Origin of the sequence: Arthrobacter pullicola, from assembly GCF_014836875.1 — a bacterium.
Lineage (GTDB): Bacteria > Actinomycetota > Actinomycetes > Actinomycetales > Micrococcaceae > Arthrobacter_B > Arthrobacter_B pullicola.
In genome coordinates this window covers 1-57,192 of sequence record NZ_JACSQC010000010.1, presented here as the reverse complement: position 1 = coordinate 57,192, position 57,192 = coordinate 1, and the positions used below count along the sequence as shown (strand labels likewise).

Below are 57,192 nucleotides of genomic sequence, written 5' to 3'. Positions count from 1 at the left end.
AGCGAAGAGCCGGTGATGGCCAGGGAATCTGGCTGAATCCCACTGCTTGAACCGGCGAACTCCGGCTTCCGGCTACTGGCCGTCCTCCTGCGGCCGGGGACCGAACGAGGTGTCTGACAGCGGAGACCACGCATACCACCCCGTAGCCTCCCCTTGCCGCGCCGGGTCCTGGCCGCGATCCTCATCATTCAGTTTCGCGTGAAGTGCGGCGGACAAGGCGTCGAACGCTGCGGCTGCCTTCGCGTTGCCAGCTGGGCCGGGCGAGTGGAAGATCCCGGCCGGCGCGCCGTCTTCGTAGGAGGTGAACGCGACGTCGTACCTTTCGCCGAGCTCGTCCGCCACGAGCCCCGCCAGCCGGTTGCCCTCGGCCGTAAACCGGTGGGCAGCGTCCACAGACATCCAGTCGAGGCCGGGGGCCAGGGATTCGTAGTAGGACTCTTCCCAGGACTGGAGAGCGCGGATGAGTTCCGGTGTCAGTCCCGTGCGCTCATAGCCCACCGGTTCACCGAGCCACAGCACGGTCCCGGCGTAGTCCGGAAACATCCGGACGGTGATCCGGCGGCCTTCTGATGGGGTGGTCATGCCAGGAGCGTACCGCCGTGCCGGGTCCGCAGGCGGGTATATGCGCTGACTATCAGGCCAGGCCTCGGAACTGATGCGCGTGCTCCTTTGCCCACTGGGCAAAGGTCCGCGGAGGGCGTCCGGTAACCTCCTCGATGGTGGACAGGACGGTGTTGGCAGCCTGGGGAGGATTGGTGGCCAGCTGAATGCCGAACTCGACGTAGTCCTCGTCGTAGCCGTAACCACGAAGCCGCTCACGCTCAGCCTCCACGCTTAGCTGCACGAACTCGATCGGTTCCCCGGCTGCGTCGGCGAGCAGCAACGTCCGCTCGGCAGGGGTGAGAGCCTCCGGGCCGGTCAGCGGATAAGCCTTCCCTGCGTGCCCCTCCGTGGTGAGCGCTGTGGCAGCGACGCTGGCAATGTCGGCTTCGTGCACGACGGCGCTGGGATAGTTGGCAAGCATGGAAACCGTGCGGGTGGCACGCACCTCCGGAACGAATTCCAGCGCGTTGCCCATGAACTCTGCCGGCTGCACGATGGTCCAGCTGATGGAACTGACGGCCAGGGCTTCCTCGATGCTGGTGGCTGCCCAGCCACCGAGGACCGTGGCCCGGCGAATACCGGAGCGCGCAGTGAGTTCGACGATATCCGTCCCGTTGGCGAGGTCCTCCAGTTCGTCGCCGCCGAAGGTGATCAGATGGACGGCGTCCATGCCCTCGAAGGCCGCTTCAAGGCTGGTGGGGTCGGTGAGGTCTCCGGCTACCACCTCGACTCCGTTTGGCAGGCCGGCTTTGGCGGGGTTCCGGGTGAGCGCGCGGACGGCATGGCCCGCCTCGTGAAGCTGAGCGACGAGGTGCCGTCCAACGTGGCCCGTGGCTCCGGTGACGAGAATACGCATGAGGTTAGTCCTTTCGGTGGCGGTTAGCTGGTGCTGGTTCGAAGGGCGCGGAGCCCCAGGAACAGCCCCAGGGCGGCGGCGATTATTGAAGCGAGAAATCCGAGCCCGACGTCGGTGCTGAACTGGCCGGCGAAGAGGTCCCGTTCAGCGTTGACGACGTGCGTTAGGGGATTGAACCCGGAGAGGACTCGCATCCAGCCCGGACCGTTTTCCAAAGGCAGGAGCATTCCGGAGAGGATCATGAGTGGGAACAACACCGTTTGGTGCACGGTCCAGAACACCCAGTCCTGATGCCGGACGGCGATCGCCAGGGCATAACTAAGCGATCCGATGCCAATCCCCAGGATGCCGAGCAGGACCAGCCCCAGCAGGCTCCCGGCTGGATCAGGCCGGAAGCCGAACGGGATCATCACCAGGATCACGACGGCGGCCTGAGCCACCAGGGGCACAAACTCCTTGAGCGCGCGCCCGATGAAGAGCGAGGACCGTGACAGCGGCGTGACGAGCAGCCGCTCGTGGGAGCCGTTCTGAAGGTCGAACTGCAGGTTCGAACCGGTGCCTGCAGTCCCGAACAAGGCGGTCATCACGAGGATGCCCGGGACAAACCAGTTCCAGGTTGAGCCATCGGCTGGGGGTGCGCCTGCTGCAATGAGCGGGCCGAACAGCACCAGGAAGAACAGCGGCTGAACCATCCCGGCGGCAAGGGAGAACGGGTCGCTGATCACCGGCCGCAGCTCGCGTCCCATGACAATGATGCTGTCGCCGAGGGTGCTGCGGCGGCGGATGATTGATGCGGAGGCTGTCGTCATTGCGTGTACTCCAGCGGCTGGCCGCTCGTCTGGACGGCTTCCGGGGACCCCTCTCCGGCGTCGCGCAGGCTTCGACCGGTGAGCTCGAGAAATACATCGTTGAGGGTGGGGAACCGGGCATCTGCTGCAACCACGTCGATGCTGTGCCGCTGGGCCAGGCGGATTGCCGCCGCAATGGCGCTGCGGCCGTCGTCGACCTGTGCGGTCACGGTGCAACCGCTGGCGCCGACGCTGCGGACTCCGCGCATCTGCGCCAGCAGCAGCCGCAGGCGTTCAGCGGCCGCGGTGCTCGGAACATCCAGCGTGACTCTCTCGCCAACGTGGTTTGCTTTGAGCACGCCGGGCGGGCCGTCGGCTATGACGCGGCCGTGATCGACCACGATGATGCGGTCTGCAGCCTGATCGGCTTCCTCCAGATAGTGGGTACTGAACAGGACCGTCATGTGCGCTTCCTGCCGCACCTTGAGGATGTGATCCCACAGACTGCTGCGGTTCTGCGGGTCCAGACCTGTGGTCGGTTCGTCCAGGAAAAGCAACGGGGGCCTGTTGACCAGGCCGATCGCGAGATCGAGCCGCCGCCGCTGCCCGCCGCTCATCGCCTGTGTTTTGCGTTTGGCGAGCTGCTCCAGCCCAAGAACCGCAAGCAGCTCCCCCGCCCGCTGCCGGGCCGCGGCTCGACCGAGCCCGTAGATCCGCCCCTGCGTGACGACCTCGTCGATGGCGCGCTGTGTGTGTCCGGCACCGTTGCCTTGGCCGACGTAACCGATGCGTTCCCGGACCATGGAACTCTGCGTCACGACGTCGAACCCTGCCACCTTCGCAGACCCTGACGTGGGTGGCAGGAGGGTGGAAAGCATCCGCATCAGGGTGCTCTTGCCGGCTCCGTTGGGCCCGAGCACAGCCACGGTCTCGCCTGGGGCGATGCAGAGATCGATGCTCCGCACAGCAATGACCTCCTCGCCGTCCGGTGCTCGGAAGCTGCGTGAAAGATTGTTGGTCTCGATCATCATGGTTACCTGTTCCCTTCCCGCGGCTGAGTGGTGCTTCCCATCGTGGCAGGGCTTGTGGCCAACATATGTCCGCAAGGTGAATTAGCCTTGCAGCATGTCAACCAGCCTCCGTGCCCTTGAGTTGCTTGGCCTGCTGCAGAACCGGCGTCACTGGCCAGGTGACGAACTGGCGCGCCGGCTCGGCGTAAGCCAACGCACCCTGCGGCGCGACGTCGACGGTCTTCAGGACCTCGGCTACCCCATCACGAGCACGCGGGGCACGGGCGGCGGTTACCAGCTCAGCTCCGGGGCGTCGCTGCCCCCTTTGGTGCTCAGCGAGGAGGAAGCTGCCGCTGTGGTGCTGGGACTTCGAGAGGTGGCTTCGGGAGCCTACACCCCGTCGGGCGACGCCGCGGTGAGCGCGATGGCGAAGGTGGTCCAGGTGCTCCCCGCGCGCATCCGCCGTCGTATCGACAGCCTGCGCAGCGTTGCCGGCCCCCGCGCGAATGGCCCACGAAACGGCATCGCTGACGTCGCCTGCCTGACAACCGTCGCCCTGGCCTGCCGCGATCACGAGGTACTGACCTTCCGGTACCAACCCCGCAATGGCCGGGCGGGAGAACGGACCGCCCACCCGCACCGTACCGTCGCGGTCGATCAGCGGCTCTACCTGATTGCCTGGGATCAGGACCGTGCGGACTGGCGCACCTTTCGCCTCGACCGCATCCAGAATCCCGTCCGGAGCGGCAGCACCTTTGTCCCCCGTGTGCTGCCCGCGGCCGATCCGGTGGAGTACGTGCACCGTCAGATTGGGTCCATGCCAGCGAAGTACCTGGTCCACGCGAGCGTCCAGGCGCCCGCTGACCGGGTGCGGCAGGAAGTCGCGAACTACGGCGTCGTTGATCCGGTCGACGACGGCCGGTGCGAAGTCCGGATCGCTGCCGATTCGCTCGAATGGGCGGCGTTCTGCCTGGTTGCCATTGGCGTCAGCTTCACCGTCCACGGACCGCCCGAAGCGGTAACGTACATGCGCGGCTGGGGTGAACGGCTCACCGCCGCGACGTCCGAGGAACACTGATGGGGGCGAGGGGACGACACCACCATGCGGAGTGTTTTGTTCCGGCATCTAGGGTGTAGTGATGACGGTACGGATACGTGAGGCCAGCGCCCTCTCGCTTGTTCTCGGCGGGCTGGACGACGCCGGCGTGAGGACGCTTGTTGATGGCGCTGATCAAGCAGGCATCGGCATTGGGGGCACCACAAAGACAGCGCGCGTTGGCGCAACTCCCGTCTTCATCAAACAACTCCCGCTGACCAGGGTCGAAGAACCGGACCCGGCCTCCACCACGAGCCGGTTCGAGCTTCCCTTCGTTTCGCACTACGGGATAGGCAGCCCCACCCATGCGGTCGGACGGGAGCTGGCAGCACACCAGCTGACCTCCGCATGGGTTCGAGCAGGAGCGGTGGATTTCTTTCCGCTCCTGCTCGGCTGGCGGGTCATAGATTCGAAGTGCGAGGCAGACCTGAGCGAGTTCCACGGCGGTGCCTCTGCCCGACGGTGGGGAGAACACTGGCCCCAGGTCCAGCACAAACTCAGCGCCATGAAGGACGCCTCCCAAAGCATGGTGTTCTTCCTCGAGTACGTGCCCGAAACTCTGGGCACCTGGGTACGCAGGAGTCTGGCCGAGGGCACTGGAGCGATGATTTTCCCTAACATTGTCAGCCAGCTCCTGGACGCCACAGCTTGGATGAACGCGCAGGGGTTCCAGCACTTTGACGTGCACCCGGGCAACATCCTCGTCCGGGACGGGAGGTTACTCTTCACGGACTTCGGTCTGGCCCTTCACCGCGGCTTCGACCTGACGGCAGAGGAGGAAGAATCCATGCCTGCACACAATGGCTTCGACCGCGATTGCGCCCTCATGCACCTGTTTCACTGGACGCTCTACGAACTCGGCTACACGTCCGGTCCGGAGCGGCTGAAACTCCTGTGCGCTGCCGCCGCTGACCCGGCCGCGCCGGCGCTGGAACCGGTTCGGGCAGCGCTGGGGGACGGCGCTGACCTCATTGCACAGCATGCGGGTATGGCTGCGGATATGACGGAGATGTTCCGCATCCTCAGGCAGGATGCTCTCGCCGTGCGATACCAACAGCCTCAGGGCTTTGACCAGGATGATCAACCCGTCGATGTCAGCTCCTGAGTCCAAGGACATCGACAACCGCTGAACTGGATTCCTACTACTCCATGCAGCATTGCGTCGACCGTCCCTCGAACCGCTCACCCTTCCCTACGCCGGGGCAGCTCAGCGGGCAGGAGGGCACACGATGGCCCTTGCCTCATACAGAGCGCCTGCTTTGCATCCTTCAGAGGCGGCGACGCCGGGCGGGAGGCGGCTTCCGCCCCCACCCGGCCGATCACTTACCTGCTGTTCATGCTGTGACAGCCAGCTGCGGGTAGGCCTGCTCTGCTGCACCACGCTGGACATACATGTCCCAGTACAGGCCGGCGAGGGTATCGGGGTGGACTGTCGGGAAGGTGGCTGCAGCCTCGGCATCCCCGGGGAAGCCCTGGTCTGCGAAGGGCTCACCGCTGGTAATGAGCGCTCCGATGGTGAGGGTTCCTGCGTAGACCCCGGTTCCTTCAAGCTCTCCGTTCAGGGAATAGAGGTAGTTACGCATGGCCGCCATGGCCGGGCCGACACCACTGAGGAAGGGAATTCCTGTCGCCGAGGACGAGCCATGGGTTACCAGGATGGCACCATTGCCGCGTTCGATGAGCTCGGGGAGGACCGAACGGACGATTTCCACAGGGGTGAGCAGGAAGAGGCGCAGGTATTTTTCCAGGTCTGCAGTATCCAGCTCCGCGGCGGGGACAAACCCCTGGTCGGCGGCGCTGGCCGGACCGTATTCAATGACGTCGATGCGGCCGAACCGCTCACGGATGTCGGCAATCAGCGAGGGGATCCGCGCAGGATCGGAGAGGTCGGCCGTAAAGGGTGCCGCTTCGATACCTTCGGCCTTCAACGTTTCGGCGAAGTCCTGAAGCGGTTCCTGCCGCCGCCCTACCAGGGCCACCCGGAAACCTTCCCGGCCGAAGCGGCGCGCTACCGAGGCACCAAGTCCGGGTCCGGCTCCGAAGACGACGAGGACGGGTGAGGTAATGGCTGACATGTTTATTCTCCAAGGGACGTGAAACGCTCACTGCTGTGGGCACATTAGGTAAAAGGGCGCGGAAAACCCCAATATTCCAAAAGTCAGGTACCCACTATTTAGTAAGTACGATGGGGGTATGCTTCAAGCCTCGGAAAAGCCGAACCGTTCCACACTGTCGATCCCGGCCGACTGCGCCACCCGCGCTGTTCTCGGTCATGTGACGAACAAGTGGGGCACGCTGATCCTGCTCGCCTTATCGGAGGGAACGCTGAGGTGGAACGAGCTTCGGCGGGCCTTGGACGGGGTCAGCGAGAAGATGCTGTCCCAGTGCCTGCAGGCACTGATTGCAGACGGCTTCATCCTGCGGGAGCAGCGGCCCACCATGCCTCCGCACGTGGAATACTCGCTGACAAACCTAGGGCAGGAAGTCACGGAACTGCTGGTGCCGCTCTTTGAACGTATCGCCCGCCATACCGGGGAACTTACCGACCTCACGCGTCCAGCCGACGGTACCCCAGAGACCAGAAACTAGCTAGGCAGCCATGAAGATTACGTACGACCCGGACGTGGACGCCGCGTACATCCAGCTGGCGGATCAGATCCTCCCCGGACAATCGGCTGAGCAAATCCACTCCATTGTCACGCCCGGTGGAAACGGTGAACTGACTCTCGACTTCGACGCCGGCGGCAGGTTGCTCGGGATCGAAATCCTTCGCGCCCAGGCGGTACTGCCGGGTTCTGTCATCCAAAGTGCAACGGTCATTTCCGGCAGCTGAACCGCCATCCGGGGACCACCCTCATGGAATGCCTGCCCCAACGAAGATGCAGAACGGATGACCGGCCGGATCGGCGTAAACGTACAACGGCTCGTTCGGGTCGTCCGTACGATCGAAGCGGAGCTCTGCCCCCAACGCCAACGCCCTGGAGTGGTGATGCTCGAGTGTCTCTCGGTCAGGAACTGTTAAGTCGAGGTGCATCTGCATCGGCACATCAGGCAGCGGCCAAGTCGTCCGCTTCAAATGATCAACCCGCTGAAAAGCAAGCTTGCGGCCGCCCTGTGCATCAGTGAGAACGAGCCAATCGACGTCGTCAGGCATTCCCTCACCCGCGGGCTCATCTCCTGGCCGATACTGGAGTCCGAGCAAGTGACGGTAGAACTCCGCCAGTCCCCGAACATCAGTAGTATCGAGAACCGTGTGAAGCACCTGAGGGAATACGCTCATGGGGCCGAGACTAACGATCATCAAGGTTCCCTAGCCAGCCATCCTGGCTGGATCGCACCTGGAATACCGTCGTAACGTTATGCCCTACAGCTGAAAACAGGAGAAGGAAACGTTGTGAAGGTAGCCGAGGTGACGTTGGGATGTTATCCGCGTGATGATGTCTCCTGGGTGAAAGACGGCAAGGTTCGGGAGGGCCGCGCGACGGTCTTGGTCCGCGAGGCTGATGGGACTCTTAAGCCCGCTGGCGAAGTTGCCTTGGGCGACTTCGGTGTTCTGCACCTAAATCTGGAAGTCGGTGGTGAGTTCGTCGTTGAGCTACGCGCCCGGTTCGAGTCGGAGATATTCGAGCGCCGGGTGACCTTCACTGCCAGTGGTGACGAGGGCAGCGATGTCTTCGTATCGGCAATCGGGCCCGGCGCACAGGCTGAACCGAAGGCCGGCCTGTTTAAGCGAACGAGGTATTCAGGCTTCGAGTTTGGTGTGCTGGTAATGGCCGCCACGACTGAGCAGGGTACCCGAATCAGCGGCACGTCAGGCCCCCTCGTCGAGCATGGACCCAGCGACGGCGTGGCTGCCGCTTCCGCTACCTAGCAGCGGGCAGACGGCCCGAAGCTGGCCAGCACGTACCCGCCCTAGGGAAGTACCGTGAGGCTCACCTGCGGCATGACGCAGGATACGCGGGTGAAGGTACGGGTTTCGGCTCGTGCCCGATTGTTCCGTCCGGTGTCATCGCACCAGTCGATGCCGTGCGGATAAGCGGAGATGGAGCCGGCTCCCGTTGCAGTGTTGGCGGGGACGTTGAAGGTGTAGGTGAAGCCGCCGGCGTCGTTCATCGGAGCCGTCGTGTCGATGACCTGATTGCCAGCGGAGTCCGTGACGGTGATCTTGATACTGGCGTCCTGCCCATAACGCGGATTGCACTCCGAGTCAGAAGCCGACACGGTGACCTGCTCACCAGTCCGGACGCTGGCAGGACTGGCCGAGAACCCAGGAGGCAGGCATGGCGGCTCGTCCCGCGAGATAGAGCCGCAGCCAGCCAGGGCAGCCATAACGACGACGGCGGCGGCAACGCTGGCCGTCAACGCCCGGCTAACGGGAGTCCGTATCCCGGCTGCGCAGAGAATTCTCATCATTTTCTATCGCTGAGATGGTGTACGCCGGGCCGCTGGAATGCTCAATTGGTGAGCTTCCTGGGGTGAAGCCGAACATTCGTGATTGCACGGAAACTGCACCGGAAACCGGACCCGCAATTTTCGAACGCCAGGATCCAGCGCTGGTTATTAGGCGAATCAGAATCAGGACGGCGAGCGCCCAGATGACCGCGTTGCTCCACGGGCCGAGGTTCGCCGCCGTCAACCGGTCAACAATCATGATCACCAGAAGCGCCACCAGGAGAACTACCGTGGTCGCTGTCAGGAGACGCGAGAGTCGAGCTGCCATCCGCTCACCCTAGCCAGAAGGCACCGCCGCGGCCAGAGGCGGAACCGGAGCGCCGTCGTCGGCTTAGCCGCTTCGGACAGCTCCAGTCCAAAAGTTCTCTTGCGCTGGAATGGGAAACGAATTCCAATAGGCCAATGACAAAAGATCCCGGCACGGCATCGAAACCCCAAACCGGGTTGAAGCGGGCAATTGGCACGCCGCTGCTGTTCGCATTTATTGTGGGCGACACCCTCGGCGCCGGCATCTACACCCTGGTGGGCACCATGGCCGCCGATGTTGGTGGCGCCATCTGGCTGCCCCTGCTGATCGCGTTGGTCGTCGCGATGCTCACCGCCGCGACCTACGCGGAGCTGATCACCAAATACCCGCACGCCGGAGGTGCAGCCCGCTACGTCGACCGGGCCTTCGGCATCCCCTATCTGTCCTTCCTCGTTGGATTCCTGATGATGGCCTCGGGCATCACCACGGCCGCCGCCCTTGCGAACGCTTTCGCGGGTGATTACCTGAACGCGCTCATCGATGTTCCCTCCGCCCCCGCAGCGGTTGCGTTCATCATCGCGCTGACACTCATCAACCTGCGCGGTGTCCGGGAGTCCCTCACCGCTAACCTCGTCGCGTCCATCATCGAAGTAACCGGTCTCGCCATCGTCATCTTCGTCGGCGCCATCGTGCTCACCTCCGGCAACGGTGAGCCATCCCGGCTCCTCGAGTTCGCGCCGGACATACCGCCCCTTGAAGGTGCCTTTGCCGCCTCCATCGTGGCCTTTTTCTCGTTCCTTGGCTTCGAGGCGGCGGCGAACATGGCCGAGGAAGTGCGTCAACCGTCTAAGGCCTACCCCCGCGCCCTGTTCGGCGCCATCGGCACCGCAGGGCTGGTTTATCTCCTCATCGCGCTCAGCGCGGTCATCGTCCTGCCGCCGGCTGAGCTGGCCGATTCCACCGGACCCCTGCTCGACGTCGTTGCTGCCAGCGGTGTCGGCATCCCGCCCTGGCTGTTCAGTCTCATCGCCCTGATCGCCATCGCCAACGGGGCGCTGCTGTTCATGGTGATGGCCAGCCGTGTCGGCTACGGACTGGCAGAAGCGGAACTGCTTCCCCGGGCCTTCAGCCGCGTCCTGCCGGGCCGCCGCACGCCCTGGGTTTCCATCGTGGTCATTGCCGCCTTGACGATCATCCTCACCCTGACCGGGAATGTCGCCTCGCTGGCCGAAACCACCGTGCTGCTCCTGCTCCTGGTGTTCCTGTCCGCCAACGTGAGCGTCCTCGTCCTCAAGAAGGACAAAGTGGAGCACGACCACTTCTCGGCACCCAGATTCGTGCCGGTCCTCGCGATCATTGCAAGCATCGTGCTCCTGGCACAGCAGACCGGACCCATCTGGCTCGGTTCCGCCGCCTACGTAGCGGTCGGATCCCTGTTGTTCCTCGCAGCCCGGGCCCGGCGCAAACGCGAGGACCGTGTGAGCGCGGACTGATGGGTGGCGCGGGGAGTCCACGGGCGGACGACGGCGCAGAGGGGTTTCCGACAACCTGACTAAAGCGTCGCTGGAATGTCGCGCCCGGGAAAAAGTGTCGAATATTGCCGCCGGTACATTCGCCGCCCGACGACGCGGTAGGCGAGACGAACCGGCGCAGGGATTTCCTTGAAGAGTTCTTTCCGGTCCTCCGGAGGATTCGTGGCCAACACCATGCCGAGATAGCTCACGAGGAATTTCTTGTCGAGCTGGTCGATCCCGTGCTGGCCGACCGCGTTCATTTCCTTTTCGTTCAGGACCCTGTCCACAGCAGGCATTACCTCAGTGACTTCGCGCCGCAGATGCACTTTCAGCAGAGTGGACAGGTCCTCGTAGCGTTCAGCGAGTTCCTCACTGACCGCTTTGCCTGCCGTCTGCATCCAGCGCCGCCGGACCGGGTCGATCCCCTCAAGCCGGTCCGTCACCTTCCGGTGCTGCTCCAGCATCTGGGCTACATGCAGCGCGCACGCCGGCGCCCGGTCGGCCAGCTGCGGATACATCAGCAGGTCTTCGCCCTCATGGTGGATGTGAAGGGTACCGTCGAAGTTTCCGAGCACCTCCCCCACGTACGCAGCGCGGACGGTATCTCCAGCCGCGGTGGACTGCACCAGGCCGGGCGCCTCGTCGTACGCCCAGAGGAAAAATCGGTGAATGCGCCGCATTCCCGCGGTCCCGGTGCACAGGATGGGCCCCGGCGGCAGGGGAGCCGCGGTTTCGCCGGGTTCAGCCGTAAAAAAGTCGGCCATTTGGATCGCCCCTTACGGTGTACAGGCTGGACCGGGCCGCCCGACAACAGTTTAAGTGCGCCGTGTCACACCACACAATGAATGAACCTAACGGGGCTACGCACTACGGCACACACCCACGGCCCCCTCTAGCGGGATTCCTCGTCACGACCGCGCCGACGGTCTTCGCCATCGTTGATGTCGGATTCGAGATCGGAGATCCTCTCAGTGGGGACGACGCCGGCCCCTCACCCCACGGTGTCAGCTGCCCCCGCCTTGCCGCCGCCTTAGGGCGGCAGGGAACTACGCTGGGGGCATGGCAACAGTAATCCTCGTGCGGCACGGCCGCACCACAGCGAATGCCTCGGGCCTGCTGGCCGGACGGACCCCCGGGGTCAGCCTCGACGACGTCGGCCGGAACCAGGCGGACGCAACCGGGCAACGGCTCGCCGTCGTGCCCCTGGTCGGAGTGGTGTCGAGTCCGCTCGAGCGCTGCCGGCAGACCGCGCAGTTCATCCTCGACCACCAGCCGGGCACTCCGCACGCACCGGTCGACGGCGACCTCACCGAATGTGATTACGGCCAGTGGCAGGGTCAAACCCTCGCCGACCTGGCGAAAGAGGATCTGTGGAAGGTCGTGCAGACCCAGCCCTCCGCCGTCGTTTTCCCCGGTGGTGAGTCCATGGCTGCGATGCAGGCCCGGGCGGTGGCGGCGATCCGGCGGCATGACGCCGCGTTCGAAGCCGAGCACGGTCCGGGCGCCGTCTGGGCGGCGGTGAGCCACGGGGACATCATCAAGTCAGTCCTGGCCGACGCGCTCGGCATGCACCTGGATCTGTTCCAGCGGATCGATGTCGGGCCGGCGTCCGTGTCGATCGTGCGTTACGGCCCGGGGCGGCCCACCGTGCACGCCACCAATACCGACGCCGGAGACCTCTCCTGGCTGGCTGCCGTCCACGGAGCGCAGGATGCGCCGGTCGGTGGTGGCGCAGGCCACGCAGCACCGCGCGTCCAAGGAGCCTAAAGTAGTCCTATGCCTACAACCGTTCACGATTTCGACTGGCCGGACCGCGTAGTAGTCGGCACCGTCGGCGTCCCCGGTCAGCGCACGTTCTACCTGCAGGCGCGGGCAGGCAAGCAGCTCATCAGCATCGCCATGGAGAAGCTGCAGGCGGACCAGCTCGCCGAGAAGATCGATGAGATCCTCGACCAGCTGATGACCATCGATGGCAACCCCTTCCACGTGCCCGCGAACACTCCCCTGGAGCTGGTCGACAACGACGATCTGGACACTGTGGAGGAACAGTTCCGCGCCGGCGTGATGAGCCTGGGCTGGGATCCGACGACGGCGCAGGTCGTCATCGAGGCCTACCCCCTCGAGGAAGTTGATGAGGACGACGACGGACTCCTCGACGATGATGACGACGCCGATGCTGCCGAAGTCCTGCGGGTCCGGATGCCGGTGGGCACCGCGCGGGCCTTCGCGAAACGCACCCGGGAAATCGTGGGCGCCGGCCGTCCGATCTGCGTGATCTGCGGTCAGCCGATCGACGCCGACGGACACACCTGCACCCTTCCCGAAAACTAATGCCGGCACCGGACCTGCTCACCGACGAACTCACGCTCACGGGGCGGATTACGACGGCGTCCAACGCCACATTCCTGGGCAGCATCGGTGACGCCGCGGTCGTCTACAAACCCCTAGCCGGGGAGAAACCCTTGTGGGACTTCCCCGATGGCTGCCTGGCGCACCGCGAAGTTGCTGCCTATCTGGTGTCCGAGGCGTTGGGCTGGAACATCGTGCCGCGCACCTGGCTGCGGGACGGTCCGCTCGGCGAGGGCATGGTGCAGCTCTGGCAGGAGACCGACCCGGAGCAGGCCGCGGTGGATCTGGTGGCTGTGGAGGAGGTGCCGGAGTCGGGGTTCAAGCTCGTCTTGGAGGGTGAGGATCCGGCCGGGCGGATCGTCGCCCTCATTCATGAGGACTCGGCGGCACTGCGGCGGATGGCGGTGTTCGACGTCGTCGTCAACAACGCCGACCGCAAGGGCGACCACATCCTCCCCATGTCCGGCGGGCACCGGTTCGGCGTGGACCACGGGCTCACGTTTCACAGCGAGCACAAATTGCGGACCGTGCTGTGGGGCTGGATCGGCGAGAAGCTTAGCGAGGAAGAACTCGCCGGGATTGACCGGGTTCTCGCGGGGCTGGACGGCGAGCTGGGCCAGCAGCTGGCGGAGCTGCTGACCGCTGAGGAGATCGAAACGCTTTCCACACGCTGTGCCCGGCTGCGTTCGACGGCGGTGTTCCCTGGCCCGCGCGGCGGGATGCCTGCCGTGCCCTGGCCGCTGTTCTAGGGAGCCCCAGGACATCTGCTGGACACGCGTTGACGCTCTGATGGGTCTTGGAAGCGTCGGTTAGGCTCCGTCTCATGAAGCTTCAGAGCACCGCAGACCACTCTTCGCGCCGGTCCATCAGTAGGTTCATCAGGACGGTTCTGGTGGGCTGCGTTGTCCTCCTCGCAGCCGGGGTCCTCGTTGTGGCCGCCGCAGGCATGAACCCTGCACCCCTCGCAGTGCTGACGGGCGGCCTGGCCTGCCTCGCCGGCGTCTTGGTCATTGTGTTTCAGGATGTGGGGAATTGGGCGGCTGACTCCGAATACTCGCTTCCGGGCAAGAACCTTGTCCTCCTACTGGTCCTCGTGATTGCTGCAACAGCGCCGGTTTTCTGGTCAACATCACTGTGACCAAAGGCCGCTGGTGCGCCGAAGGCGGCGTTTGGGCTCCGCACCTCAAGCACCCAGGGCGGCCCGGACACAGCCCGCATGACCAAGAGGCAAGAATGAAGCCCGCTCTGCGCGCAGCTCTTCCCATTCTCGCGGTAGTACTGCTCGCCACCGCCGTCGTCACGGTCGGCGGTCTCCCCAATGATCAGACAAGCTCGTTTCCAGTGACCGGCGCGCTAGTTGCCCTCATTGCTGGGTTGGCCGCCAATCTGCGGTGGAAGCACATTCCTTGGCTGCCCACCGCAGCTATGCTCGTCGCTGCCGGCGGATACCTGGTCAACCACTTCGACTGGATGCGCGGCGGTTTCTTCGCCGTCGTCGCGCTTCTTGCATGGCACGGGCTGCAACGGGAGAAAACTGCCACCGATGTCCACCGCTGACTTTGCGGCGAATCAGCCGGCATTCGACCACGAAAAAAGGATTAGTGATACACCACAAATCGAACCGGGTATTCATCATTCTGCTGGCGCAATGTCGCTGGCAGCAGCCGCCCTCATTCTTAGTATCCCGGCATTACTTGGCTTTGAGCGGGCCAGGAAAGAGCGCAGCCGGTCAGTCTGCGGGTTGCGGAAGAATGCCTCTGCGGGCCGGTCTTCGATGACGCGGCCATCGGCCATGAACACGCAGCGGTCCGCGACCTCGCGGGCGAACTCTATCTCATGGGTGACCACCACCATGGTCCGCCCCGACGCGGCCAGGGACTTCATGGTCTGCAGTACTTCGTCAATCATTTCCGGGTCCAGGGCGCTACCTGCAATCAGCGGCCACGAACCGTTCAAATGAGGTCGAATTGCTGCTAACACCAAACGAGGCTGCTGAGAACCGCAGCACAAATCGGCCTTGGTAAGGGTATGCTGCGTGCATGGAATATGATCTGGTCCGAATGGGAAGCACTGAGTTCGAGGACATGGCTGTCGCATTGTGTAATGCCAACTTCGGGCCTGGGGGACAGACGTTCGGGGCAGGCAAAGATGGTGGTAGGGAGTGGACATATCACGGAGAGCTGCCGCTCCCTATTATAGAGGTCGCCGATACAGACTGGGATGACGCTCAGGGGTCCCACTGGACCGGATACACGGTAGTCCAAGCAAAACATAAGAGCCGACTCGAAGGCGGAGCAGAGGATGTCAATTGGCTGTTGACAACAATGCAAAAAGAAGTCAATGCCTGGTTGAGCGAAGATAAAGACAGGAAGCCCAAACCGCGCAATTTATTATTCATTACCAACGTCAGACTCTCGGCCGTTCAGGAAAAAGGCGGAATTGATCGGGTAACAGCGGCAATGAAGTCGCATGCGAAAAAGCTAGGCCTCCGCGGATGGGCGATTTGGCATGCTGCCCACATATCAAGGCTTTTAGACAATCATCCAGGCGTACGGCAAACCTATTTAGGTCTCGTCCTCACCGGGGATCTCCTAAGCGCTATGCTTGAGATTCATACAAGCGAGCGTGCTGAGCCTATAAAAACTCTAACGAGCTTTGTTGTTAAAGAGCTTCTTGCGCAGAGCACAGTCCGGCTCACGAAGGCCGGAGACGGACCCAACAAGGAACTGTTGTACGACATAGGAATCGACCTCCCGTCGCGAGAACTTGATGCAGGGACCGGGGCGACGGATGACAGCGATCCAGTATTCTTTGCTCGGAACATGATCGATTTCGGCGACTCGCCACGGCATATTTCAAATTCTCGATTTAGTACCGTACTAGTAGGCGGTCCAGGACAAGGCAAGTCGACCGTAGGTCTATTGCTATGTCAGGCCTACAGAGCTGCAATTCTGGCCGAGCAGGCCGAATCCTTGCCCTATGAGCACAAAACGGTACTCCGGCAAACCATAGACCATCTTGCCAAAATCGGCATATCCCTACCTAAACTACGTCGCTGGCCCGTATACATAAGATTAAGCGAATATAGTGAACGCATAATGGGCAACGAGGACTACTCGCTTCTTGGGTACATAACAGATGAAATAAATAGGCGATCCCCGGCAACAAATGTGCAAAAAAACCACGTTTACGCTTGGTTGAAAAAGTTCCCGTGGATGCTTGTACTGGACGGCCTCGACGAGGTGGCCGACACAGTGACAAGAGAGACGCTATTCTCGAAAATAAGTGAGTTCATTCTAGACGCTAGTGAACAGAATTCCGATATATCCATACTGGCTACGACGCGGCGACAAGGCTATGAAAATGATTTGCGCACGCTTGAGCCCCGCGAATTTGAACTAGTCGAACTGAATACTGACCAAGCGCTGGGGTACGCGCTCCAGCTTGTTTCCTCACGCCATCCTTCTGATTCCACTTTCGCGCATGATATCCATACGCGGCTGAAGGAAGCCTCTCGTGACGAAATGACCGCGAAGTTGATGGGCACCCCCCTTCAGGTCAGCATCATGGCCTCACTACTAGAGGATCGAATTAGGCTGCCGAGGACACGCCATGCTCTTTTCGCAGATTTCTACAGCACAATCTTCATGCGGGAAAGCAATAAATTAGGAAATGTTGGAAAACAAGTCAACCAACACCGCTCAAGCATTGACGCCCTACATGACGCTGCTGGCATATTACTTCATACTGATGCTGAGAAGTCAGGACAAGCCGATGCGCACTTGAAAAGATCAGAGCTGCAAACCTTGGCAAAGAACCACTTACACGAAACCATGACCTACGACCTCCCTGACGCCGAGAGAACCTCAAAAGAGCTTATAAAGCTTGCTACCGATAGATTTATACTTTTAGTGGAGCCCTCGGCTGGTGAATGGGGGTTTGAACTTCGCAGTTTCCAAGAGTACATGGCTTCACGTTTTCTTGTATCCGGAGACCCCCAAGAGGTTCTAACTCGCCTTGAGGTCCTGGCTAAAAGTGCGCATTGGCGAAACACTTGGCTATTTGCCGCCGGCCAAGTTTTTGATAACTATTCCCATCTTCGGTCCAAGCTCATAGATCTTGTATTGGATTTGGATGAAGCATCGATACAGCAAAGTTGGGTTAAGTCTGGAAGTGATCTCGCGGCGGATCTTTTGGAAGACAACTTCGCTTCCGAAACTCCTGGGTTCCGCCGAAAACTTATTCTGCGCGTGTCTGAGTACGTAGACAATCCAAGCTTCCCATATAAGCTTATTCCAATCTTGCATGAGGCGTCCCTGAAGGATAAAGTTGTCTATCAAAAGATTCGCGGGACGTTCGAGAATGCCCTGCTCGCAGGTGGACCACGCCACCACTATGCATCGAAAATTCTGACGTTTTGGTCTCGCCATCATCAGGGTGGCATATCTGCGTACGCAAGAACGAGGGTTACCCTGACGCCTTCCAGATCCGCAGACGATGCACCACCCTCCTACAGCTCCTCCCATAACGAAGTCAGCCCAAGGAGGAGTCCTCGCCTGAACTTCTCTAAGGAAGCCACGAATAGGTTTACAAATATTGTTTCTCCTCATCTCCGGCTAGACGGGCTGAGCGAGTCAGAAGTTAATGTTCTATCGAGAGCATTAGATGAAACATCGGCTCGTTTTATAAAACTGGACAATGGGAGTCTCGGATATACATTCGTAAAATTCTGGACACGAAATTATGTCAATCCACTCGCCCCCATCCTGGCGTCTGAAAGGTTATTCGAGGTTGTCCTCGAGGCATGCCTAAAGCTACCTGAGGGAGAAGAAATTGCCTACGGGTGGTTTTTGTCTCAGGTCTCCCAGGGCATCGGTCAAGAATTCGTCGATGATCGGCTACGTGAGGTCGTGACTCTACCTTCTCGATCCTAAAGGTTTTGCCATATACATAGTCGAGAGTTGAGGCGCGATAATCGTCGTAGTTCCTGCTAAACAGCACCTACGTTCTCGATGCCGGACGGACGCGCTCTTTATCCGCCAGCAAGGCAGCCCCGATCTTGTTACTGCTGGAGCTTGCGGCATATCCGAGCCCTTCGCACGGTTGCGCCGGCACCAGACCCGCCGACGAAAACTCGTGCTCCTGAACGGTTCCATGGAAGAAGCCCAACGGCAGTCAAAGGCGGCGGAGCTGGTCGAACTAGGATCTCGGTGGTGAGAAGTAAGTCGTTCAAGGTTCAGCCCAGTGCCCTCCCACGCCCATCACACGCCTCACACCCTCCCCCGCTCAGCTAAAATCAGACAGGCCCGTTTTACCCCTTCGTTCCGGGCGGAAAGCGCAGCATGTCCTTCACAGAAAACGCCGTAGCCCGCTGGGCGGAGCTGCAGCGGCTACAGGCCTCGCCCGGCTGGAAACTCACCAACGCGAACCCCTGGGTCCTGGCCCTGTTCCGCGAGGCCTTCACGCGCACCCGGCCGCGTATCCCCCTGGACGAATTCCACAGCCTCACCGACTCCTTCCTGCAGCAGCTTAGGCTCAACGGGCAGAGCCTGCGCGAGGACTGGACCGGCAAGAACTACGCCGATGAATGGGTGGCCCGCCGCTTCCTGGCCCGCCCCCGCGCCGACGGACGCTTCGTCTACGAACTCACCGAACCCGCCGTCCGGTTCCTCTCCTACCTGGACGGCTTCACCGGCGACACCACCAGCCTGAACTCCTCCCGCCTGAATACCCTGCTCTCCAGCGTGGAAACCCTGGCGCACGAATCCAACCCGGACCCCGAAGCACGCATCGCCGTCCTCGAAGAAGAGATCGCCCGCCGCGAGGACCTCATCCGGTCCCTCCGCGCCGGCGACGCTCCCCCGCCGCTGGACGACGACACCGCCGTCGAAGCGGCCCGCGACATCCTGGACCTCGCTGCCGCGCTGCCCGCCGACTTCAAGCGCATGCGCGACGGCCTCGAGAAGATGCTGCACACCCTGCGCCAGGAAATGGTCGAATCGCAGGCCTCCAAGGGCCTGACCATGGGCGAAATCCTCGAAGCGGACAAACGCCTGCGCAGCACCAGCGAAGGCCGCACCTACGAAGGCTTCACCGCCTTCCTGAACGACGCCGACCAGCAGGGACGCTTCCGGCACGCCATCGCGCAGGTCCTGGAACGCGACTTCGCCGACGCGATGTCCCCCGGCGACCGGCAGGCCCTGTACCGGATGATAAGCGACATGCGCGAACAGGCCGCCGAAATCCAGCGGATCTACGGCCGGCTCTCCGAATCCCTGCACACCTACGTCCAAAGCGACGAATACCGGGAATCCGTCCAGCTGCGCAAACTCATCCGCGCGGCTGAAACCGCCATCCACAAGGCACCGCGCGGACGCCGCCGCGCCGCCGTCGTCCCCGCACCCAAGCTCTACGCGTCCGCGTTCGAATCGCTCAGCATGGTCCGCACCTACGACCCCGCCGAGCACGCCGCACCGCGGAAGCTGCCCGCACCGCCGTCGTTCACCGAAGCGGACATCCACCGCGCCGCCCGCACCCCCAAGGCCGACCGCCGGGTGCTGCGCGACGCAATCACCCGGGCCGGCAGCCGCCGCGGCCGCGCCACCGTCGCAGAGATCTTCGCCGAACTGCCCGCCGAACACCGCCACCTCAACAGCATCCGCGCGCTCCTCGCCTCCGCCGCCCCCGCCGCCCCCGCAGGGGGCACGGAAACAAGGACGGCAGCCAGCGAGTCCATCCCGTTCCTCCAGATCGACGGCAGTTCCCGCACCGCAGTGCTGCCCGTCCTCACCGTCGCCGAAAGCCAGTCATGACTGAAACCCCCACCGCAGAAGACTTCGACAATGAGCTGGAAGAGCAGGACGAACTAGAGGAATACCCCCAGCCCGCCCGCGACGTCCTGATCGACGGCCCGGAACTGTTCCCCGGCGACACCGGCACCCTGCCGCTGAAGCTGCGCCAGGCCCTCATCCGGCTGCTGCGCGGCCCGTACCTGGACGCCAACTCCTCGGACAACGTGTACAACACCGTGGTGGATAACCAGGAGCAGCTGCGCGTCCGGCTGAGCGAGCTGTTCCTGGAGCTGGTGGTGGACGAGGACCACAAAGTTGCCCTGCTGCGCCCGGTGGAAATGGCCGAACCGCACACCACTGCCCTGCAGCGCCAGCGCGAAATGACGCGCGAGGAAACCCTGCTGCTGCTGCGCATGCGCCTGGTCCTGGACCGCCACTCGGGCACCGGCAACGAAGCCACCATCGCCCGGCAGGACATCATCGACGTCCTCGAGCAGTACGTGGACCCGCAGGCGCACGACGCCAAGGGCGTGGAAGACCTGGCCGACGCCGCCATCCGCAAGCTCGTCACCGAACGCCGCCTACTGCTGCCCACCGAGCTGGACGACGTCTGGGTCATCTCCAACGCACTGCCGCTGGCCCTGCCGTACGAACACATCGGCGACATCATCACCTACATGAACTCGCTGACCGAGGCCCCGGCCGAACCGGACACGGTTGAAAACGCTGAAACCGCGGACGCCCCGGTTGAGGCAGAACTGAACGACGGCGAGGAGCCGGCATGAGCATCGAAACCACCCTTCCCATGGGGGACCTGATCAACCCCGGCCAGAACCGGCTCTCCCGGATCCAGATCGTGAACTGGGGAACGTTCGACGGCGCGCACACCATCCACGTGGACCGCGCCGGCACGCTGCTCACCGGTGACTCCGGCGTCGGCAAGTCCACCATCTTCGACGCGATGCTGCAGGTCATGGACGCCCGGCCCAAGATGAACGAGGCCGCGCAGAACAACGGCGGCACCGCAGCCGAGGAAAAGCGCACCGCGTTCTCCTACATGCGCGGCCGGCTCGGCACCCAGGGCATGGAAGCCGGCGACGGCACCGCCTACCAGCGCCCCGGCGCCACCTGGTCCGCCGTCTGCCTCACCTTCGACAACGGCCTGGGCCAGATCACCAGCCTCTCCGTACTCATGGACCTGCCCGCGACCGGCACCGAACACCACGTCGGCCGGTTCTACGCCGTGCACAACCGTCCACTGGACATTCCCTCCCTCGAAACCGGCATGCGCGGCCGGTTCACCAAGGGTGCCCTTGAATCCCTGCTCCCGGGCGCGCAGATCTTCGATTCGCACAAACTCTTCGCCGAGCGGTACCGCACCGCCCTGGGTGTGGAGGACGAGAAGGCCTTCGGCCTGCTGCGCATCCTGCAGACCGGCAAGGGCCTGGGCGGAACCGTCAACGACTTCTTCCGCACCAACGTCCTGGACACCCCCAAAACCCTCACCGCCGCGGACGAGGCCGTGGAGGACTTCAGCCACCTGCGCAGCATCCGCCGCCAGCTCGAACGCGCCCGGCAGCAGCGCGACCAACTCGCCAACGTCCCTGACCAGCACCACCTGTTCCTCACTACCAAGGCCGAACTGGACCGCGTCCGCGCCCTCACCGCCGACGGGCTGCCCGCCTACCGCCGCCGCCTGGCGCTGGCCAGCCACGAGCGCGACGTCGACCGCCTCACCGGTGCTGCAACCACCGGCCGCGAAGCGCTGAAGTCCGCCGAGAAACAGCGCACCAAGCTGAAGAAGCAGGTCGCCGAGCTCACTGCCCGCTACACGCAGGAGGGCGGCGGCGCGATCGCCACCCTGGAACGCGAGGTCGCAGCCGCGCAGGCGCAGCTTGTTTCCCGTGAAACCGTGGAGAACGCGTTCCGCGCCGACCTGCGCGCCGCCGGCATCGACACGGACCTCTCCCCCGCCGGGCTGGTCACCGCCCGCAGCCGCGCCAATGAGCTGATCAAGACCCTGAACGCCGACGTCGACGCCGCCCGCGAGCGCAGCTCCGACGCGCACGGCGAGGCGTGGGCCCTGAAGGGTTCCATCGCGAAGCTGGAAACCGAGATCGCGTCCTTCCGCCGCCGGCGCAGCAACATCCGCCCGGAAAGCCTGGAACAGCGTGCCCGGATCTGTGAAGCCACCGGCATCGACGAGGCCGAGATGCCCTTTGCCGGCGAACTGATCGACGTTCCGGCCGACCACTCGCAGTGGCGTGCCGCCGCCGAACGTGTGCTCCGCCCGCTCTCCACCGCCCTGCTGGTTCCCGGCGAACACATGGCCGCCGTCACCCGCTACCTCAGCGAAACCAACCTCCGCGGCTTCCTGCGCTGCATCGACGTCAGCATTCCCGTGGACGGCCCGTCCGAGCCGGGACCCCGTGACCTGATCACCAAGCTCAGCACCTACGACTCCGCCATGGGCGACTGGGTGGCCCGCAAGATCACCGCGCACTACGACTTCGAGTGCGTCGAAAACCCGGACGAGCTGGCCAAGGTATCCCGCGGCGTCAGCCTCGGCGGTGCCGTGAAGCGCAACTCCTCCACCACGGAGAAGGACGACAGGCATACCAAGGCCTCGGACAACGTCCTGGGCTTTGATAACAAGGACAAGATCGCTGCCCTGGCCGCGGAGCTGCTGGCCCTGCGCGCTAGCTTTGAAGAGGCCGACGTCGTCTCCCGCAAGCACGCCGCCGAGCAGGACGACCTGATCCGCCGGCTCGCCGCCGTCCGCAAGGTCGCTGCCGACACCCGCGAGTTCGAGGAGATCACCGCCGGGGAGCAGCGCGCCGCCGTCGCCGACGCCGTCGAGCGCCTGGAATCCGCCCGCGACGCCAACGCGGACCTGGAGCAGATCCGCTTCGAACTGGACACCGCGGAGCTGGACCTGACCGCCGCGACCGAGAAGATCGGTGTGCTCAAGGGCGACCTGGCCCGGCTCGAGGCCGAGCTGACCGCCGCCACTGAACGCCGCGACACCCTGGCCGGCCGCGGCCCGGATGCCCTGGCGGAGGACCTGCGCGCGCAGCTTGATGAGCTGTTCGCCCCCTTCGGTGAGATCACCGACGTCGTGCACCTGAACGACGCCGCCGGGCAGGTGGAGCGGAACCTGCTCACCGACGCCGCCCGGTTGGATAAGACCCTGCTGGAAACCCGCACCCGGCTGGAACGCAGCTTCGAGACGTACAGCGAGAAGTGGGGCTCGGACTTCGGCACGTCCGTGGACTCGGCCGAGGAGTACGTGCACCGGTACGAGGACATTGTCACCGAGGGCCTGCCGCAGCACGAGTCGGAGTTCCGCGAATACTTCAACAACCGCACCTACGAGCGGTTCAGCGACCTGCTGCAGCTGCTCGACGAGGAACGCCGCAGCATCTCCTCGCGCCTGCTGCCGCTGAACTCGGTGCTGCGCCGCGTGCCGTACCACGTGGACAGCCACCTGGAGATCGAGGTCAAGACCACCGTCCCGGACGACGCGCACAAGTTCCGCACCGAACTGAAGAACGCGCTGCCGATGATGGGTGTGCGGCAAGACAAGGCGGACATGGACGCCCGCTACGCCGCGCTCGAGGGCCTGGTGGAGAAGCTCAAGGATCCGCAGGAGCGCCGCTGGCGGGCCGAGGTCCTTGACGTCCGCGCGCACGTGACCATCACCTGCACCAACAAGCTCGCGAACGGGCAGTCGTTCACCAACCTGCAGGCGTCGCTGATGTCCGGCGGCGAGGGCCAGCGTTTCACCGCGTTCATCATGGCGTCGGCGCTGGCGTACCAGCTGGGCATTGTGTCTCAGGGCTTCAGCACCTACGGCACCGTGATGATGGATGAGGCGTTCGTGAAGTCGTCCCTGTCCTTCGCCGAGGCGTCCATCAACGCGCTGCACGAGTTCGGCTTCCAGCTGCTGCTCGCCGCCCCGGAGGACAAGGTGGATCTGTCCCGGTTCCTGGGGTCGGTCACGGAGATCCTGCGCGACGACGCCGCCAACCGGTCCGGCACGCTGGAGCGGGTTCCGGTGGGGTCGTCTGGCGGCTCGCGGGCTGTGGATATTCTGCTGCGCTGACGCTCGCGGGGCGGGCCCGGGCGGGCGCCGGCGGGCGGGCGCCCGCCCTGGCCCGTCGGCCCATGCCCGTCATTCAACGACGGTGCCAACCCCTCCGTAGCTTGGCACTGTCCACGTCCGCACCTGGGCACCTCGCACCCGGCACCCGCACGCACCCGGACACTCTCTGCAGAAAAAACTTCTAGACAAGTGCTTTACGGTCCGTAAACTGCTTGCGTGATTGATTCCGCCAACAAGAACTACTCCCCCGCTGCGCGTCATCCTGCCGATCAGACGCTGCCACGATGAGACACCCCCGTCATGAGCTGAACGCGCTGATCCACTCCCCCGTGCGCTTTTCGATCATGTGCTATCTCGGCTCGGTGGATGAGTGCGAGTTCTCCATCCTGCGGGACGCCGTCGATCTCTCAGATTCCAGCCTCTCCCAAAACCTCACCCGGCTCGACGACGCAGGATTCATCACGATCGAAAAACGCCAGTACGGTCGTCAGATGCGAACGTGGATCGCCAGCACGGAGGCCGGCAACGAAGCACTCCGGAACAACCTCATGATCCTCCGCGAGATTGCGGAGCACGATCCGGTGGGCGGGTAACCCACTCCCCACAACGGTTCCCCCAGCCCAGAGGGCTTCTTGGTGCGCAGCAGCGTCAGCCGGAAATCGCCCGTCAATAGGGGCTACCTATTGATGCAAGATACCGCTAGGGTGTGGCGTGTGGATACCCAGCAGGAAGCCATTCTCGTCCAGCTCCGCAAGGGCGTACTTGAATACTGCGTCATGGCGCAGCTGCTTCGTGCGCCATCCTATGGTCTGCAACTGGCCACGGATCTCTCCCGTTTTCCGGCCTTATTCGCCAGCGAAGGAACTCTCTATCCGCTCCTCGCCCGGCTTCGCAAACAGGGAATGGTCGAAACCACCTGGCAGGAATCCGCCTCGGGGCCGCCGCGGCGATATTACAAACTCACCCAGCAGGGGGAGGCTGCCCTGGCGTCCTTCCAGGATGCCTGGGGACCCTTCACCGCAGCAGTCACCTCAGCTTTAAAGGAGGCCGAAGAGTGAACGCCGATGCAATAAAGAAGCCGCTGCCCGATTCACCGCTCGTTGCTGCGTACCTCGCCGACCTTGAGCACGCGCTGGCCCATTCGGCGGACCGGGAGGAAATCGTCGCATCGGTGCGTGAACACATCATTGACGCGCTGGACGCCGGACAACATGCTCCAGAAGCAGTCCGAACAATCCTGCACGAGTTGGGACCCGTGGAGCGGATCGCCCGCGAAGCCTCTGGAAGCGCTGCGGAACCGGAGTCTCGTACTGCGACGTGGGGAAATGTGGCCGCCACGGTGGCTGCGTTCCTGAGCTTGATTCTGGTCTTCATCCTGCCCTTTGTGGCTGTTCCGCTTGCTTTCGGAGCCCTGGTTGCCGGGTTGGTGACGTTCCCGCGAGGGTCCTCGCGCCGTCGTGCGGTGGATTGGCTGCCTATCCTCATCAGCGCTGCGTCGCTGACCATCACGCTGTTGGGTGCCCTATTCTTTCTGCCCGCAGGCGACCCCGTGCCCGCTGGCCCGGCGCTGGAACAGTCAGTTCCCGCTGCCACAGTGCAGAATTAACTGCCCCGCTGCGCTGAACGGCCGTGGGCCAGTCCGGTAGGAATACCCAGGAACTGCGATTCCGGTGCGGTGTCCGTTCCACAGCACGACGACGCCGCAGGCTCCGATTCAGGGGCCGCAGAGGTCCCGCAGCAGGACTCCGCTGGGCCTTCGGCAGCAGGCGCGTCGCAGCTGCTGCCGAGATCGGTGGAGCAGACGCCCGTTTCGGGCAGGACCAGCTGCACGTCGTTGGCGGCCTGCTGGTCTCCGGCCAGGGCTGCGGCAATGGAGCGGACCTGCTCATAGCCGGTGGCCATCAGGAACGTGGGGGCCCGCCCATAGGACTTCATGCCCACAATGTAGAAGTCCTTCTCCGGGTGGGACAGCATTTTGGCGCCGTGGGGTGCCACGGTGCCGCAGCTGTGGAACTCGGGGTCGATCAGCGGACCGAGTTCCCGCGGTGCCTCCACTGCCGGGTCAAGGTCCAGCCGGATTTCGCGCAGCATGTCCAGGTCCGGGCGGAAACCGGTGGCCGGGACCAGCAGGTCCACGTCCAGCTGCTGCTCCCCTGCCGGGGTGCTGCCGATGACGGCCAGGGTGTCCGAGGGTTTGAAGCCGGTGATGGTGAAGGAGGTGTGCAGTTCGATGCGCCCTTCCTCCACCAGGGTGCGCAGCCGGCTGCCCAGTGCTCCGCGGGCAGGCAGGCCGTCCAGGTCACCGCCGCCGTAGACCCCGGCCGGGGAAGCATTGCGGATGGCCCAGCTGATCCTGGTGCCTCGGGCCTGCGCCGCAAGTTCCCCCAGTTCCAGCAGGGTGTTGGCTGCCGAGTGTCCGGCACCCACCACCAGCACGTGTTTGCCCGCGAACCGGTCCCGGTCCCGCCCGGTGACATCAGGCAGCGGCCCGGTGATCAGCCCGGCCTCGAAAGCCTCCACTTCACCAACGGCAGGCAGCCCCGCCTGGCCCAGCGGGTTCGGTGTGGACCAGGTACCCGAAGCATCAATAACTGCCCGGGCCCGGTAATCGGTGACCGTGCCCTCGTCGTTGCGCACCCGGACCAGGAACGGCGTCGTCTCGCGCCCTGAAGTGCGGGTCTTGTCCAGCCCTTCGCGGCTGACGGACAGGACCCGGGTGGAGGTGTGCAGCGCCGCGGCAATAGCCGGAACGGCGGCCAGCGGCCGCAGGTACTGCTCCAGGAGTTCGGCACCGGTAGGCAGCGTCTCGCCGTCAGGCTCCTGCCATCCGGTGGACGCGAGCAGGCGGCGGGCGGCGGCGTCGACGTCGTACTGCCACGGCGAGAACAGCCGGATGTGGCCCCAGGAAGCGACGGCGGCCGCGGGCGTCTGCCCGGATTCGAAGATGATCGGCGTCAGGCCACGTTCCAGCAGCTCGGCCGCGGCGGCCAGGCCCACGGGGCCGGCACCAATCACGGCGACGGGAAGCTCAGCGGGGGTGTCGGTAGACATAAAAAGGTTTCCTTTGGTTGGGTATTAGTCGGCCGGAAGCAGATCGGCGATGAGCGCCTGAGTGCGGACCTTGATCTCGTCGCGGATGGGCCGTACGGCGTCCAGCCCCTGGCCTGCGGGATCCTCAAGCTTCCAGTCCTCGTAGCGTTTGCCGGGGAAGATGGGGCAGGCATCGCCGCAGCCCATGGTGATCACGACGTCGGACTCCCGGACTGCTTCGACGGTCAGCACCTTTGGCAGCTCCGCGGACATATCGATGCCGTCCTCCGCCATGGCTGCCACGGCGGCGGGGTTGACGGCGTCTGCGGGTGCGGAGCCCGCGGAGCGGACCTCAATCCGCCCCTGGCCAAGGGCCCGCAGGTAGGCAGCCGCCATCTGGGACCGGCCGGCGTTGTGCACGCAGACGAACAGGACGGAGGGCTTTTCAGTGCCTGAACTCATCGATTCGTCTTTCCCGTGGAGGAGGTAAGGACGGGTTCGGCAGCGGGCCAGTATTTCCTCCGCGCCCAGAGGGCAACGTAAACGAGAGCCACCAGGACGGGTACTTCAATCAGCGGACCAACGACGCCGGCCAGCGCCTGCCCGGAGGTCACCCCGTAGGTACCGATGGCCACAGCGATGGCCAGTTCAAAGTTGTTGCCCGCCGCGGTAAACGCCAGCGTGGTGGTGCGGGGGTAACCCAGGTTCAGGAGCCTGCCCAGCAGCATGCCGATGCCGAACACCACGACGAAGTAGAGCAGCAGCGGCAGCGCGATCCGCACGACGTCGAGCGGGTTGGAGGTGATTTCATCCCCCTGGAGGGCGAACAGCAGCACGATCGTGAACAGCAGCCCGTACAGGGCCCACGGGCCGAGTTTGGGCAGGAACGTGCCCTCGTACCAGTCGCGGCCCCGGGCTTTCTCCCCGACGGTGCGGGTGAGGAAGCCAGCCAGCAGCGGGATGCCCAGGAAGATCAGGACGCTGCTGGTGATGGCCCAGAAGGAGAACTCCACGCTCGTGGTCTGCAGTCCCAGCCACCCCGGCAGGACCTGCAGGTAGAACCAGCCCAGTGCGCCGAAGGCCAGGACCTGGAAGACGGAGTTGATGGCCACCAGCACGGCGGCAGCCTCCCGGTCGCCACAGGCGAGGTCGTTCCAGATCATCACCATCGCGATACAGCGGGCCAGGCCCACGATGATCAGCCCGGTGCGGTATTCGGGCAGGCCCGGGAGGAAGATCCAGGCGAGCGCGAACATAAACGCCGGTGCGGCCAGCCAGTTCAGCACCAGGGAAGTGATCATCAGCTTCCGGTCCGTCACCACTGCCCGGGTCTCGTTGTAGCGGACCTTGGCCAGCACCGGATACATCATCACCAGCAGGCCGACGGCGATGGGCAGCGACACGTTGGCTACCTTCAGCGAATCCAGTGCGGGACCGATGCCCGGCACCACCCGGCCCAGCAGCAGGCCCGCGCCCATCGCGGCAAGGATCCAGACGGGCAGGAACCGGTCCAGGGTCGACAGCCTGGCCGGAACCTGGCCAGCTTCCGCCGGCGTAGCGGGATTGCTCACTTAACTCCTCCGGTGATCTGCGATTAGGTATCGATCAATGTCGATATCCGTCCCTCCCGAGTATTCCGTCAGGCATCGACGGATGTCAATCTGTGCATAATGGAGGAATGAAGACCCTCCAGCCAGCTTCCGCTCCTGTTGCCGAGGTGTGCTGCACGCCAGTGACTCAGGAGGCCATCAGCGCAGAGGAGGCCCAGCGCTTTGCCCAGTTACTCAAAGCTGTGGCAGAGCCGACCCGGCTGCGTCTGGTCTCCCTGATTGCCGCCCAGGACAACAAGGAGGCCTGCGTCTGCGACCTGACAGAACCGGTTGGCCTGGGTCAGCCCACCGTCTCGCATCACCTGAAGATCCTTGTGGACGCCGGGATCCTGCACCGTGAAAAGCGCGGTGTCTGGGCGTACTACTCCATTGTCCCTGGCGCCTTGGAGCGCGCCGCAGCTGTTCTCTCCCCGCGCTAGGTGCCGCCGTCGGCTGGCGCCGCCCGGCGAACCCCGTGCTGACACCTCCAGCCTCCGGGACCATACTGGACAAATGGGCAAGCTTCTTTCTTCCTGGCGGCGGCAGCTCGTCGGCACGTTCAGCAACAACTCCGAGACCATCCCGGAATGGGAACTCGAGCTCGCCAACGGCACCGACCCCGGCTACTACGGCCCGGACTCCGCCGTCTGGGCGGTCCATGGCTCCATGACCACGATCATCGCCGGGATCCGCGCCCTGCTGCTGCAGGCCCTGCACCCGGGAGCGATGGCCGGAGTGCGCGACTACTCCAATTACAAAGAAGACCCGCTCGGCCGGCTCGCCGGCACCATCCGCTGGATCTTCACCGTCACCTACGGGGATACGACGGCGGCACGCAGCGCCTCGAACTGGGTGCTGCGGCTGCACGAACGGGTTCGGGGCACCTACGAAGACGCCGCCGGCACGGTTCGGCCATACTCAGCGAACGATCCCGAGCTCGCCCGATGGGTCCATCTCGCCTTCACCGACGCCTTCCTGACCTCGCACATGGAGTTCGGCGGGCCCATTCCCGGCGGACCGGACCAGTACGTGGCCGAGTGGGCCACCGCCGGTGAACTGATGCAGATCGAGAACCCGCCCCGGGACCTGGCCGGACTGCGGAAGCAGATGGCTGCCTTCGATCCCGAGCTGCGTTCCAGCCCCACGGTCGAAGAGGTGGTGCATTTTCTTCGCCACCCTCCGCTGCCGAAGAACCAGCTGATCGGGTACCGCGTCCTGTTCGCCGGCGCCGTCGCGTCCCTGGAACCGCGGCACCGCGAACTGCTGGGGCTGAAGGAGCCCACGATCGGCCCCTTCAAGCTGCCGGTGCACGGCCCGGTGAAACTGGTGCTGCGGGTGATCCGGTTCGGGCTCGGCAACATGGGTCCCTCCGAACGGTCCGCCCGCGAGCGCATCGCCCGGTTGGAAGCCGCCCAGCGCTAGGCTTCCCGGCGAGAGACTGCCGGGCAGGAGGCTGCCGGGCGGGAGCAGCAGCAGGGCGTCCAGCAGTCGAAGCAGCAGGGAACCCAGCCGTAGCCCCGGCCACACTCCCGCCTGACCGAAATCACACGGAAACGGGCTTCCGATCCCCCGGAATCCGGTGGAAAAATTGTAGATAAATCCGCTAAGCAGCAGCCTTCCCTTCACAGAAAGGAACTATGCGCAGGACTGTCCCTTCCCTGGTTATCGCTTCAGTACTCGCCTTGGGCGGTGTCGCCTCCTGCGCGGCACCGGAATCGGCACCCGAAACGACCGCCACGGCATCGGCAGCACCCACCTTTTCAGCGGAGCAGCTGGACATCGTGGCGCCGGCGGATGCCCGGGCGATCACCAACCCGGCAGATCCCAAGGCCACCCTGGTCCTCTTCACCGACTACGAGTGCCCCTACTGCGCCAAGATGGACGCATTGATCCAGCAGGCCGCGGAAGACTACGGGGACGAGGTCCGCATCCTTGTGCGGAACTACCCGTTGTCCAAGCACCTGAACGCCGAGCCGGCTGCCCAGGCCGTGGAAGCCGCCGCGGAGCAGGGCGCGCTGCAGGACATGGCGGCAACCATCTTTGAGCATCAGGAGGACTGGGCCGCCGAGATCGACCCGGATGACATCTTCGCCCAGTACGCCGAAGACCTGGGCCTGGACGTGGAGAAGTTCCGCGCCGACTACTCCTCCGAGGCCATCAAGGCCCGCGTGGCGAAGGACCTGGCAGATGCCAAGGCCCTGCAGGTCAAAGGCACCCCCACCCTGATCCTGGACGGCCAGATGCTCCAGCTGAATTCGGTGGACTACGCCGAGCTCCAGGAACCGCTGGACGAGGCCGTCGCCAACTGACCCCGGCCGCGGACTGAGGGCGCGCCCCCTTTGAGGGACGCGCCCCTTTTCAAGACGGGCCGCCTTAAGGGACGTTCGCCCTTTAACGAACGCGCGCCTTTAGGGACAGGCGGCCGTCAAGACGCGCCCCTTTTCAAGACGGCGTAGCCGCCTACACCCGGCCGAACGCCACCACGCAGTTCTGCCCGCCAAAGCCAAACGCATTCGTCACGGCGTACCGCACGTCCTGCTCCCGGGCCGTGTTCGGCACGTAGTCCAGGTCGCACTCCGGGTCCGGAGTGGCGTAGTTGATGGTCGGCGGAATCACGCCCTCCACAATCGACATCGCGCACAGCAGCGACGCCAGCGTTCCGGCGGCACCGATCAGGTGCCCGGTCATCGACTTCGGTGCGGTTACCGCCAGCTCCGGGGCATGCGCGCCAAAGACCGTGTGCAGGGCCATGGTTTCCGTGCGGTCGTTGGCCTTGGTGGAGGTTCCGTGCGCACACACCAGGTCCACGTCCGCCGGATCCAGCCGGGACTGCTCCAGCGTCCGGGAAATCGCCCGGGCAGCGTACGTGCCGCTGGGTTCCGGCGCCACAATGTGGAACGCGTCCGATGTCATCGCCCCGCCCAGCACCTCCGCATACACCCGCGCCCCGCGCGCCCGGGCATGCGCAAGCGTCTCCATCGTGCACACCACCGCGCCCTCGCCGAACACAAAACCGTCGCGGTCGGCGTCGAACGGACGGCTGGCCTCCTGCGGCACGTCATTGTTCCGCGAGAGCCCGCGCATCGCCGTCAGGCCCGCGAACATCACCGACGTGATCGCGGCATCGGTTCCACCCGCAATCACGACGTCGGCGTCCCCCGCCAGCAGCAGCCGCCGCGCCTCGAGCAGGGCGTGCGTACCGCTGGCGCAGGCGAGCGCGCTGGCGTTGACCGGACCGTGCACTGCCAGGTCGATCGCCACCTCGCAGGCGGGCATGTTGGTCAGCGACGACGCCACAAAACTCGGACTGATCGGCCGGATCCCGCTGGCTTCAAACAACGTGGTGGCGTCCTGAATCTCCGGATAGCCGGACACGGCACTGTTAATCACGACGGCGGCGTCCGTCTCCTCCAGCGAGGGGCCCAATCCGGCGTCGGACACCGCTTCCCGCGCCGCAGCGACGGCCAGCTGCGAGGCCCGGGAGGATCGGTTGATCCGTTTGACCGGTAACCAGGCCGCGGGGTCGAAGCCCTTCACTTCCCCGGCGATCCGGGTGGGGAAGTCCGACGCGTCGAACGCCGTGATCCGGTCGATCCCGCTTTTGCCCTGTTTCAGTGCCTCCCAGGTCAGCGGCCAGGATCCGCCCAGCGGGGTCTGCGCCCCCATCCCGGTGATGACTACGCGTTCGGTGCTCACTGCCAGGCCACCTTCACTCCGCTGCCGCCGTTGGTTCTGCTGCCGCTGTCCGTTGTGCCCCCGGCACTGCGCCGGCGCCTGGAACCGTGAAGTTCCCGGCCGCCAGGTCCGCCGCCGCGGTCTCGGCCAGTCTGAAGTGCATCTTCTTCCCGGTGGCTGTCACCGGAACCTCGTCGACAAACCGGTAGGCGCGCGGCCGCTTGAAATCCGCCAGGCCCGGGTGGGCCAGGCAGAACGCGTCGAGATCGTCGGCAGCGGCACCGGCATCGACTGGTGAAGCGTCCCCGCTGCGGATCACGTACGCCACCACCCGCTGGCCCCAGTGCTCATCCGGGAGACCCACCGCCACGGCATCCAGGACGCCCGGATGCTCGGCGAGGACCCCTTCCACCTGCACCGGGTGGATGTTCTCGCCACCGGAAATGATCATGTCGTCCTTGCGGCCCAGGATGGTGACAAACCCGTCCTCGTCCCAGGTGGCCATGTCCCCGGGATAGAGCCAGCCGTCGTGGAACTTCTCCTCCTCCACAGCTGGGAGGTTGACGTAGCTGTACCCGGATTTCGGCGAGCGCATGATGACCTCGCCGGCCTCTGTGCCGTCCTGCGCCGCCAGTTCCTCCGGCCGTCCCCGCCGGTCCGGAAAGATCTTCACGACGGCGACGTCGTCATCCGTGCAGGACCTCCCCGCCGTGCCGGCCCGGGCGGGCAGGTCCTCCGGGCGCAGGAACGTGTTCCAGAAGGCTTCGGTGGTGCCGTACCCATTGAAAATCCGCGGGGTCAGCAGCTCCTGGTACCGCAGCGCTGCAGCCCGGTCCAGCGGTGCGCCCATGGTCACGATGCCCTTGAGCGTGCCCAGCTCGCGCGGCTGTTTCTCCTGCTCAGCGGCGATCATCTCCAGGGTGGTCGGGGCGCCGATCAGGAAGGTCAGCCCGTACTCCCCCACCCAGTCCAGCACCGTTCCCGGGGAAAAGCTGCGCAGCGGCACCACGCCCGCCCCGATATAGAAGGCCGGGGTGGGCCCGCCCGAGTGCAGTCCGCCGCGGTGGAACCACGGCGTCATGTTCAGGGTGCGGTCGGTGGGAGACAGCGGGAAGTGCATGATCACGTCGTGCGCGCTCATCACCTCGGCGATCGACGGCAGCGCCACTCCCTTGGGCATACCGGTGGTGCCGGAGGTGTACAGCCGGGTGGTCTCCTCATAGATGGAGAAGTCCGCCGGCAGGTCCGGCGGGGTGCCGGCAGCCTGCGCCAGGGCCTCGGCAAAGTCCTCCCAGCCGGCCGGGACCTCCGCCGCCCCGACCGTCAGCAGCGCCGGGCGGACATCCGCGGATTCCAGCGCCTGCGCAGCGGCGGCCGCGCACTCGGCGTCGACAATCAGCACCCGAGGCTCACTGTCGCGCAGGATGTGCGCGGTCTCTCCGGGCGCGAGCCGGTAGTTCACGGGCACGCTGATAGCGCCAAGCCGCTGGGTGGCCAGGTAGAGCAGCGCGAACTCGGGCCCGTTGAACAGCTGGTACATCACCCGGTCCCCGCGTCCTACACCCCGGGCGGCCAGCAGCACGGCGCAGCGCTCGACGTCGGCGCCCAGTTCCGCGTAGGTCCAGGTCCGGCCGCTGGGCGGATCGATCAGGGCCACTGAGTTCCGGTAGCGCGCGACGTTGCGCCGGAACCCGGCCGCGTAGGTCATCTGGTGCTCGAAGTATTCCTTGAACCGCCCTGGGTCGTACTGCATTGCAGCTCATCCTTTCTCAGGAATCCTGCCGCCGCTGCGGCCGGTCGGGAAGGGCCACCGGGTCCGTGGTTTCGCTGAAGAACGGCGGGGCAATCACGGACAGGCCCCCGTCCACGGCCAGCGACTGCCCGGTGATGTACTCGGCGCCGGGTGAGAGCAGGAATTCGACGGCGGCGGCCATCTCATCCACCGTTCCCGGGCGGCGCTTCGGGATCCGCGAGATCACGCTGTCCATCGGTGCCATGCCGTCCATGGTGTAGAAGTACTCCAGCGAATCGGAATCGATCAGGCCGCCGTTGACGGCATTGACGTTGATCCCGTACCCGGCGAACTCCACGGCCATAAACCGGACAAAGGACTCGACGGCGGCCTTGTAGGAGCCCAGTGCGGCGTAGGTGGGGAAGGCCCGGACGCTGCCGTAGGAAGTCAGCGCGACGATCCTGCCGCCGTCGTCCATCAGTTTGACCGCCTCCTGCGAGCCCAGGACGAAGGGCCGGACGTTCACGGCATAGGCCCGGTCCAGGTGGTGGGTCTTGAGGTCAACGACCTTCTTGAACGCGGCGGCGGCGGCGTTGTTGACGTAGTAGTCCAGCCGGCCGTATTCGGCGGCGGCGGCGTCGAACAGTTTGATGATGTCCTCAGGGTTTTCGATGTCCGCCTGCACCGCCAGCCCGCCGCCGCCGAGCCGCTGCAGCTCGGCGACTGTTTCCTTCGCGAGGTCCGCGTTCCTGCGGTAGCCAACCACCACCTGCGCTCCCTGCGCCGCGAGCCGCTCCGCGATCCGGCGGCCAATGCCGCGCGAGGCTCCGGTGATCAGGGCAATCTTGCCGTCGTGTTCCACGGGCAACCTTCCGCACCGTGTACGCGGCGCCGGCGTCTCGATTCGGGCTGCGGTCCGGACCGGGAGGTCCGGAAGCCGCGCGGAGCCGTTGCCAGGGCCGGATTCGGCCGGTGCGCAACGGACCCCCTTGGTCCGTAAATCCTGATCCTGCGCGGTGCGTGCGTCAAGGGTGCCCGGACACGTCTGCGCTTCCGCGTTGGCTTCCGGGAAGGGTCGGCGGACAGTGCGGGGGAAGGGAGGCTAGGAGCGCAGGTACGCCAGTGTTGCCAGGACCCGGCGGTGTCCGCTGTCCGACGGCGCGAGCCCCAGCTTCATGAAAATGTTGCCAATGTGTTTGCTGACCGCGGTTTCCGACACGGAAATCGACGTCGCGATCGCCGTGTTCCCCAGGCCCTCGGCGACCAGTCCCAGCACCTCGAACTCGCGCGGGGTCAGCGACCGGATGGGATCCTGGGTTCCGCGGCGGCTGAACAGCTGGGCGATGACTTCCGGGTCCATGACCGTTCCGCCGGCCGCCACGCGCCGCAGACCGTCCACGAACTCGCCGACGTTACCCACGCGCTCCTTCAGCAGGTACCCCACACCCTGGGCACCGGAGGCCAGCAGCCGGCTGGCATAGCGGTCCTCCACATAGGCAGAGAGAACCAGCACCGGGAAATCAGGCACCCGGGAGCGGAGTTCCAGCGCGGCCCGCAGGCCTTCATTGGTGAAGGTGGGCGGCATTCGGACGTCGAGGACCGCGGCGTCCGCGCTGCCGGGTTCGAAGGCGGCCAGGAGATCGTCCGCGTTATCCCAGGAGCCCGCCACCTCAAAGCCCTCACTCTTGAGCAGCAACTCCAGGCCGGCCCGCAGCAAGGCATCATCCTCCGCGATTAGAAGGCGCATGGCAGTTCCACCCTTAGCTTTGTCGGTCCGCCCGCCGGACTCACCAGTATCAATCTGCCGCCGAATGCAGCGGCCCGCCGGGCGATTCCGGCCAGGCCGGTGCCGGTTCCGACGTCGACGGCGGCCGTGACCGTGCCGGCGCCGGCATCGGCGCCGGCATCGGTGCCTGCAGCGGTGGCGCTCCCAGCGGCGTCGGATTCGGCGTCGAATCCAACGCGGGCAGCGGTGCCTGCGGACGACCGCGAAGGCACCTCTGCCCCGCCGCGGCCGTCGTCCGCCACCTCGATCACCAGCACATCCTCCCGCGGGGTCGATTCGGTCCGCAGAACCACCTCGATCCGGGAGGCGTTGGAGTGCTTGGCCGCATTCGTCAGGGCTTCAGCGAGCACAAAATACGCGGCCGACTCCACCGCTGCGGGAGCCCGCTGCAGCCCCTCGACGTCGAGGGAACAGGGAACCGGTGACCTGCTGGTCAGCGCCGAGGCGGCTCCGCCCAAGCCCAGCTCGTCCAGGACCGGCGGATAAATATCATGGACCGCGGCGCGCAGGCCGGCGAGGGCCTCGGACGCCGCGTCCTGCGCCCGGCCAATAAACGGAACCGCAGCGGCCGGGTCGGTTTCGGCTGCCCGCAGGGCGAGGCCAAGCATCATCACAACACCCACCAGACGGTTCTGCGCGCCGTCGTGCAGTTCCCGTTCGATCCGGCGCAGCTCAGCCGCGTGGGCGGCGAGCGCACTGGCGCGGGCGGCGGAGAGGTCCTGGATCCGGCGGGAGAGCTCCGCATACCTCCGGGGCGAGAGGATGCCGAGCGTGCCCTCGCTGATCCGCCGCGCCAGCCACGGCAGCAGGAACCAGGCCAGCACACCGTAGGCCACGCCCAGGACCATGGTGAAGGCCGCATCGCTCCAGCTGGTGATCGCAATGGTCATTTCCAGCGGCGTTTCGGGCGGAAAGAGCGGCCACAGCGGGGACGCCACCACATACAGCACGGCGCCCAGCGGCAGCACCAGGGCAACGGCGCCGGCCAGCAGCGCGAAGGCGGTGTGAAAAAGGAGCCAGGAGAGGTCCCGCTTGGTTTCGGGAGCGCTCAGCAGCGCGGCCAGTTCCGTGAAGGAATACCGGCCGGCGAGCCGGCGCCGGTCAAAGGGAATCACCGCGGAAGCGAACGTCGCAGACCGGGCCTGCGCCTTCGCGGCCAGCAGGTTCACGCTTTCCAGCAGCTTCGGAACTGCGTATAACCCCACACCCAGCGGCAGGAACGGCAGCAGCGCGAGCCCGGCCACCAGCACGCCCAGCGACGCCGCCCAGTAGCCGCCCTCACGCAGGAGGAACGCCGCATCCCGGGCACGGGCTGCCAGGCTGGTTCGGCTGGGGGCTCTCACCCGTTGAATTATGCCCGACGCCGGAACGTCAGTCGGTATAGCCAGCTATACCTTGAATTGGGTTATTGGCTGTATGTCGTCCGTTTTTCCGAATCCGTAGCGTCGAAGAAAGCATCTTCACCGCTCCGTTCTAAGGAAAAACAATGTACTCGAATGCCGCTGAATTTCCCGGCTCCGCTGCCCTGCAGCTGCAGGGCATCTCGAAAAGCTACCGCTCCGGCAGCACCGCTGTTCCTGCTCTTCGCGACGTGACCCTGGCCGTGCCGGCCGGCACGTTTACCGCGGTGATGGGCCCGTCGGGCTCCGGGAAAAGCACGCTGCTGCAGTGCGCTGCCGGTCTGGACTCCCCGGACAGCGGCAAGGTCCTGCTCGGAAACACCGAGATCTCCCGTCTGCGCAGCACCGCCCTGACCCGGTTCCGCCGCGACCACGTGGGCTTTGTGTTCCAGTCCTACAACCTGCTGCCGCAGCTGACCGTGGCAGCAAACACCACCCTGCCGCTGCTGCTGGCCGGACGGGAAACGGATCACGGGTGGCTGGACTATGTGCTGGAAGCTGTCGGCCTGGCCGGGCTCGGCGAACGAAAACCGCAGGAGCTCTCCGGCGGGCAGCAGCAGCGGGCCGCCATCGCCCGGGCACTGATCACCCGCCCCGACGTTGTCTTCGCTGATGAACCCACCGGTGCGCTGGACTCCGGAACCGCACGCCAGGTCCTGGACCTGCTGCGGCACACCGTCTCAGCCCTGAACCAGACCGTGGTGATGGTGACCCACGATCCGATTGCTGCCAGCCACGCGGACAGCGTGATCTTCCTGGCCGACGGACAGCTGGACGGCAGCCTGGGCAACGCGAGTTCCCGCGATGTCGCCGACCGCATGGCCTACCTCGGGGAGCGCTGACATGCTGAGCCTCGCCAAAGCCTCCATCCGGCACCACCGCGGCGGATTCGCCGGAGTGTTCGTGGCCGTGTTCCTGTGTGCCGCGCTGATCACCGCCATGGGCGTCCTCATCGAATCGGGGCTGCGCGGCGGCACCGCCCCGCAGCGGCTGCAGGGCGCCGACGTCGTTGTGGGTGCACCCCAGGAGCTGCCGGTGCCCGAAGACCTTGCCGTTCCCTTTACGGAACGGGTCCTGCTGCCCGCTTCGGCGGTGGCCGACATCGCAGCCGTGCCGGGGGTGGAACGCGCCATTGGCAGCATCAGCATTCCGCTGGCCGCAGCGGATGGCCGGAGCGTCCCGGCCGCTGCCTGGGACTCCGCGGCCCTGACCCCTTACAGCCTCACGTCCGGTGCGCCGCCGCGCAGCGTCTCGGATGTGGTGGTGGATGAGTCCTTCGCGGCCGCACCGGGCGATCGGATCCTCCTGAGCCACGGCGGCGTCCCGGCCGAATACACCGTGTCCGGCGTTGCAGCGACCGCCTCCGGGGCCACAGGGGAGGCCGCAGATCCCGCGGTCTTCCTCTCCACCGCCGGCGCCGGCGCGCTCTGGCCGCACGGCAACACGGTTGCCACCGTGGGCGTCATCGCCGGGCCCGGGGTGAACCCGGACCAACTGGCAGCCGACATCGAGGCCAGCGTGGCCGGCGTCGTCGGCTATACCGGTGACCGGCGCGGGGACGTGGAAAATCTTGGCGGAGCCGGAGCACGGTCCATGCTGCTGCTGCTCAGCAGTTCACTCGCCGGCGTGGCCGTGATGACCGCCGTCTTTGTGACCGCGGGAACGCTGTCCCTGTCCATCCTGTCCCGCCGGCGCGAGTTCGCGGTGCTGCGTGCGGTCGGAGCCGGAGCCAACCAGACCCTGGGCCTGGTGGTCCGCGAAGTCCTCCTGGTCTCGGCCGCCGCGGCAGTGCTGGGAGCGGTACCCGGTTTGTGGCTGGCAGGGTTCCTGGGCGGCCAGTTTGCCGGGGCCGGTGTTATCCCCGGGAACTTCCACCTGGCTTTCAGCCCGCTGCCCGCACTGGCCGCCGTCCTGATCAGCGTTGGTGCAGCGGTGGGTGCCTCACTCACCGCAGCCCGCGGAACGGTGCGCACGGCCCCGACGACGGCGTTACGCGAGGCGGTGACCGAAGCACCGCAGCTGGGCCGCGTCCGGATCATTACCGGTTTGGCGCTCCTGGGCGCGGGCGCCCTGACGGCCGTCCTGCCGGTGGTTGTGCCGGGTAACGGGGGCTTGGCCGCGGCAGGCTCAAGCATTCTGCTCCTGGTCATCGGTGCCGGGGTCCTTGGCCCGCTGCTGGTGACGGCTGTCCTCCGATTCGCCCGGCCGGTCCTGCGCCGCAGCACCTCGGCGCCGCTGGTGCTCGCGGACGCCAACGCGTCCGCTTTTCCCCGCCGGCTGGCCGCGGGAATGGTTCCCCTGGCACTGGCCATCGCGCTGGGATCGGTGCAATTCTTTATGCCGACCACCGTGGAAGCCGAGGCGGCACAGCAGTCCCGCGACGGCGTCGTGGCCGATTACCTGGTCAGCGGGCCCGGCGGCATTTCCACTGATCTGGCCGGCCGGGTTGCTGCCCTGTCCGGCGTGGAAACCGCAGCTCCGGTGGCCCGCTCCAGTGTCCTGGCCACTACCCGTTTCCTGGGGTTGGAGGACGAGGTACAGCCCTACGCCGTTCAGGGCCTCTCTGCCGGGACCCTGGACGGAGCGCTGGACCTGTCGGTCCGGAAGGGCTCGCTGGACCGGCTGTCCGAGCCCGAAACCGTCGCCCTGAGCACTGCTTTGGCCCACGAAGCCGGCGTGGAACCGGGGGATGACTTCCGGTTCTCCTACGGGGACGGAACGGAAGCGGCCGCCGTCGTCGTCGCCACCTATGAGCGCGGGCTGGGATTCGGCGACGTCGCTGTGGATAACGGGACGCTGCTTCAGCACACTACCTCCGGCCTGAACGACTATCTGCTGCTCACGGTGGAACCGGGCGCCGATGCCGGAGCGGTGGCGGCAGCCCTGCACGGACTGGGGCTGACCGTTCTGGACCGGGAGGACTTCGGCGCCGCCGGCGCCGGCGAACGGAACGCCCAGTCCTGGGTTTCCGTCATCGCCATGCTGATCCTGCTGGGCTATCTGGCTGTCTCGGTTGCGAACACGCTGATCATGGCCACGGCACGACGGCGTCCGGAGCTGGAGCTGCTGCGCACCCTGGGTGCCACCAACGCCCAGCTCCGCCGTATGACGGGAGCGGAATCGGTGCTGCTTGTTGTGCCCGCCATTATTCTGGGCACGGTCCTGGCCCTGCCGCCGCTGATGGGCATTGCGCTCAGCGTCTCGGGGCAGCCGCTGCCAACCATCCAACCGGGGGTGTTCCTGGCGCTCATCGGCGCAGCTGCTGTCCTTGGCCTCGGTGCGATCGCGGCGGCCACCCAGTTTGCCCTGCGTCCCGCGCAACGGACCTAACTCCGCCGAAAAACAGAAATGCCCCGGTCCGAGGACCGGGGCATTTCCCTGATGATTTCTCATCTGGCGGAGGATGGGGGATTTGAACCCCCGAGGGCGTTAACCCAACACGCGTTCCAGGCGTGCGCCATAGGCCGCTAGGCGAATCCTCCAGGCTTTGCTCGTCAAGAGCAGATACAAGACTACCGGATACCGGCTCAATTACCGAATCGGCACCTCACACGCCCCCGGACGCGGCCAGGTGTCCCCGACCCCAGCCGCGCACAGCAAGGTTGATCACCAGGATCGACAGCCAGGACAGCTCGGCCGCACTTGGACTGAGAAACGCGATGGGGATCGAGAGCAGGAACACCGCCGGCGTGATGGGCGCGCGGACCCGGGCGTAGGCCAGCAGCCGCGGATCGACGTCGTCCCGGAACAGGCCGCGCCGCCCGCAGTAAACCCAGAGCAGCCAGTTCACCGTGCCAATCAGGCCCAGAGCTCCGGCATAAATTACGACGCCGAGGGGCTGGTCATCGTGCAGGGCCAGCATGTCGGTGGCATAGGCCAGCAGCGCCACGAAGAAGAGCAGCAGCAGGTTCAGCCGCTGAAGCCCGCCAGTGTAGCCCTTCAGCAGCCGGAAAAGCCGGTGGTGGCTGAGCCAATATGCGCCGGCGACGGCGAAGGACAGCGCATAGGCGAAGAACTCCTGGCGCTGCTCCAGGACGGCCTGGCCCAGCTGATCAGCGGGAACCTGGGGAACCCGGATGTCCACGGCAAGCAGCGTCATGGCGATCGCGAAGACCGCATCGCTGAAGAACACGGTGCGCTCAAGGTCCGGCCCGGAATCGAGCCGGCGCCTGAAAGGGTTCTGTTTCTCCGGCACAGGGCCAGTGTGGACCTGCGTCCTCGGGCGGGCCACGGTAAAGGCGGTTAAACAGATAAGGACCCGTACGTCTTTGTACGAGTCCTTATCACCAGAGAATGTCCGGCGGTGACCTACTCTCCCACACCCTCCCGAGTGCAGTACCATCGGCGCAGTGGGTCTTAGCTTCCGGGTTCGGAATGGGACCGGGCGTTTCCCCCACGCTATGACCGCCGTAACCCTTGATCCACGCTTTCACGGGAAAATCTTGGGTCACTAACCGCGGGCCTGGCAGCTTTTCAGCTGTTCCTGCCTGCGGCGGTGATGCTCATTAATCATAACGTAAGATTCAGGGGCCTGCGACCACCGGGGTCAGGGCTGGCGGCGGCGTGATGCGGCGTAGCGGGTAAGGAAGATGGACTCGGTGAGGGCCATTGATTCGATTTCCCGGGGATCCACGCTTTCATTCGGGGCGTGAATGAGGGCAAGCGGTTCCTCGACGCCGATCAGGATAATCTCCGCGTCAGGGTAGGTCTGCTCGAACACGTTGCAGAGCGGAATTGAGCCGCCCTGCCCCAGCCTCGTCATCGGCTTGTTGTAGGCCTCCTGGGCTGCTTCCGCCATGGCTGCATAGGCCGGACCGTCGGTGGCCGCCTCGAAAGGAGACCCGGCCGCTTCGACCTCCACCGTGACGTGCACACCCCACGGCGCGGCGGCCTGCAGATGCCCGATGAAGGCTGATTGGGCAGCGTCCGGGGTAACGCCGGGCGGGATCCGGAGGTTCAGCCGGGCGGCTGCCCGCGGCACAATGGCAGCCGAGGAGCCCACTACAGGCGGGCAGTCGATGCCCAGGATCGTCACCGCGGGACGCGCCCACAGCATGTCTGAGACGGTGCCATCCCCCAGCAGTGAGACTCCCTCCAACACTCCGGCGTCGGAGCGGAACTGCTCGGGCGGGTACTCCGCGCCGGACCAGGTGCGGCTGGCATCCAGGCCGGTGATGGTGGTGTTCCCCTGGTCATCGCGGAGGGTGGCCAGGATGGCCACCAGGGCGGCGAGCGCGTCGGGCGCCGGGCCGCCGAACATCCCCGAGTGAATTTCGGAAGCCAGGGCCTCCACGCTGACCACAACGTTCACCATGCCCCGCAGGCTCACCGTCGCCGCCGGCTGGCCCACTGCGGCGTTGCCGGTGTCGCAGACCAGGATGGCGTCAGCGCGCAGCAGGTCCGGATGGGCCTCGACGAAAGCCTCCAATCCCCCGGTGCCCTGCTCCTCCGAACCTTCCACCACCAGTTTGAGGTTCACCGGCAGGTCTCCGCCGAGGGCGCGGAGCGCTGCCAGGTGCATGATGATGTTGCCCTTGCAGTCGGCCGCTCCACGCCCGTACCACCGGCCGTCCACCTCGGTCAGCTGAAAAGGCGGTGTCCGCCAGGCCGCGTCGTCCAAGGGCGGCTGGACATCATAGTGCGCGTAGAGCAGCACGGTTGGGGCATCGGGATCCGAGCAGGGCCGGGACCCGATGACCACCATGCTTCCATCCGGGGTCGGTTCCAGGCGGGCATCCGTGAAGCCAACCTCAGCGAACTTTCCCCGGACCCATTCCGCCGCACGCTGACATTCCTCCGGAGGGAACTGCCGGGGGTCCGCCACGGACCGCATGGCCACCAGTTCGGCGAGTTCCTTCTGGGCCTGCGGCATAAGGCCGGCTACACGCTCTCGCAGATCCATGATCAGCTTCCCGTCACACTGTCGGTCTTGAGGTCTTCGATTGAGGCGTTGAAATCGTCCAGTTCATCCGGGCAGTAGACCTCAATGATGAGCAACTGTCCCTTAATCGCCCGCTTGTCCGAGATAACCGGACGGGCACCGGGACCGGTGGCCCCGTTGGCCAGCATCGAATTCAGGGTTGCCCGGCTGAGCGCTGCGTTCGGATTCGCACAGGCCGCACCGCCGTCGTCGCCCAGTACCCGCACGACCTGATCCTGGCTCGGGGCACTGACGCCGGCGGCCTCCAGGAGGGTAATGAACCGGTCAGCCTTCTCTTCCGCCTGATTCGAGCTCCGGACCGCGCTGAAGGCGAGGACAGCCCACAGTGCCAGGCCGACGAGGAGCACACAGGCAACCACGTAGATCCAGGTGCGTTCCCGCTTGGGTTCATGCTCTGCCGGCGTGCTCACGGGGCCACCGTCCCTTCCTGCTTCCAAGCGGGCTTACGGAACCGGTAGAACAGGAACGGCACCAGCAGCCCCAGGCCCAACGCGCCGCCGCCGACAATCAGGACGTAGATCCCGGGGTTGCCGGACGCGAACTGCGACGGCGGAACGAAGCCGACCAGCAGGGCGGCCAGGGAGGCAGCAAAGCCAACGCCGCACAGGCCCAGCAGCATGGGCGCCCGGAAGCCCCGCGGGTGGTCCGGGTGCTTCTGACGGAGCCGGACCGCGGCCACGAACATCAGCAGGTACATGATCAGGTACACCTGTGTGGTGATGACCGAGAAGATCCAGTACGCGCTGGAGACGTTCGGCAGCAGCGCGTAGGCCAGGCCGATCACCGTGGTGACGATTCCCTGGACCACCAGGATGTTCTGCTGGACACCGTTCTTGTTGAGCTTCTGCAGGAACGGGGGGAGGTACCCTTCCTGCCGGGAAATGAGCAGCAGCCCCTTGGACGGTCCCGCCAGCCAGGTGAGCATGCCGCCGAGCGAGGCGGTGACCAGCATGATCCCGACGATCGGGGTCAGCCATTGCCAGCCAAAGTTGGCGAAAACGGCGTCGAACGCCTGCATCACACCGGCGGTGAGGGAAAGCTGTTCCGCCGGCACAATCCAACTGATGGCGAGGGCGGGAAGGATGAAGATCGCCAGGACCAGGCCCATGGCGAGGAACATCGCTTTGGGGTATTCCTTCGCGGGATTCTTCAGCGATGACACATGGACTGCGTTCATCTCCATCCCTGAATAGGACAGGAAGTTGTTGACGATGAGCACAAGACTGGACAGCCCGGCCCAGGCCGGGAGGAGGTTCTCCGCCGTCATCGGCGCAGCCGATACGTTGCCCTGGCCCAGGAAAACGACGCCGAGGGTCACCAGCACAACGCCCGGGATCAGCGTTCCGATGATCAGGCCGCCGCTGGCGAGGCCCGCGACTCCCTTGGTCCCGCGCGAGGACACCCAGACGCCGGACCAGTAGACCACGATAATTACGCAGGCCGTCCACACCCCGCTACTGGCTAGCTGGGGATTGATGACGTAGGCGAGCGTACTGGCCACGAACCCCAGCAGGCTGGGGTAGTAAAAGATGGTCATCGCGAACTGGCACCAGACTGCCAGGAAGCCCATGGGCTTGGAGATGCCTTCGGAAACCCATTTGTAGATGCCGCCGGTCCAGCCGGAGGCAAGCTCCGCGGAGACCAGCGACGTGGGCAGCAGGAACACCAGGGCCGGAAGCAAATAGAGGAAGACGCAAGCCAGGCCGTACACGGCCATGGTGGGCGCCGCCCGCAGACTGGCCACGGAGCTGGTGGTCATCATCGCCAGCGCGATCCAGGAGATCCACTGCGTATTAGTCACGCGGGTTCGTGCGGCGGGGACGGCTGCCTCACCGTCTGCCGGAATGTCGGCGGCGCTCATGGCGCCTCCCGATGGAGCGCTGCAGCAATCATGGGGGCCTCCGACGAGGGTCAGATGATCAGGCGGTGAACAAAGTATGAAACCGGCGATCTACGCTGCGCCAACCCCGGAGACGGAAATGCCTCTGAAATCCGGAACTTCGCCGCGGGCGCCGGGCCGGGGCGCCGGGTGCTTACACGTTCTCCGGGGCGTCCTGACCGGGTGTCGCCGAGGTAGGAAGCGTGAACGACTGCGCTGCGGCCGCTGCTGCTGCATCAGCCAGCGTTCCCTTCGCTGCACGGTGGCGGGCGATGACGAACGCCATGAGGACGCCGAGAAAACTGAAGATTGCCATCACCCACGAGGCCACCGAAAGCCCGGAGGCCAGGGCCGCATCCGGCAGGGCGCCGTCGTCGGTCTGGGCACTGATCACGTTGCCGTAGATGGTGGCGGCCAGGGCTGTGGCCACCGCGGCACCAACGTACCGTGCCATGTTGGAGATCCCTGAGGCTCCGCCGACCTGGTTTTCCGGCACCGCCGCCGTGGCCCCTGCCGAGGCGGGGCCGTTGGACAGTCCCATGCCGACCGCGATGGCGATCAACGGCAGCAAAAACGCGGTATAGGTCCACGACGCGTTGACCAGGGCCACGATGACAAAGCCGCCGGTAGTCAGGACGAAGCCCAGCCCGATCGTCTGCCGGCCACCGAACTTTGCCGCCAGCCGGGGCACCAGCGGCGCCACCAGCACCAGTCCGACCGTCGCCGGAAGGGTAGCCAGGCCCGCCTCCAGCGGGCTGAGTCCCAGTGTGGCCGGATCCTGGAAATACAGGCTGAGGAGGTACATCAGGGCATTGATCGTGCCCGCACCGATCAGGATGGCAATGGTCGAACCGACAAGGACGCGGTTTCGCAGGAGGGCGAGATCCACGAGCGGTACCGCTACCCGGCCCTCGACGGCGATGAAGGCAAAGCCGGCTCCCACCGAGATCGCGAAGCATCCGATTGTGGGGAGCGAGAGCCAGCCCCACTCCCCGCTTTGGGTCACACCGAGAATGAGCGGGGTCAGCACCAGGGCAATCAGCACGGTTCCCGCGTAGTCGATGGTTTTCGGGCGGTTTGGATCCCTCGATTCCCGAACAGTCAATGCTGTCAGGATCATGCACAGGACCGCTATCCCGGCGTCAATCCAGAAAAGCCCCTGCCATCCGGTGGCGTCGACCAGCACGCCGCCCACCAATGGGCCAGCTGCGGCACCCACTGCTGCCGCAGCACCCCAAAGGGATACCGCCCGGACCTGGGCGTCGCCGGTGTTTGCAACCGAGAGGAGGCTGAGTCCGCAGGCCAGGATCGTCGCACCGGCCGCTCCCTGAATCACGCGGCCGGCTATGACCATTCCGCCGGAGCCGGCAAGCGCGATCAGGATGCAGGACAGAACGAAAAGCAGCAGTCCGAGCTGGAAAATCCGGCGGCGGCCAAAAACGTCGCCCAGCGAGCCGGACGTGACGATCACTGCCGCTCCGACGAGGGAATAGCCTGTCACCGCCCATTGCAGCGTCGTGACTGAAGTCCCGGTGTCCGCAGAGATTGCGGGAAGCAGGATGCTGACCGCCGACGTGTTCGCGTTCACCACCAGCGTGGAAATACAGGTGGCCGCCAGGACCCCACCTGCCCGGGTGCTTACCTCAGCCGCATCGCTCATCGCATTGCCCTTCCACATCCGGTCCGGAGGGGGTGTCTTCACCATTCACGGTAGGGCAGGCGCTGCCGGCACTCCAGCGTCCGGCACCTGAATGGCCTTCCCGTGCATGTGGTCCCGGCGGTACGGCGACCTCAAACGCCCTCGCGCTCACTGGATGCGCAAATATGGCGGCTTCAAACGCCTTCACCCTCCCTGGATGTGCAGGTATGGCGACCAAAACTGTCTGGAGGTCGCCATACCTGCACATCGGCGGTCGGCCGTGGGCCGGGCGGGTGAGTAACCGCCGGCATCAACTCATAGACGGGCGCGCGCCGGGTGACGCGACGATGCGGCGGGTGGTGCAGTTGTCCCACCTAGCGGTGCGACGGCTCCCCGCGCTTCGGCGGGCGACCTCCCAAACGCGTTGTCACCTGGCGGGCAGCCGCCGCGCAGGCCTCCCCCAGGACCTGCAGGTGTTCAGGGGAAACCCTGAACCGTGGAGCCGGAATCAAGACCGCAGCCACCACGGCACCGCGGTGGTCATAAACAGGGGCAGACACACCAACTTCGTCCAGGGACGATTCTCCGTAGTTGATCGCCCATCCCCGGGGGACGACGTCGCCGAGCCTGATCTGGTAGGCGTCCAGGCTCGCATCGTCCACCCCCGTGGCTGTGATGGCGCCGCTGCGCAGCAGCTCACGCACGCGTTCAGCGGGCGCCTCCGAAAGGAAGACCTGGACGGATGCGCTCATGGCGTCCCTATACCGAGCCCCAAGTGGGGTGGTGTGCTTGATCTGCTGGTGGCTGGGTATCTGTTCCACGCACATGGATTCGGCACCGTTCCAAACCATCAGGGCACTGGTTTCACCGGTCCGTTCCGTAAGCTCCTGCAAGACCGGGTAGGCCACCCGCCGTTCCTCGAGCTCGGCGAGCAGCGGACCGGCGACGGCGATCAGGCCGAGGCCGAGACGGAAACGCCGGGTCTCCGCATCCCGTTCCACCAGGCGTTCCTGCTCCAGAGTGGCCAGAATCCGGGAAACGGTACTTTTATGCAGCCCGACCCGGTTGGCTATCTCGGTGACTCCGAGCAGCGGCTCGCTGGCCGTGAAGGTCCGGAGGACGGCGATCGCGTTGACGATGACGGACGTCCCCTTGGCGTCACCGCTTCGGTTGATCTCGGTAGTTTCGCTCATGATGTTCATCATCATTCCGTACTGCGGCGGGAAAGCGGCGCCACTTGCTCCGTGGCGCCGCTCTCCCGCCGCATACAACGGTGGTCAGGCTCCCACGATGTTGTGTTCCGCGCCGAAGGGGAACTTTGTGATGTTCTCCGCTCCGTCCTCGCCCACCACCAGGATGTCGTGCTCCCGGTAGCCGCCGGCGCCCGGCTGCCCATCCATAACCGTGATCATGGGCTCCATGGAGACCACCATTCCCGGCTCCAGGACCGTATCTATGTCCTCCCGGAGCTCCAGGCCCGCTTCCCGTCCGTAGTAGTGGCTGAGGACTCCGAAGGAGTGTCCGTAGCCAAAAGTGCGGTTTGCGAGCAGGCCGTGCCCAACATAGATTTCATTCAGCTCGGCGGCAATGTCCCGGCATACCGCGCCCGGCTTAATGAGTTCGATGCCGCGCCTGTGGACTTCCACATTGATGTTCCAAAGCTCCAGGGACCGTTCGTCCGGCTCTCCATAGAAGAGGGTGCGCTCCAGTGCGGTGTAATACCCGGAGATCATGGGAAAGCAGTTCAGGGACAGGATGTCGTGTTCCCGGATTTTGCGGGTTGTAGCCCAGTTGTGGGCACCGTCGGTGTTGATGCCGGACTGGAACCAGACCCAGGTATCCCTGATTTCGGAGTCCGGGAAAGTCCGGGCGATTTCGTGGACCATGGCCTCGGTGCCGACCAGGGCAACTTCGTATTCGGTGATTCCGGCCGTGATGGCGCTGCGGATGGCTTCGCCGCCCAAGTCGCCGATCCGGGCGCCGTGCTTAATCACAGCGATCTCTTCGGCTGACTTGATCATGCGCTGCCGCATAGCTGCCTGTCCAATATCAACAAGGGTGGCCGATTCGAACGCAGCCTGAATCTTGTTGCGGTTGTCCAGCGCGAGGACATCGTCTTCGACGCCGATCCGCCCGGGATTGATGCCGCGGGTGCGCAGCGCTTCCTGGAGGGCAAAGAGGAAATTGTCTCGGCGCCAGTCGGTGTAGACCACGTTGTCGCCATAGCTGCGGCGCCAGGGCATTCCGGCGTCGATGTTCGCGGTGATGGTGACGGTGTCCTCGCTGGTGACGACCATGGCGTAGGAGCGGCCGAAGTAGGTGAAGAGGAAGTCGGAATAGTACTTGATGGAGTGATAGCTGGTCAGGACGACGGCGTCGAGCTCCTTTTCCGCCATGATGCGCCGAAGACCGCTAAGCCGGCGCTCGAATTCCGCATCCGTGAAAGTCAGCTTCTCCTTTTGTCCGTTGTGGAGGATTTTCAGCCGTTCCAATTCCGAGATAGAGGTGGCCATGGGAATTGCCGCGCTGGTCATATTGTTATTGCCTTTCTGACGTGCTGCCTTGACGGAGAAATTCGGGGAAAATTGAAGAAGAATTCAATGTGGCCGGCCTACTCATGGCGCAGGGACTCCTTGCACGTTTCGCGGGACAGTGCGACGGCGATGAGGGACACGAGGGCGGCACCGGCAAGGTACCAGGCGGGCGCCAGGTCGTTGCCCGTGGAGGCAATCAGGAGGGTCGCCATGAAGGGGGCTGTTCCACCAAAGATCGCGTTGGAGAGATTGAAGCTGACAGCAAAGCCGCTGTAACGGACCCGGGTGGGGAACATTTCGGCGAGGAAACTGGGGAGTGTACCGTCGTTGAGCGTGAGCATGGCGCCCAGCAGAATCTGGACCAGGACGATGATCAGGAAGTCCCCGGTCCCCAGCAGCGCGAAGGCCGGAACTGTCAGCACGATGAAGCTGACGGACGCGGACATCAGCACCTTCTTGCGGCCGTAGCGGTCTGAGAGCATGCCGGTGATGAAGATGAAGCCGATGTAGGTCAGCAACGCGATAGTGGTTGCCATAAAGGACTCGGTGGCCCCGAGGCCCAGTTCTGTCGACAAGTACGTCGGCATGTAACTCAGGATCACGTAAAAACCCACGGCATTGAGAAGCACGGCCCCGGAGGCCTTGACCAGGAGCCTCCAATGAGTCCGGAAAAGGCTGAAGGCAGGAGCCTTGACCGCTTGATCTTCCGCGGCGAGTTCACGGAAGACCGGCGTGTCCTCCAGTTTGGTGCGGATGTAGCGTCCAATCAGCCCCATCGGAGCGGCGAGAAGGAAGGGCAGGCGCCACCCCCAGCTTTCCATGGCTTCGGTGCTGAGCAGGGCGGTCATCACGCCGGCAAGCAGTGAACCGAGCAAGAGTCCGGTGGCCGTACTTGCGGGCACCACTGCCGCATAAAGACCGCGCCGGTTGGCGGGTGCATACTCCACCAGGAACGCTGAGGCTCCGGCATATTCACCGGACGCGGAGAATCCCTGGAGTACACGGAATGCCAGCAGCAGGAGGGGTGCCGCGATGCCAATGGTGTCGTAACTGGGAATAAGCGCGATGCAGAACGTTGCGCCGGACATGATCAGGATGGACAGGGAGAGAGCGGTCCGGCGACCAACCCGGTCACCGATGTGGCCCCATACGAAGCCTCCAATCGGACGGACGAGGAACGAAATCGCAAACAGCGCGAAGGTCAGCAGCAGCCCGGTTTGCGGGTCGGACTCCGGGAAGAACACTGCGGCGATGGTTGCGGCCAGATACCCGTAGACGGCGTAATCAAACCACTCGACGAAGTTGCCGATGAAGCTTGCAGCCAGGACCTTTCGGCGGGTCTCCTTGTCAACCGGGGTTCCGCTGTTGGGGCCAGGGCTTCCTCCCGCTTCGGGACCAGCAGCCGCCGTATTTACTTCGTTACTCATATGTCCACCAATGAAATTTGGGGTTGCATTGAACGCAACGCGGTTGCATCAGGTTATGGGCGGCCCAGACCACAGTCAAGAGCGAAATCACCCCTTTAAATGGAATTAACATGTGCGTTACAAATTCGGCAAAGGGTGATTGACGCACTCGCAACGTGAGCTTAGAGTTGCAGCCAGCGCAACACAGTTGCATCAGGTTTCTTGAATGAAAGAGACTGCCCTGACGGTCGTCCCCGGCCTCCGATATGGAAGCTCAGGGCTACGTCCTGACGAACAAGTACACCGGCGGTCACCCGGGCAGGCCCGAGGCAGAATTGATTGGAGCAGCAAAATGAGCGCGGAACAGCTTCCGGAGCACCCGGATTTCCTCTGGCGCAACCCTGAGCCCAAGTCCTCCTACGACGCCGTGATTGTTGGCGGCGGCGGCCATGGTCTCGCCACGGCCTACTACCTCGCCAAGAACCACGGCATGACCAACATCGCCATTCTTGAAAAGGGCTGGCTGGCCGGCGGCAACATGGCCCGCAACACCACCATCATCCGTTCCAACTATCTCTGGGACGAAAGCGCCGCGATCTACGAGCGATCCCTGAAGCTGTGGGAGCTCCTCCCCGAAGAACTCGAGTACGACTTCCTGTTCAGCCAGCGTGGAGTCATGAACCTGGCCCACACGCTGGGCGATGTCCGCGAGAGCATGCGCCGGGTGGGTGCCAATAGGCTCAACGGCGTCGACGCCGAATGGCTGGACCCCGGCCAGGTCAAGGAACTCTGCCCCATCCTGAACACCAGCGACAACATCCGCTATCCCGTTATGGGTGCCACTTACCAGCCGCGCGCAGGGATAGCCAAGCACGACCACGTCGCGTGGGCGTTCGCTAGGAAATGCGATGAGCTCGGCGTGGACATTATCCAGAACTGCGAGGTCACCGGGTTCCTGAAAGATGGAAACCGCGTCGTCGGGGTCAAGACCAATCTGGGCACCATCCACACCGAAAAGGTCGGGCTGTGCGCCGCCGGACACAGCTCGGTGCTCGCGGAAATGGCGGGTTTCCGGCTTCCCATCCAGTCCCACCCCCTGCAGGCGCTGGTCTCCGAACTCCACGAGCCCGTACACCCGACGGTGGTCATGTCCAACCACGTCCACGTCTACGTTTCCCAGGCGCATAAGGGCGAACTGGTGATGGGAGCGGGGGTGGACTCCTACAACGGCTACGGCCAGCGCGGTTCCTTCCACGTGATCGAACAGCAGATGGCAGCCGCCGTTGAACTCTTTCCGATCTTTGCCCGGGCACATGTGCTGCGGACCTGGGGCGGGATTGTGGACACCACCCTCGATGCCTCGCCCATCATTGGGGCGGCTCCCGTGGAGAACATGTACGTCAACTGCGGCTGGGGCACGGGCGGGTTCAAGGGCACTCCGGCAGCCGGCCTGACGTTCGCCCACACCATCGCCACCGGGGTACCCCACGAGCTCAACAAACCGTTTGCCCTCGAGCGCTTCGAAACCGGTGCCCTGATCGATGAACACGGCGCCGCTGCCGTAGCCCACTAGAAAGAGGTAAGGACATGCTCCTGATTCCCTGCCCAAACTGCGGGCCCCGAGACGAAACCGAATTCCGCTATGGCGGACAGGCCCACGTTGCCTACCCCGAAAATCCGGAGGAACTCAGCGACCGGGAATGGGCCGAGTATCTGTTTTACCGTGACAACCCCCAAGGCGCGTTCGCTGAGCGCTGGCTGCACAGCACCAGCTGCCGGCAGTGGTTCAACATGCTCCGGGACACCTCCACCTACCAGATCCAGGCCGTTTATCCGATGGGTCAGCTCCGCCCCGCGGCGGGCCCGACAGCCCCCATACTCCCCACCCCCGTTTCCCCGGAAGGAGCAGTCAAGTGAGCGTGCAACGGCAATCCGCCCGCCTCAGCAGCGGAGGACGCATCGACCGCAGCGTGACCTTGCGCTTCACGGTGGACGGCCAGGAATACACAGGCCACCCCGGGGACACCCTTGCCTCCGCCATGCTGGCCAACGGGAGGCTGCGTGCCGGCAATTCCCTCTACGAGGACCGGCCGCGCGGCATTATGTCCGCCGGTGTGGAGGAACCCAACGCCCTCATCAAAATCGCGGCCAGGTTCCCGGGCCATGTGGCGGAGTCCATGCTCCCGGCGACCGCTGTCTCGCTGGTGGATGGCCTCGACGCCGAGCTTCTCAACGGCCTGGGCCGATTGGACCCGAACGAGGACCATACCGAATACGACAAGAAATACGTTCATGCTGACATCCTTATCGTTGGCGGCGGACCTGCCGGCCTGGCAGCGGCCCGGCAATCCGTGCGCTCCGGTGCCCGGGTCATTCTTATCGACGACCAGCCAGAGCTTGGCGGCTCGCTCTTGTCCGGTTCCCCGCATCCGGACCTCGCAGATACCATCGAGGGCCTGCCGGCCCTGGAATGGGTGGCCGCGGTTGAAGCCGAACTGATCTCCGCTGCGGAGTGCACCGTGCTGAACCGCACCACGGCCTTCGGCGCCTATGACTCCAACTACGTCCTCGCAGCGCAGAACCGGACGGACCATCTCCCAGCGCCCGCGGCACCCGGTGTGTCCCGGCAGCGGATCTGGCACATCCGCGCCGCCCAGGTCATCCTCGCTCCGGGAGCCCACGAACGCCCACTGGTCTTCGAGAATAACGACCGGCCCGGGATCATGCTCGCCTCCGCGGTGCGCAGCTATCTCAACCGGTACGCCGTGGCTGCCGGGTCCAAAGTCGTCATCACCACCACCAACGACAGCGCCTATCTGCTCGCCGCAGACCTCCGCGCCGCCGGCATCAGCATCGAAGCAGTCGTGGACGCCCGCCCACAGCTTAGTGACACCGCTGCCACGGCAGCAGCGGCCGGAACGCGGGTGTTGACCGGCAGCACCGTAGCTGGAACCTCCGGCGAGGAAGGGATTCTCGGCGTTTCCATCCGCGGCATCGACGACGGCGGAAACCTCACCGCCGACGTCGAACACCTGCCCTGTGACCTGCTGGCTGTCTCCGGCGGCTGGTCCCCCGTGGTGCATCTGCACTCGCAGCGGCAAGGCAGGCTGCGCTGGGATGAGAGCCTGGCAGCGTTTGTGCCCAGCAGCGTGGTCCCCAACCAGCAGGTGATCGGAGCGGGACGCGGCAGTTTTCGGCTTCCGGATTGCGTGGAGGAGGGAATTTCCGCCGGTGCCGCAGCGGTCATCGCTGCGGGTTTCGAATCCGATGTGGCACCGGTTGCGCCCGGAGAACCCGTGGCCGCTGCACCAACCCGGCAGCTCTGGCTGGTCCCCGGCCAGCAGGGCAGCGCGGAAGACTGGCATCACCACTTTGTTGATTTTCAACGTGATCAGTCCGTGGCCGACGTCCTGCGTGCCACAGGCGCCGGCATGCGCTCCGTTGAACACATCAAGCGCTACACCTCAATCAGCACCGCGAACGATCAAGGCAAAACCTCCGGTGTGAACGCGATCGGCGTCATAGCCGCAGCCCTGAAACACACGAATGTCGGTGACATCGGCACCACCTCGTATCGTGCGCCATTCACGCCCGTGGCGTTCGCTGCCCTGGCCGGACGGCAGCGGGGAGAGCTTTTCGACCCTGCCCGCCTTACCTCCATCCACCCCTGGCACGACGCCCACGGCGCGTTATTCGAGGACGTTGGGCAGTGGAAACGGCCCTGGTTCTACCCGCAGGACCAGGAGGATATGGACGCCGCCGTCCTGCGGGAGTGCGCCGCAGTCCGAAACTCGGTCGGTTTCATGGACGCCACCACTCTGGGCAAAATCGAAATCCGGGGTAAGGACGCCGGTGAATTCCTGAACCGCGTATATACCAACGCATTCAAGAAACTGGCCCCCGGATCGGCCCGCTACGGCGTCATGTGCACCCCCGATGGGATGATTTTCGACGACGGCGTGACCCTGCGCCTGGACGAGGACCGCTTCTTCATGACCACTACCACCGGCGGGGCAGCCAACGTCCTGGACTGGCTGGAGGAATGGTTGCAGACCGAATGGCCGGAACTGGATGTGCACTGCACCTCCGTCACCGAGCAGTGGTCCACCATCGCCGTCGTCGGTCCGAAAGCCCGGGCCGTCGTCGCAAAGCTGGCCCCGGACCTAGCCGCGGACGGAGGCCTCGATGCCGAGGCGTTCCCCTTTATGACCTTCCGCGAAACGGCTCTCACCTCCGGGATCCAAGCGCGGATCTGTCGGATCTCCTTCTCCGGTGAACTGGCGTACGAAATCAATGTCCCGTCCTGGTACGGTCTCACGGTCTGGGAAGCCGTGGCGGAAGCCGGCGCCGAATTCAACATCACCCCGTACGGCACCGAAACCATGCACGTGCTGCGGGCGGAAAAGGGCTACCCGATCATCGGCCAGGACACCGACGGCACGGTCACTCCGCAGGATGCCGGCATGGAATGGGTCGTGTCCAAGGTCAAGGACTTCATCGGCAAACGCTCCTACCTGCGCCGGGACGCCAGCCGCACCGACCGCAAACACTTGGTCAGCATCCTCCCCGCGGACGGAACCATCCGCCTTCCCGAAGGCACCCAGCTGGTGGAGAAGGGCATCAGCATCATTCCAGCGCTGAGCCCGGTTCCCATGCAGGGATTCGTCACCTCGAGCTATCACAGTGCGGCATTGGGGCGCTCGTTCGCCCTGGCGCTGATCCAGAACGGCCGAAACCGGCTCGGCGAAACCCTGCTCGCCGCCGTCGGCGATCAGCTGCTGGACGTAGTCGTGGCAGAGACAGTGCTTTTCGATCCAGAAGGAGCCCGTAAAGATGGCTGATACAGCAGCACTCAGCACCGCCGAAATCCAAATCCTCCGGCAGAGTCCCGCAGCCCTTCTGTCTGCCGCTTTTGATGCCGGGTCCGTTGCCGGGACCGTGGAGCTGCGCGAAGTGCCGTTCCTGACCATGGTGGGGATCCGGGTCGATCCCGCCTCCGCTGCCGGGATGGATCTGGGCACCTTCACGGGTGGCTTGCCCGCCGCATCCGGAATAGTCCGAACCAGCGGCGACACTTCCGTCCTCTGGCTGGGACCGGCAGAGTTCCTCCTGGTGGCAGCCCCGGAATCCCATGACAGCCTGGGGGGCGAATTTCCCCGCGCACTGATCGATACCCTCGGATCCGGCGCAGGGCAGGTTGTTGATCTGTCCGCCAATCGAACTACGTTCGAACTCTCCGGCCGCCGGGCGCGATCCGTTCTTGAAAAGGGGTGCTCCCTGGACCTCCATTCCCGGGTCTTCAACACCGGGACAGCTCTGTCGACCGAGATTGGCGGCATTCCGGCCATTCTGTGGAAGACCGACGAGGAAACCTACCGCATTCTTCCGCGGGCGTCGTTCTCACAGTTCCTGGGCCGCTGGCTCCTGGACGCCATGCGTGAGTACGCGTCCGACGAGGTCCCCTGAGCACGTCGCCTCAGACAGGAGCAGATATGAAAACCGAGTACAACGAAACCTCCCTCGGAGGCCTGTCAGTGAATGCCATCGGGAGTGGGGCCATGGACACGAACCCCAGCGAATACGTCCTAACCCTCGCGTGTCCCGAAACACAGGGCATCGTCCATGCGGTGACCGGCTTCCTCCTAGACCAGGGCTGCGACATCCTGGACAGCAAGCAATTCGGTTCCAGGCTCGATGGCCATTTCTTTATGCGGATCCATTTTGCCGCGGTCGACCCTGTGAGGGAAGAGCCGGTAGGTGAGCCTGCAGGTGCGCCCGCCGGCGAACCGGCGGAGTTGGCCAAGCTGCAGGGCGCATTCCTACCAGCCGCCGAGACCTATGGGATGCAGTGGCAAATGAGGGCACACGGCACGAAACACCGGGTCCTGATCATGGTTTCGAAGTTCGAACACTGCCTCAACGACCTTCTTTTCCGTGCCAGAATCGGCGAGCTGCCCATAGAAATTGTTGGTGTGGTCTCGAACCATACAGACCACAGGGGGATCGTGGAGTGGCACGGGATTCCGTTCTTTCATGTGCCCGTCACGGCCGCAACGAAACCGGAGGCGGAGGCGAACTTGATGGCTATCATTGACCGGTTCGACGTCGAGCTCGTGGTGCTGGCCCGGTACATGCAGGTCTTCAGTGATGATCTCACCCGCCGTCTGGACGGCCGTGCCATCAATATTCACCACTCTTTCCTACCTAGCTTTAAAGGCGCCCGCCCGTACCATCAGGCCCACGTCCGCGGGGTCAAGACTGTTGGGGCTACGGCCCACTACGTGAATGCTGAGCTTGATGAGGGTCCGATCATTAGCCAACAGGTCGTGGAAGTGGACCATACCTTCGGCCCTGAGGACCTGGTGGCCGCTGGCCGAGACACGGAACGCAAAGCGCTTTCCAACGCAGTTCGATGGCACTGCGAAGGGCGTGTCTTCCTTCAGGGTAATCGGACCATCGTCCTGACGTAGGGCCGCATAGGACACTGCAGAGCCGGTTGCGCTGTGCGAAGTGCAGGTTTGGCGACCAAAATTGCGCGGAGGCCGCCATATCTGCACATCGGATGAACCGGGCAGCCGTGGTGGGAGGAACTTCATAAGCACGACGCCGGCCCTGCCCGCCGAACGGGTTCTGGGGGTTAAACACGTTAGGCCCCGCACAAACGTGCGGGGCCTAACACGGACCAGGAAGAGACCTGGTCTTGAATGATTGTCCGGCGGTGACCTACTCTCCCACACCCTCCCAGGTGCAGTACCATCGGCGCTGCGGGT

At 64.7% G+C, this 57,192-nt stretch carries 54 protein-coding genes, 1 tRNA gene, 1 rRNA gene and 1 pseudogene (1 of these 57 only partly in view); 29 read left to right on the top strand and 28 right to left on the bottom strand.

From position 1 onward, the window contains the following. Positions 1-36 carry the end of a hypothetical protein gene (locus tag H9638_RS16355; RefSeq protein WP_191749229.1) on the top strand. 237 nt of this gene lie to the left of the window's left edge, so 36 of the gene's 273 nt are visible here — the last part of the coding sequence; its start codon lies off the left edge, out of view; the stop codon is at positions 34-36. Positions 37-72: 36 nt separating this feature from the next. Here the strand turns inward: H9638_RS16355 and H9638_RS16350 are convergent, their stop codons facing one another. From H9638_RS16350 to H9638_RS16335, 4 genes are read right to left on the bottom strand one after another with little or no spacing between them, the layout of a single operon-like run. Then, positions 73-582, bottom strand: a complete 510-nt coding sequence (locus H9638_RS16350; protein ID WP_191749228.1) for a hypothetical protein — start codon at positions 580-582, stop codon at positions 73-75. Positions 583-634: 52 nt separating this feature from the next. Continuing rightward, on the bottom strand, positions 635-1,459 hold the full coding sequence (locus tag H9638_RS16345) for an NAD(P)H-binding protein (RefSeq protein ID WP_191749226.1): 825 nt from the start codon (positions 1,457-1,459) through the stop codon (positions 635-637). A gap of 23 nt (positions 1,460-1,482) precedes the next feature. Further along, a complete protein-coding gene (locus H9638_RS16340) occupies positions 1,483-2,268 on the bottom strand; it encodes an ABC transporter permease (protein WP_191749223.1) in 786 nt (261 codons plus the stop codon). Further along, entirely contained in the window at positions 2,265-3,278 is a 1,014-nt protein-coding gene (locus H9638_RS16335) for an ABC transporter ATP-binding protein (protein ID WP_318241916.1), read from the bottom strand. The genes H9638_RS16340 and H9638_RS16335 overlap by 4 nt, the downstream gene beginning before the upstream one ends. Before the next feature lie 94 nt (positions 3,279-3,372). On the opposite strand from H9638_RS16335, the gene H9638_RS16330 reads away from it, so the two are divergent. Beyond that, complete coding sequence (locus H9638_RS16330) at positions 3,373-4,335, top strand: helix-turn-helix transcriptional regulator (RefSeq protein ID WP_191749221.1); 963 nt, start codon at positions 3,373-3,375, stop codon at positions 4,333-4,335. Between the two features lie 61 nt (positions 4,336-4,396). Further along, positions 4,397-5,458 carry an aminoglycoside phosphotransferase family protein gene (locus H9638_RS16325; protein WP_191749219.1) on the top strand — a complete coding sequence of 354 codons (1,062 nt, stop codon included), beginning with the start codon at positions 4,397-4,399 and terminating at the stop codon, positions 5,456-5,458. 229 nt (positions 5,459-5,687) lie between these two features. On the opposite strand, the gene H9638_RS16320 is transcribed toward H9638_RS16325, so the two are convergent. Beyond that, complete coding sequence (locus tag H9638_RS16320; RefSeq protein ID WP_191749217.1) at positions 5,688-6,428, bottom strand: SDR family NAD(P)-dependent oxidoreductase; 741 nt, start codon at positions 6,426-6,428, stop codon at positions 5,688-5,690. Positions 6,429-6,546: 118 nt separating this feature from the next. Between H9638_RS16320 and H9638_RS16315 the strand changes: the two genes are divergently transcribed. Next, positions 6,547-6,942 carry a winged helix-turn-helix transcriptional regulator gene (locus H9638_RS16315; protein WP_191749215.1) on the top strand — a complete coding sequence of 132 codons (396 nt, stop codon included), beginning with the start codon at positions 6,547-6,549 and terminating at the stop codon, positions 6,940-6,942. Between the two features lie 10 nt (positions 6,943-6,952). Then, a complete protein-coding gene (locus tag H9638_RS16310) occupies positions 6,953-7,186 on the top strand; it encodes a DUF2283 domain-containing protein (RefSeq protein ID WP_191749213.1) in 234 nt (77 codons plus the stop codon). A 21-nt stretch (positions 7,187-7,207) separates the two neighbouring features. On the opposite strand, the gene H9638_RS16305 is transcribed toward H9638_RS16310, so the two are convergent. Next, a complete protein-coding gene (locus H9638_RS16305; RefSeq protein ID WP_191749211.1) occupies positions 7,208-7,633 on the bottom strand; it encodes a VOC family protein in 426 nt (141 codons plus the stop codon). Positions 7,634-7,747: 114 nt separating this feature from the next. On the opposite strand from H9638_RS16305, the gene H9638_RS16300 reads away from it, so the two are divergent. Next, complete coding sequence (locus H9638_RS16300) at positions 7,748-8,224, top strand: hypothetical protein (RefSeq protein WP_191749209.1); 477 nt, start codon at positions 7,748-7,750, stop codon at positions 8,222-8,224. Between the two features lie 41 nt (positions 8,225-8,265). Here the strand turns inward: H9638_RS16300 and H9638_RS16295 are convergent, their stop codons facing one another. Together H9638_RS16295 and H9638_RS16290 are read right to left on the bottom strand one after the other, a co-directional pair. Then, complete coding sequence (locus tag H9638_RS16295; RefSeq protein WP_318241915.1) at positions 8,266-8,574, bottom strand: hypothetical protein; 309 nt, start codon at positions 8,572-8,574, stop codon at positions 8,266-8,268. A gap of 148 nt (positions 8,575-8,722) precedes the next feature. Beyond that, on the bottom strand, positions 8,723-9,073 hold the full coding sequence (locus H9638_RS16290; RefSeq protein WP_191749208.1) for a hypothetical protein: 351 nt from the start codon (positions 9,071-9,073) through the stop codon (positions 8,723-8,725). 134 nt (positions 9,074-9,207) lie between these two features. Here H9638_RS16290 and H9638_RS16285 point away from each other — a divergent pair, with 134 nt between their 5' ends. Next, positions 9,208-10,545: an APC family permease gene (locus tag H9638_RS16285; RefSeq protein ID WP_191749206.1), complete on the top strand. Its 1,338-nt coding sequence runs from the start codon at positions 9,208-9,210 to the stop codon at positions 10,543-10,545. A 59-nt stretch (positions 10,546-10,604) separates the two neighbouring features. On the opposite strand, the gene H9638_RS16280 is transcribed toward H9638_RS16285, so the two are convergent. After that, entirely contained in the window at positions 10,605-11,330 is a 726-nt protein-coding gene (locus H9638_RS16280; RefSeq protein ID WP_191749204.1) for a hemerythrin domain-containing protein, read from the bottom strand. A 295-nt stretch (positions 11,331-11,625) separates the two neighbouring features. Here H9638_RS16280 and H9638_RS16275 point away from each other — a divergent pair, with 295 nt between their 5' ends. The 5 genes from H9638_RS16275 to H9638_RS16255 all read left to right on the top strand — a co-directional run bounded on the left by H9638_RS16275 (position 11,626) and on the right by H9638_RS16255 (position 14,472). Further along, positions 11,626-12,333, top strand: a complete 708-nt coding sequence (locus tag H9638_RS16275; RefSeq protein WP_191749202.1) for a histidine phosphatase family protein — start codon at positions 11,626-11,628, stop codon at positions 12,331-12,333. A 9-nt stretch (positions 12,334-12,342) separates the two neighbouring features. Continuing rightward, positions 12,343-12,897: a DUF3090 family protein gene (locus H9638_RS16270; protein ID WP_191749200.1), complete on the top strand. Its 555-nt coding sequence runs from the start codon at positions 12,343-12,345 to the stop codon at positions 12,895-12,897. After that, a complete protein-coding gene (locus H9638_RS16265) occupies positions 12,897-13,664 on the top strand; it encodes an SCO1664 family protein (RefSeq protein WP_191749198.1) in 768 nt (255 codons plus the stop codon). Before H9638_RS16270 ends, H9638_RS16265 begins: the two co-directional genes overlap by 1 nt. A 74-nt stretch (positions 13,665-13,738) precedes the next feature. Continuing rightward, a complete protein-coding gene (locus H9638_RS16260; RefSeq protein ID WP_191749196.1) occupies positions 13,739-14,053 on the top strand; it encodes a hypothetical protein in 315 nt (104 codons plus the stop codon). 95 nt (positions 14,054-14,148) lie between these two features. Then, positions 14,149-14,472 (top strand): hypothetical protein, encoded by a 324-nt coding sequence (locus H9638_RS16255; RefSeq protein WP_191749194.1) that lies wholly within the window; start codon positions 14,149-14,151, stop codon positions 14,470-14,472. A gap of 75 nt (positions 14,473-14,547) precedes the next feature. Here H9638_RS16255 and H9638_RS16250 read toward each other — a convergent pair. After that, positions 14,548-14,841 (bottom strand): annotated as a pseudogene (locus tag H9638_RS16250) (hypothetical protein); the annotation flags it as partial. A 113-nt stretch (positions 14,842-14,954) separates the two neighbouring features. Here H9638_RS16250 and H9638_RS16245 point away from each other — a divergent pair. The 7 genes from H9638_RS16245 (at position 14,955) to H9638_RS16215 (ending at position 25,417) form a co-directional block, all read left to right on the top strand. After that, on the top strand, positions 14,955-17,849 hold the full coding sequence (locus H9638_RS16245) for an NACHT domain-containing protein (protein ID WP_191749190.1): 2,895 nt from the start codon (positions 14,955-14,957) through the stop codon (positions 17,847-17,849). Positions 17,850-18,257: 408 nt separating this feature from the next. Continuing rightward, the gene (locus tag H9638_RS16240; RefSeq protein ID WP_191749188.1) at positions 18,258-19,727 is read left to right on the top strand and encodes a DUF3375 domain-containing protein; all 1,470 of its coding nucleotides are present in this window, start codon (positions 18,258-18,260) and stop codon (positions 19,725-19,727) included. Beyond that, a complete protein-coding gene (locus tag H9638_RS16235) occupies positions 19,724-20,491 on the top strand; it encodes a DUF4194 domain-containing protein (protein WP_191749186.1) in 768 nt (255 codons plus the stop codon). Before H9638_RS16240 ends, H9638_RS16235 begins: the two co-directional genes overlap by 4 nt. Beyond that, entirely contained in the window at positions 20,488-23,811 is a 3,324-nt protein-coding gene (locus tag H9638_RS16230; protein WP_191749184.1) for an ATP-binding protein, read from the top strand. Before H9638_RS16235 ends, H9638_RS16230 begins: the two co-directional genes overlap by 4 nt. A gap of 284 nt (positions 23,812-24,095) precedes the next feature. Beyond that, on the top strand, positions 24,096-24,404 hold the full coding sequence (locus H9638_RS16225; protein ID WP_191749182.1) for a transcriptional regulator: 309 nt from the start codon (positions 24,096-24,098) through the stop codon (positions 24,402-24,404). Positions 24,405-24,524: 120 nt separating this feature from the next. Next, positions 24,525-24,869 carry a PadR family transcriptional regulator gene (locus tag H9638_RS16220; RefSeq protein ID WP_318241914.1) on the top strand — a complete coding sequence of 115 codons (345 nt, stop codon included), beginning with the start codon at positions 24,525-24,527 and terminating at the stop codon, positions 24,867-24,869. Then, a complete protein-coding gene (locus H9638_RS16215) occupies positions 24,866-25,417 on the top strand; it encodes an HAAS signaling domain-containing protein (RefSeq protein WP_191749179.1) in 552 nt (183 codons plus the stop codon). Before H9638_RS16220 ends, H9638_RS16215 begins: the two co-directional genes overlap by 4 nt. Here H9638_RS16215 and H9638_RS16210 read toward each other — a convergent pair. From H9638_RS16210 to arsB, 3 genes are read right to left on the bottom strand one after another with little or no spacing between them, the layout of a single operon-like run. Then, the gene (locus H9638_RS16210) at positions 25,414-26,862 is read right to left on the bottom strand and encodes an FAD-dependent oxidoreductase (RefSeq protein ID WP_191749177.1); all 1,449 of its coding nucleotides are present in this window, start codon (positions 26,860-26,862) and stop codon (positions 25,414-25,416) included. The two genes, H9638_RS16215 and H9638_RS16210, sit on opposite strands and share 4 nt — an antisense overlap. A gap of 24 nt (positions 26,863-26,886) precedes the next feature. Next, positions 26,887-27,303 (bottom strand): arsenate reductase ArsC, encoded by a 417-nt coding sequence (locus H9638_RS16205; RefSeq protein WP_191749175.1) that lies wholly within the window; start codon positions 27,301-27,303, stop codon positions 26,887-26,889. Next, on the bottom strand, positions 27,300-28,412 hold the full coding sequence (gene arsB / locus H9638_RS16200) for an ACR3 family arsenite efflux transporter (protein WP_191749173.1): 1,113 nt from the start codon (positions 28,410-28,412) through the stop codon (positions 27,300-27,302). The genes H9638_RS16205 and arsB overlap by 4 nt, the downstream gene beginning before the upstream one ends. Positions 28,413-28,519: 107 nt before the next feature. Here arsB and H9638_RS16195 point away from each other — a divergent pair, with 107 nt between their 5' ends. The 3 genes from H9638_RS16195 to H9638_RS16185 all read left to right on the top strand — a co-directional run bounded on the left by H9638_RS16195 (position 28,520) and on the right by H9638_RS16185 (position 30,739). Continuing rightward, positions 28,520-28,870, top strand: coding sequence for an ArsR/SmtB family transcription factor (locus H9638_RS16195; protein WP_191749171.1), 351 nt, complete (start codon positions 28,520-28,522; stop codon positions 28,868-28,870). A gap of 73 nt (positions 28,871-28,943) precedes the next feature. Beyond that, entirely contained in the window at positions 28,944-29,852 is a 909-nt protein-coding gene (locus H9638_RS16190; RefSeq protein WP_191749169.1) for an oxygenase MpaB family protein, read from the top strand. A gap of 215 nt (positions 29,853-30,067) precedes the next feature. Continuing rightward, positions 30,068-30,739 carry a DsbA family protein gene (locus H9638_RS16185; RefSeq protein ID WP_191749167.1) on the top strand — a complete coding sequence of 224 codons (672 nt, stop codon included), beginning with the start codon at positions 30,068-30,070 and terminating at the stop codon, positions 30,737-30,739. Positions 30,740-30,890: 151 nt separating this feature from the next. Here the strand turns inward: H9638_RS16185 and H9638_RS16180 are convergent, their stop codons facing one another. The 5 genes from H9638_RS16180 to H9638_RS16160 all read right to left on the bottom strand — a co-directional run bounded on the left by H9638_RS16180 (position 30,891) and on the right by H9638_RS16160 (position 36,966). Then, entirely contained in the window at positions 30,891-32,126 is a 1,236-nt protein-coding gene (locus tag H9638_RS16180; protein ID WP_318241913.1) for a beta-ketoacyl-[acyl-carrier-protein] synthase family protein, read from the bottom strand. Positions 32,127-32,139: 13 nt separating this feature from the next. Next, the gene (locus tag H9638_RS16175; RefSeq protein ID WP_191749165.1) at positions 32,140-33,858 is read right to left on the bottom strand and encodes a class I adenylate-forming enzyme family protein; all 1,719 of its coding nucleotides are present in this window, start codon (positions 33,856-33,858) and stop codon (positions 32,140-32,142) included. A 16-nt stretch (positions 33,859-33,874) separates the two neighbouring features. Then, entirely contained in the window at positions 33,875-34,699 is an 825-nt protein-coding gene (locus H9638_RS16170) for an SDR family oxidoreductase (protein ID WP_318241912.1), read from the bottom strand. Between the two features lie 240 nt (positions 34,700-34,939). Next, complete coding sequence (locus H9638_RS16165) at positions 34,940-35,584, bottom strand: response regulator (RefSeq protein WP_191749162.1); 645 nt, start codon at positions 35,582-35,584, stop codon at positions 34,940-34,942. Further along, positions 35,572-36,966, bottom strand: a complete 1,395-nt coding sequence (locus H9638_RS16160; protein ID WP_191749160.1) for a sensor histidine kinase — start codon at positions 36,964-36,966, stop codon at positions 35,572-35,574. The genes H9638_RS16165 and H9638_RS16160 overlap by 13 nt, the downstream gene beginning before the upstream one ends. Positions 36,967-37,109: 143 nt before the next feature. On the opposite strand from H9638_RS16160, the gene H9638_RS16155 reads away from it, so the two are divergent. Both H9638_RS16155 and H9638_RS16150 read left to right on the top strand, forming a co-directional pair. Then, a complete protein-coding gene (locus tag H9638_RS16155; protein ID WP_191749158.1) occupies positions 37,110-37,865 on the top strand; it encodes an ABC transporter ATP-binding protein in 756 nt (251 codons plus the stop codon). A 1-nt stretch (position 37,866) separates the two neighbouring features. Next, a complete protein-coding gene (locus tag H9638_RS16150) occupies positions 37,867-40,353 on the top strand; it encodes an ABC transporter permease (RefSeq protein ID WP_191749156.1) in 2,487 nt (828 codons plus the stop codon). A gap of 64 nt (positions 40,354-40,417) precedes the next feature. Here the strand turns inward: H9638_RS16150 and H9638_RS16145 are convergent. From H9638_RS16145 to H9638_RS16100, 10 genes are all read right to left on the bottom strand, one after another. Continuing rightward, positions 40,418-40,505: transfer RNA gene (locus H9638_RS16145), tRNA-Ser, on the bottom strand. Positions 40,506-40,570: 65 nt separating this feature from the next. Further along, positions 40,571-41,218: a TMEM175 family protein gene (locus tag H9638_RS16140; RefSeq protein WP_191749154.1), complete on the bottom strand. Its 648-nt coding sequence runs from the start codon at positions 41,216-41,218 to the stop codon at positions 40,571-40,573. Between the two features lie 100 nt (positions 41,219-41,318). Then, positions 41,319-41,435: ribosomal RNA gene (rrf, locus tag H9638_RS16135) — 5S ribosomal RNA — on the bottom strand. Positions 41,436-41,569: 134 nt separating this feature from the next. Continuing rightward, the gene (locus tag H9638_RS16130; RefSeq protein WP_191749153.1) at positions 41,570-42,925 is read right to left on the bottom strand and encodes a dipeptidase; all 1,356 of its coding nucleotides are present in this window, start codon (positions 42,923-42,925) and stop codon (positions 41,570-41,572) included. 2 nt (positions 42,926-42,927) lie between these two features. Further along, the gene (locus H9638_RS16125; protein WP_191749151.1) at positions 42,928-43,374 is read right to left on the bottom strand and encodes a hypothetical protein; all 447 of its coding nucleotides are present in this window, start codon (positions 43,372-43,374) and stop codon (positions 42,928-42,930) included. Next, positions 43,371-44,825 (bottom strand): APC family permease, encoded by a 1,455-nt coding sequence (locus H9638_RS16120; protein ID WP_191749149.1) that lies wholly within the window; start codon positions 44,823-44,825, stop codon positions 43,371-43,373. The genes H9638_RS16125 and H9638_RS16120 overlap by 4 nt, the downstream gene beginning before the upstream one ends. Before the next feature lie 172 nt (positions 44,826-44,997). After that, positions 44,998-46,503 carry an MFS transporter gene (locus H9638_RS16115; protein ID WP_191749147.1) on the bottom strand — a complete coding sequence of 502 codons (1,506 nt, stop codon included), beginning with the start codon at positions 46,501-46,503 and terminating at the stop codon, positions 44,998-45,000. Positions 46,504-46,856: 353 nt separating this feature from the next. Then, a complete protein-coding gene (locus tag H9638_RS16110) occupies positions 46,857-47,675 on the bottom strand; it encodes an IclR family transcriptional regulator (RefSeq protein WP_225217551.1) in 819 nt (272 codons plus the stop codon). A gap of 84 nt (positions 47,676-47,759) precedes the next feature. After that, positions 47,760-49,016: an aminopeptidase P family protein gene (locus H9638_RS16105; protein ID WP_191749145.1), complete on the bottom strand. Its 1,257-nt coding sequence runs from the start codon at positions 49,014-49,016 to the stop codon at positions 47,760-47,762. Between the two features lie 77 nt (positions 49,017-49,093). Continuing rightward, a complete protein-coding gene (locus H9638_RS16100) occupies positions 49,094-50,443 on the bottom strand; it encodes an MFS transporter (protein WP_191749143.1) in 1,350 nt (449 codons plus the stop codon). Positions 50,444-50,774: 331 nt separating this feature from the next. Here H9638_RS16100 and H9638_RS16095 point away from each other — a divergent pair, with 331 nt between their 5' ends. From H9638_RS16095 to purU, 5 genes are all read left to right on the top strand, one after another. Beyond that, positions 50,775-51,995, top strand: coding sequence for a sarcosine oxidase subunit beta family protein (locus tag H9638_RS16095; RefSeq protein WP_191749141.1), 1,221 nt, complete (start codon positions 50,775-50,777; stop codon positions 51,993-51,995). Between the two features lie 14 nt (positions 51,996-52,009). Further along, positions 52,010-52,339: a sarcosine oxidase subunit delta gene (locus H9638_RS16090; protein ID WP_191749140.1), complete on the top strand. Its 330-nt coding sequence runs from the start codon at positions 52,010-52,012 to the stop codon at positions 52,337-52,339. A 2-nt stretch (positions 52,340-52,341) separates the two neighbouring features. Then, a complete protein-coding gene (locus H9638_RS16085; protein ID WP_191749290.1) occupies positions 52,342-55,263 on the top strand; it encodes a sarcosine oxidase subunit alpha family protein in 2,922 nt (973 codons plus the stop codon). Continuing rightward, positions 55,256-55,888, top strand: a complete 633-nt coding sequence (locus tag H9638_RS16080) for a sarcosine oxidase subunit gamma (protein ID WP_191749138.1) — start codon at positions 55,256-55,258, stop codon at positions 55,886-55,888. Before H9638_RS16085 ends, H9638_RS16080 begins: the two co-directional genes overlap by 8 nt. 92 nt (positions 55,889-55,980) lie before the next feature. Continuing rightward, a complete protein-coding gene (gene purU / locus H9638_RS16075; protein WP_191749288.1) occupies positions 55,981-56,892 on the top strand; it encodes a formyltetrahydrofolate deformylase in 912 nt (303 codons plus the stop codon). Positions 56,893-57,192 lie beyond the last annotated feature (300 nt).

Coding starts and splice junctions, on each gene's coding strand:
- H9638_RS16105 (WP_191749145.1), bottom strand. CDS start 49,016: ATGACCAGCGCGGCAATTCCCATGGCCACCTCTATCTCGGAATTGGAA.
- H9638_RS16130 (WP_191749153.1), bottom strand. CDS start 42,925: ATGGATCTGCGAGAGCGTGTAGCCGGCCTTATGCCGCAGGCCCAGAAG.
- H9638_RS16245 (WP_191749190.1), top strand. CDS start 14,955: ATGGAATATGATCTGGTCCGAATGGGAAGCACTGAGTTCGAGGACATG.
- H9638_RS16120 (WP_191749149.1), bottom strand. CDS start 44,825: ATGAGCGCCGCCGACATTCCGGCAGACGGTGAGGCAGCCGTCCCCGCC.
- H9638_RS16090 (WP_191749140.1), top strand. CDS start 52,010: ATGCTCCTGATTCCCTGCCCAAACTGCGGGCCCCGAGACGAAACCGAA.
- H9638_RS16095 (WP_191749141.1), top strand. CDS start 50,775: ATGAGCGCGGAACAGCTTCCGGAGCACCCGGATTTCCTCTGGCGCAAC.
- H9638_RS16350 (WP_191749228.1), bottom strand. CDS start 582: ATGACCACCCCATCAGAAGGCCGCCGGATCACCGTCCGGATGTTTCCG.
- H9638_RS16275 (WP_191749202.1), top strand. CDS start 11,626: ATGGCAACAGTAATCCTCGTGCGGCACGGCCGCACCACAGCGAATGCC.
- H9638_RS16285 (WP_191749206.1), top strand. CDS start 9,208: ATGACAAAAGATCCCGGCACGGCATCGAAACCCCAAACCGGGTTGAAG.
- H9638_RS16110 (WP_225217551.1), bottom strand. CDS start 47,675: ATGAGCGAAACTACCGAGATCAACCGAAGCGGTGACGCCAAGGGGACG.
- H9638_RS16165 (WP_191749162.1), bottom strand. CDS start 35,584: ATGCGCCTTCTAATCGCGGAGGATGATGCCTTGCTGCGGGCCGGCCTG.
- purU (WP_191749288.1), top strand. CDS start 55,981: ATGGACACGAACCCCAGCGAATACGTCCTAACCCTCGCGTGTCCCGAA.
- H9638_RS16230 (WP_191749184.1), top strand. CDS start 20,488: ATGAGCATCGAAACCACCCTTCCCATGGGGGACCTGATCAACCCCGGC.
- H9638_RS16175 (WP_191749165.1), bottom strand. CDS start 33,858: ATGCAGTACGACCCAGGGCGGTTCAAGGAATACTTCGAGCACCAGATG.
- H9638_RS16225 (WP_191749182.1), top strand. CDS start 24,096: ATGAGACACCCCCGTCATGAGCTGAACGCGCTGATCCACTCCCCCGTG.
- H9638_RS16255 (WP_191749194.1), top strand. CDS start 14,149: ATGAAGCCCGCTCTGCGCGCAGCTCTTCCCATTCTCGCGGTAGTACTG.
- H9638_RS16150 (WP_191749156.1), top strand. CDS start 37,867: ATGCTGAGCCTCGCCAAAGCCTCCATCCGGCACCACCGCGGCGGATTC.
- H9638_RS16280 (WP_191749204.1), bottom strand. CDS start 11,330: ATGGCCGACTTTTTTACGGCTGAACCCGGCGAAACCGCGGCTCCCCTG.
- H9638_RS16335 (WP_318241916.1), bottom strand. CDS start 3,278: ATGATGATCGAGACCAACAATCTTTCACGCAGCTTCCGAGCACCGGAC.
- H9638_RS16325 (WP_191749219.1), top strand. CDS start 4,397: ATGACGGTACGGATACGTGAGGCCAGCGCCCTCTCGCTTGTTCTCGGC.
- H9638_RS16315 (WP_191749215.1), top strand. CDS start 6,547: ATGCTTCAAGCCTCGGAAAAGCCGAACCGTTCCACACTGTCGATCCCG.
- H9638_RS16345 (WP_191749226.1), bottom strand. CDS start 1,459: ATGCGTATTCTCGTCACCGGAGCCACGGGCCACGTTGGACGGCACCTC.
- H9638_RS16265 (WP_191749198.1), top strand. CDS start 12,897: ATGCCGGCACCGGACCTGCTCACCGACGAACTCACGCTCACGGGGCGG.
- H9638_RS16210 (WP_191749177.1), bottom strand. CDS start 26,862: ATGTCTACCGACACCCCCGCTGAGCTTCCCGTCGCCGTGATTGGTGCC.
- H9638_RS16155 (WP_191749158.1), top strand. CDS start 37,110: ATGTACTCGAATGCCGCTGAATTTCCCGGCTCCGCTGCCCTGCAGCTG.
- H9638_RS16290 (WP_191749208.1), bottom strand. CDS start 9,073: ATGGCAGCTCGACTCTCGCGTCTCCTGACAGCGACCACGGTAGTTCTC.
- H9638_RS16190 (WP_191749169.1), top strand. CDS start 28,944: ATGGGCAAGCTTCTTTCTTCCTGGCGGCGGCAGCTCGTCGGCACGTTC.
- H9638_RS16310 (WP_191749213.1), top strand. CDS start 6,953: ATGAAGATTACGTACGACCCGGACGTGGACGCCGCGTACATCCAGCTG.
- H9638_RS16330 (WP_191749221.1), top strand. CDS start 3,373: ATGTCAACCAGCCTCCGTGCCCTTGAGTTGCTTGGCCTGCTGCAGAAC.
- H9638_RS16305 (WP_191749211.1), bottom strand. CDS start 7,633: ATGAGCGTATTCCCTCAGGTGCTTCACACGGTTCTCGATACTACTGAT.
- H9638_RS16100 (WP_191749143.1), bottom strand. CDS start 50,443: ATGAGTAACGAAGTAAATACGGCGGCTGCTGGTCCCGAAGCGGGAGGA.
- H9638_RS16195 (WP_191749171.1), top strand. CDS start 28,520: ATGAAGACCCTCCAGCCAGCTTCCGCTCCTGTTGCCGAGGTGTGCTGC.
- H9638_RS16115 (WP_191749147.1), bottom strand. CDS start 46,503: ATGAGCGATGCGGCTGAGGTAAGCACCCGGGCAGGTGGGGTCCTGGCG.
- H9638_RS16320 (WP_191749217.1), bottom strand. CDS start 6,428: ATGTCAGCCATTACCTCACCCGTCCTCGTCGTCTTCGGAGCCGGACCC.
- H9638_RS16240 (WP_191749188.1), top strand. CDS start 18,258: ATGTCCTTCACAGAAAACGCCGTAGCCCGCTGGGCGGAGCTGCAGCGG.
- H9638_RS16270 (WP_191749200.1), top strand. CDS start 12,343: ATGCCTACAACCGTTCACGATTTCGACTGGCCGGACCGCGTAGTAGTC.
- H9638_RS16080 (WP_191749138.1), top strand. CDS start 55,256: ATGGCTGATACAGCAGCACTCAGCACCGCCGAAATCCAAATCCTCCGG.
- H9638_RS16205 (WP_191749175.1), bottom strand. CDS start 27,303: ATGAGTTCAGGCACTGAAAAGCCCTCCGTCCTGTTCGTCTGCGTGCAC.
- H9638_RS16260 (WP_191749196.1), top strand. CDS start 13,739: ATGAAGCTTCAGAGCACCGCAGACCACTCTTCGCGCCGGTCCATCAGT.
- H9638_RS16235 (WP_191749186.1), top strand. CDS start 19,724: ATGACTGAAACCCCCACCGCAGAAGACTTCGACAATGAGCTGGAAGAG.
- H9638_RS16185 (WP_191749167.1), top strand. CDS start 30,068: ATGCGCAGGACTGTCCCTTCCCTGGTTATCGCTTCAGTACTCGCCTTG.
- H9638_RS16340 (WP_191749223.1), bottom strand. CDS start 2,268: ATGACGACAGCCTCCGCATCAATCATCCGCCGCCGCAGCACCCTCGGC.